Raw genomic sequence first — 57,671 nt, forward strand, 5'->3', positions numbered from 1 at the left:
GTTCGAGGCCGCTATGCCAACGCTGAACCGACCAGGCCAGTTGCATTTCGAGGTGGGACGCAATGATGTACAAGCGATGCTCAAGCACCCTGGCAGTAATTATGCCGGCCAGGTCACCGTTGTCTTCGACGCCGAGCTTTAAGCGGCTGACGTAGCGCGCGAGGTAAACGCTATGCACAGAGCCCTTGTGGTCGACGACCACCCTTTCATCCGCAGCACTGTCTGTATGCTGCTGCGCCAGCAACGCCTGGAGATCATCGGCCAGGCCGACAATGGCATCGACGCGGTGCGCCTGGCCCGTGAGCAGACACCGGACCTGGTGATTCTCGATATCGCCATGCCCGGCCTGGACGGGCTGGAAGTAATCGCCCGGATCAAGGCCCTGGGGACGCTCACCCGTATAGTGGTGCTGACCTCGCAACTGGCCGAGTCCTACTCGTTGCGCTGCATGCAAGCTGGGGCCGTTGGGTATGTGTCCAAAACCGATGATCTCGATGAACTCGGCAAAGCGGTACGCGCAGTTCTGTCAGGCTACAGCTACTTTCCCGAAGTGGCGCTCAGCTCGGTCAACCGCCGCGACCTGCAGGCAACCGAGGCACAGTGCATCGCCAGTTTGACCGATCGCGAGTTGATGGTCCTCCAGCACCTGGCGCGAGGCTATAGCAACAAGGCCATCGGCGAGGCGATGTTGCTGAGCAACAAGACCATCAGCACCTACAAGATTCGCCTGCTGGAAAAGCTGCGACTCAGCTCGTTGATCGACCTGGCGGATTTCGCCCGTCGCAACGCGCTCATCTGAGCGCTGTCCCCGTGTTCCTGCGTGCCTTGCTGATAGGGATACTGGGGGGGCTGAGCTACCTGCCAACTTGCGGGGCCGTGCAATTGCATGCACGTCCCGCCCCACAGACGCCGCCGCCGGCCCTGGATAACGAGGAACTGCGTTGGCTGTGGGAGCACCGCGAGTTGCGCCTGGGCGTGATCGCCCGTGACAATCCACCGTTCGACATGCTTACCACAGGGCAGGCCTACGAGGGCATCACCGCCGACTACGTCGGGCTGCTGGCGAGCCAACTGCGCCTCGAAGTGCAGTTGCAGGTGTTTGCATCGTTCGCCGAGGCGGCAGCTGCCCTGCGCCAAGGCAGTATCGACCTGCTCGGGTCCGTCAGCCCACAGCAGGCGCTTGAGGCAGGTTTGCATCTGTCTGCGCCCTATGCTCAGGATCGCCCCTTGCTGGTCGCCCCGCAGCAGCATGCGCGGGAACGAGTCAGCAGGGGCGCCAGCTTCAGGTTGGCGCTGGTCGACGGATACCGCCCGCGTGAACAGGTTCAGGCGTTGTACCCCTTGGCCGAAATCCAGCTTCATCCCTCGCCGTTCAGTGCCTTGGCGGCCCTCGCCTTGGGTGACGCCGACCTTTATCTGGGCAGCACGCTGGGGAGCCGTTATCTCCTGGGCCGCAACCAATGGAACGGTGCCGAGGAAATTGGCCATGCGGCCCTGGCCCGCCAGGCTGTCGGTTTTGCCATGGCCCGGGACAACAAGGCGTTGATCGGCCTGGTGGATCGGGTACTGGACGGCCTTGGTGATCAGCATGCGGATATTCACGAGCGTTGGCACGCCCGACCTGCTGCCGTGCACAGGTCGCCAGGCATCCCGCTGAGCGATGCCGAGCGGCACTGGCTAGCCGAAAACCCACGCATCAAGGTCCTGGTGAATGAACAGGCGATGCCGCTGAGCTATCGCGATGGTAAAGGGCAACTGCAAGGGCTGAGCCTCGATCTGTTGCAATTGCTTGGTCGGCGAACGGGCTTGGAGTTTCAGGTCGAGGCAGGTGGTACTACGGCACAGATGGTCGAGCAGGTGCGTATGGGAAAGGCACAACTGATTGCCGGCCTGCCCTACAGCCCGGCGCGTGGAGAGCGCCTGGGATTCAGTCGAGGCTATCTGAGCTCTGCGTATGTACTGGTGATGCAGGGGCACGCCGACCGGCCAGCTGAGCTGGCCCAGCTGAACGGGCGGCGGCTGGCACTGGAGGAGGGCAGCTTGGCGCAGGTGTTGCTGGCCCAGGCGTATCCGAGGGTCGTGCAGTCACCGGTCAGTGGCGCATTGGAGGCGGTACACGCGGTGGCCGCCGGGAGGGTCGCGGCAGCCGTTTTGCCCCTCGACCAGGCCCGCTTGCTGGTCGCGCGCTGGTACCCGGGGCGGCTGCGGATCAGCAGTCTGGCCTTGCCTGCGGCGCATTTCGCGTTCGCCAGCAGCCCGGGGACGGTTCATCTCCAGAGCATCCTTGACAAGGCAATGCTCGACCTTGCCCCACGCGAAATCGATGCGTTGGTCCGGCGCTGGCGCAGTCCGCTGATCGTTGCCGCCAGTGCCTGGCAGCGGTACCGGCCTCACCTGCTGCTGGGATTTCTCGGCGCTTTTGTCGCATTGGTGGTGGCGCTGCTGTGGATCCGCTACCTACGCCGTCTGCAGGTGCAGCTGCGGCGGGCCAAGCAAGGGGCCGAGGCAGCAAGCCACGCCAAGACGCATTTTCTGGCAGCCATGAGCCATGAAATCCGTACGCCGTTGCATGCCCTTCTGGGCATGCTGGAGCTTGCCCAGCGCAAGGCGGGCCAGGGCGTGCTCGATCACTTGGCCATCGAGGTGGCCGCTGACGCTGCCCGGGGACTCCAGGAGCTGATCGGCGATATCCTCGATGTAACCCGTATCGAGGCGGGCGAGTTGCAGTTGACGCCGGCAGTGGCATGCCTGCGCCAACAGGTGTCGCAGGTTATCCAGTGGTTCGACCACCAGGCCCGTGGCAAGGGATTGCGGCTCGATCTGACTGTTGAGGGAGAAGTTGACCGCCCGGTGCTGCTTGACCCGGTGCGCTTTCGGCAGGTGTTGGCGAACCTGTTGAGTAATGCGATCAAGTTCACCCCGCAGGGGCGGGTACAGGTGAGTGTCTGTGCTCAGTCCCGCAGCGATCGCCTGGTGGTACGCCTGATCGTCGAGGACACCGGTATCGGCATTGCCAAGGCCGAATTGGCCGAGCTGGGCCAGCCCTTTCGCCAGGCCAGCAACCAGTCCCAGTCCCCGCGCTGCAGTACCGGGCTTGGCTTGGGCATCTGCCGCAGCTTGTGCCAGATGATGGGCGGTGACTTGCAGTTGAACAGCGAGCTGGGCAGGGGCACCCAGGCGCAAATTCACCTGGAGCTGCCAATTCCCCCACTGGATCCGTCAGCGACCGTGGTTGAGCCATGCAGTGATGCCCCTTCGGATGCTGTACCGCTGCGCGTGCTGGTGGTGGACGACTATCCGGCGAATCGATTGCTGTTGGCTCAGCAACTCGACTACCTAGGGCATCAGGCGCGGGTTGCCGAAGATGGAGCGCAGGCTCTACGGCTGTGGTTGAACGAGCACTTCGATGTCGTCATCAGCGATTGCAGCATGCCGCGGCTCGACGGTTATGGTTTGGCCAAGGCGATTCGTCTGCATGAGCGACGCAAGGGCCGGACAGCGTGTCGGTTGGTCGGGCTCACCGCCAGCGCGTTGGCGGACGAACGACGGCGATGCCGTGCGGCAGGCATGGATGATTGCCTATTCAAACCCCTAGGCTTGCAGGCGCTGATTGGCGCCCTGGGCGGTAGTGTTGCGCAGCAGGGCAAGCGTCTGGGGGCTCAGTGCGCGGACAAGGCGGTGTTCGATTTCGAGCATTTGCGACAGTTGGCGGACAATGATCAGGGCGCGCTGGAGGCGGTGCTCGCCGACCTGCGTCGCAGCAACCGTGATGATCTCGCCCGCCTGGCAGATTCAGCCGAGGACCCAATGGCTCTGGCGGTCTTGGCGCACCGGGTCAAGGGCGGCGCACGCATCTTGCGCGCGGTTGACCTTATCAACGCCTGCGAGCGGCTCGAAGGCAGTTGTGCCCGCGAGCCCTTGGATCTTGAACGACTGCGCCGAGATGCTCAGGCCTTGCATGCGGTGATGCAAGACCTGGAGCGCTATCTGGCCAGTTTCACTCAGGACTCAGGGATGAGTCTCATGCCAGACCGGGTTCATATCCTGCCAAGCAACAAGAGGATCAACAGGACCACCAGTACCACCCCGATAATGCCGGACGGGCCGTAACCCCAAGCGCGGGAGTGAGGGAAAACCGGTAAGCCGCCGATCAGCAGCAGGATCAGGATGATGATGAGTATCGTGGTCATGGCGAAGTCCTTGCGTTATGGAAGGGCTGGGGCATAGCGGTAGCCGCTTAATGTTTCCGACCGGTGCCCTTGGATAAAAATTCAATCCACCTGCCTGGCGATTTAATGGCCTGCCGCCCGATGGCGCCGTATTCAGCAGTTTGATGCCGTACCGGCAGCCGTGGAGTTGTGGCTAGACTCCAGCCATTCCCACTGTTCAAGGCGCTGCACCATGCACAACCGAATGATGATCACTGGCGCCGGCTCCGGCCTTGGCCGCGAGATTGCCCTGCGCTGGGCCCGGGAGGGCTGGCATTTGGCCCTGGCAGACGTCAATGAGGCGGGGCTGCGCGAGACCCTGGCCTTGGTGCGCCAGGCGGGTGGCGACGGCTTCACCCAACGCTGCGACGTGCGCGATTACAGCCAGCTTACCGCCCTGGCCCAGGCTTGCGAGGAGAAGTTCGGTGGGGTCGATGTGATCGTCAACAATGCCGGAGTGGCCTCTGGTGGCTTTTTCGCCGAGCTGTCCCTGGAGGACTGGGACTGGCAGATCGCGGTCAACCTGATGGGCGTGGTCAAGGGCTGCAAGGCGTTCCTGCCACAGCTCGAGCGCAGCCGCGGGCGAATCATCAACATTGCCTCGATGGCGGCGCTGATGCAGGGGCCGGGCATGAGCAACTACAACGTGGCCAAGGCCGGCGTATTGGCGCTCTCTGAGAGCCTGCTGGTGGAGCTGCGTCAGGTGGAGGTAGCGGTGCATGTGGTGTGCCCGTCTTTCTTCCAGACCAACTTGCTCGATTCGTTCCGTGGGCCAGATCCGGCGATGAAGGCGCAAGTGGGCAGGCTATTGGAAGGCTCGCCGATCAATGCGGCCGATATCGCCGAGTACATCCATGCTCGGGTGGCTGCTGGAGAGTTTCTGATCCTTCCCCATGAAGCCGGGCGACAGGCCTGGAAACTCAAGTGTCAGGCGCCTCAGCGGCTATACGATGACATGGCGGACATGGCGGTCAAGATGCGGGCAAAGTCGCGTAAAGCTAACTAATCAGAGAGTTTCTGTAGGTTTTCTTTACCTTCACAAGTAGGAAATGTCTATTTCTGCGACGAAGGATTGAGTAGGCGAAAGCTGGCGAGGCAGTCTCCGATTTTCCCTTGAGCGAGAGGCAACGGAGCATGCTGGTTATCGGACGCGAAGTGGGCGAAGTCATCGTCATTGACGGCGGCATCAGGATTCAGGTGATGTCGGTGGAGAACGGCCAGGTGCGCTTCGGCATCTGCGCTCCTCGAGATGTTGAGGTGCATCGGATAGAAGTCTACAAACGTATCAAGGCCCTGGAGCTGCAGAAGCAGCGGGCCTGACGGGCCGTTACTCCAGCAGTTCTCGCGGCACTTCATGCCGGGCCAGCAACTGGCATTGCTGGCTTTCCAGGTCGAACAAGATGAACGCCTGCCCTTTGGCCAGTGCCTGGCGTACCCGAAGCACCCGTGTTTCCAGCGGTGTGTCGTCGCCATTGTCGGTGCCGTCGCGGGTGACGAAATCCTCTATCAGGCGCGTCAGGGTTTCGCTTTCGAGTTGGTCGTGGGGAATCAGCATGGGATTGCGCAGTGGTGAAGGGAATGAGCACATGCTACGTGAAATCATCTGTCATGCGCAGTCGATTGGCGTAGGAGGTCTGTGTAGGAGCGGCGCAGCGTCGCTCCTACAGATTGTGCACATCGCTATCAGCCCTTGTTGCCCACCAAGCTGTCCACCGCCGGCACCCTGGTGTCGCTTTCCATCTGCGCATCGTGCTCCAGCTGGTGGCTGAAGCGCTCCAATGAAGCGTTGGCTGGCTGTGAATCGCTGGCGAACACCGGCGGGCTCAGCAGGTAGGCACCGAGCAGCCGGCTGAGGGCCGCCAGACTGTCGATATGGGTGCGCTCATAGCCGTGAGTGGCGTCGCAGCCGAACGCCACCAGGGCGGTGCGGATATCGTGCCCGGCGGTCACTGCTGAGTGGGCGTCGCTGAAGTAATAGCGAAACAGGTCGCGGCGCACGGGCAGATCGCGGTCACCGGCCAGTTTCAGCAGGTGGCGCGACAGGTGGTAGTCGTAAGGTCCGGACGAGTCTTGCATGGCCACGCTCACCGCGTGCTCGCTGGACGCCTGTCCCGGTGCCACCGGCGCGATGTCGATACCGACAAACTCGCTGACGTCCCACGGCAGGGCAGCCGCGGCCCCCGAGCCGGTTTCCTCGGTGATGGTGAACAACGGGTGGCAGTCGATCAGCGGTTGCTGGCCGCATTCCACCACGGCCTTGAGCGCTGCCAGCAACGCCGCCACGCCGGCTTTGTCGTCCAGGTGACGTGCACTGATATGGCCGCTTTCGGTGAACTCAGGCAAGGGGTCGAAGGCGACGGAGTCACCGATGGCGATGCCCAGTGCTTCACAATCGGCGCGGGTGGTGCAGTATGCGTCCAGGCGCACCTCCACATGCTCCCAACTGATCGGCATCTGGTCGATGGCGGTGTTGAAGGCGTGACCGCTGGCCATCAATGGCAGTACGCTGCCGCGGTACACGCCCGTGTCGGTGAACACGCTGACCCGGCTGCCCTCGGCAAAGCGGCTCGACCAGCAGCCCACCGGTGCCAAGGCCAGGCGGCCATTGTCCTGTAACTGGCGAACGCTGGCGCCGATGGTGTCCAGATGCGCCGAAACGGCACGGTCGGGCGAGCTCTGGCGGCCCTTCAGCGTGGCGCGAATGGTACCGCGACGTGTCAGCTCGTAGGGGATGTCCAGTTCATCCAGGCGCTCTGCGACGTAGCGCACGATGGTGTCGGTGAAACCGGTGGGGCTGGGGATGGCGAGCATTTCCAGCAGAACGCGTTTGAGGTATTCGAGGTCAGGTTCGGGGTGTTTCTCAGGCATCAGGATTACTCCTTTGTTTCGAGGGCCTCATCGCGGGGCAAGCCCGCTCCCACGCGATTGCGTGGGAGCGGGCTTGCCCCGCGATGGATTTCAGGCCAAAGCCCGGCTATGCGGGAACAACAAGTCGACGAAGCGCTCGGCCGTCGGTTGCGGTTCATGATTGGCAAGCCCGGCGCGCTCGTTGGCTTCGATGATCACATAGTCCGGGTGCTCGGCATCGCGGACCATGAAGTCCAGGCCGACCACTGGGATCTCCAGGGCGCGGGCGGCGCGCACGGCGGCATCGGCCAGCACCGGGTGCAGGCGCTCGGTGACATCCTCCAGGGTGCCACCGGTATGCAAGTTGGCGGTGCGACGCACGGCCAGGCGTTGCCCGGCGGGCAGGATGTCGTCGTAACCCAGGCCCTCTCCTTTGAGCGTACGTTCGGTCTCGTCATCCAGCGCAATACGGCTCTCCCCGCCCGTGGCGGCCTGGCGCCTGCGGCTCTGCGCTTCGATCAGGGCACGGATGCTGTGCTTGCCGTCGCCGATAACGTGAGCCGGATGGCGAATCGCCGCGGCCACCACTTCGAAGCCAATCACCACCACGCGCAGGTCGTAGCCGGCATGGAAGCTTTCCAGCAGTACACGGTTGTCAAAGCGCCTGGCCTGTTCCACGGCGTTGCTGACTTCCTCGATCGTCGTGAGGTTGACCGCCACCCCTTGGCCCTGCTCGCCATCAACCGGCTTGACCACAACAGCGCCATGCTCTTCGAGAAACGACAGGTTTTCGTCGGCGTTGCCCGCCAATTGCTGCGCCGGCACCTGCAGGCCGGCATTGTGCAGGGCGCGCTGGGTCAGGCGCTTGTCCTGGCACAGCGTCATGGTCACCGCGCTAGTCAGGTCGCTCAATGATTCGCGACAGCGGATCCGCCGCCCACCCAGGCTGAGAGTGAACAGGCCGCTGGCGGCATCATCGACCTGCACCTCTATGCCACGTCGCAGCGCTTCGTCGACGATGATCCGCGCATAGGGGTTGAGCGTCGCCTCGGGGCCGGGGCCGAGGAACAGTTGCTGATTGATGCCGTTCTTGCGCTTGATGGCGAAGGTCGGCAGGTTGCGGAAACCGAGCTTCTTGTATAGGCGCTTGGCCTGGCGGTTGTCGTGCAGCACCGAAAGGTCGAGGCAGGCCAGGCCGCGGCTCATGAAGTGCTCAATGAGGTGGCGCACCAGCACTTCGCCGACGCCGGGACGCGTGCACTGAGGATCCACCGCCAGGCACCACAGGCTGCAGCCGTGTTCAGGATCATCGAAAGCCTTGCTGTGGTCCAGGCCCATGACACTGCCAATCACTGCTTGGCTGTCCTCGTCCTCGGCCAGCCAATACACCGGTCCGCCGAGTTCTCGTGGGGTCAGCAGCTCGGGGTCGACCGGCAGCATGCCGCGGGCCTGGTACAACGTGTTGATCGCCTGCCAGTCCGCTGGCCCCTGCGCCCTGCGGATGCGAAAACCACGGAACACCCGCTGTGCAGGGCGATAGTCGGTGAACCAAAGGCGCAAGGTATCGGAAGGGTCGAGGAACAACTGCTGCGGCGCCTGGGCCAGTACCTGTTGAGGCGCCGCGACATACAGGGCGATGTCGCGCTCGCCCGCCTGCTCCTGCAGCAGGTCTTCAGCCAGGCTGAGCGGATCGGGGTAGGTATGCCCGATCAAGAGCCGTCCCCAGCCACAGTGCAGCGCCCGTGGCCTGTCGTGAGGCTCGCTGCCATCACCGGCCAGGCGTGCCTGCAGACGCTCGTAGGATGGCGCCTGGCCGCGCAGCAAGCGCTGGCCGTAGGCGATCTCATGGGCTTTCATCGGTCAGATTCCTTGTTCGCTGAGCCACAGGTTCAGGGCCGCCAGTTGCCACAGCTTGGAGCCGCGCAGGGGCGTAAGCTGGCCGTGTGGGTTACTCAGCAGGCGGTCGAGCATGGCCGGATCGAACAGGCCGCGATCCTGGCTTGGGTCGGTCAGCAGCTCGCGTACCCAGCCCAGGGTGGCACCTTCCAGGTGTTTGAGGCCGGGTACGGGGAAGTAGCCCTTCTTGCGGTCGATCACCTCGTGGGGGATGACCCGGCGCGCCGCCTGCTTGAGCACCTGCTTGCCGCCGTCAGGCAGCTTGAAGCGCGCCGGGATGCGCGCCGACAGCTCTACCAGGCGATAGTCGAGGAACGGCGTGCGCGCTTCCAGGCCCCAGGCCATGGTCATGTTGTCGACCCGCTTGACCGGGTCGTCCACCAGCATCACCGTGCTGTCCAGACGCAGCGCCTTGTCCACCGCGTCCGCCGCGCCGGGGCGGGCGAAGTGCTCGCGGACGAAGTCGCCGGCCGCGTCGTTATCCAGCCGCCAAGGCGCCTGCACGGTGTCGCGGTACTCGGCATGGCTGCGGTCGAAGAAGGCCTTGCGATAGGCCGCGAAGGCATCTTCGGCGCCATCGACCTGCGGGTACCAATGGTAGCCGGCGAAGAGTTCGTCGGCGCCTTGGCCGCTCTGCACGCCTTTGCAATGCTTGGCCACTTCCCGGGACAGCAGGTAGAAGGCGATGCAGTCGTGGCTGACCATCGGTTCGCTCATGGCGCGGAATGCCGCCGGCAGTTGCTCGATGATCTCGTGCTCGGCGATGCGCAATTGGTGGTGGCGCGTGCCGTAGTGCCGGGCGATCAGGTCGGAGTACTGGAACTCGTCGCCGCGTTCGCCGCCGGCATCCTCGAAACCGATGGAAAAGGTCGACAGGTCGTCCACCCCGGCCTCGCGCAACAGGCCGACCAGCAGGCTGGAGTCGACACCGCCGGACAGCAGCACGCCGACATCCACCGCCGCGCGCTGACGGATGGCCACGGCGTCGCGGGTGGCGTCGAGCACGCGGCTGGTCCAGCCTTCCAGGTCGAGATCGCGTTCGTCCGGGTTCGGGCCGTAATGCAGCTGCCACCAGGTCTGGCGCTCGACTTCACCATGGCGGTCGACGCGCATCCAGGTGCCGGGCTCGAGCTTCTGCACATTGGCCAGCAGGGTGCGCGGCGCGGGCACCACGGCGTGGAAGTTCAGGTAGTGGTTGAGCGCGACCGGGTCGATCACCGGGTCGATATCGCCGCCCTTGAGCAGCGCCGGCAAGGTCGAAGCGAAGCGCAGGCGCTCGCCGTTTCGCGACAGGTACAGAGGTTTGACGCCCAGGCGGTCGCGGGCCAGGAACAGGCGCTGGTTGTCGCGCTCCCAGATGGCCAGGGCGAACATGCCGTTGAGTTTGGGAAGCAGTGCCGCGCCCCAGGCGTGGTAGCCCTTGAGCAGCACTTCGGTGTCGCCATCCGACCAGAAGCGGTAGCCCAGGTCCTGCAGTTCCTGGCGCAGCTCGGGGAAGTTGTAGATCGCGCCATTGAAAGCCAAGGCCAGGCCCAAGTCATTGTCGACCATGGGTTGTGCCGAGCCGTCGGATAAATCCATGATCTTCAGGCGCCGATGGCCAAGGGCGATCGAGCCCTGGCTATGGAAACCCCAGGCATCGGGGCCACGGGGCGCCAGGTGGTGGGTGATGCGCTCCACCGCGGCGAGGTCCGCCGGGCGAGGCGCTTGGTCGATGGGGGTGAAACGTAACTCTCCTGCTAATCCGCACATAAGTCCTTACCGGTTTTGCCGTTGGGGAGGGTGTGCCGCGAAGGCGGGCACTTAGGTAGTGACCGGGGCAGGATGTGAGAGTTTTAGATCGATCTGTTATATAGGGCGAGTGGTCGCCGGTTTCGCGAGTAGGACTTTCGCCGACAAGGTGCTTCTGTGCATTGAAGCTACCTTGCCGACAATGAGGTTGGAAAATGTCAGGCCAGGTTCACCGTTGCCACCGGCTTGCGTGATGCCAGGCTGACCAGCACGAAGCTCAGCAGGCCGACGCCCAGGCTGTAGTAGATCGGCGAATTGGCATCCAGGCCGTCCTTGAACATGAAGAGCAACGCGGTGGCGAAGCCCAGCGTCATACTGGCGATGGCGCCGGAGGTGGTCGCGCGTTTCCAGAAGATCGCCCCCATCAGCGGGATCAGCATGCCGCCCACCAGCAGGTTGTAGGCCAGGGTCAGGGCGCTGATCACATCGTTCACCGCCAGGGCGATGCCCAGCACCACCAGGCCGGTGAGCAGGGTGAAGAGGCGGTTGATGCTCAGGCTCGACTGCTTGCCGCCACGTAGTTTCGGCAGCAGGTCTTCGGTCAGGGTGGTGGAGGCGGCCAGCAGGCCGGCGCTAGCGGTGGACATCATCGCGGCCAGGGCGGCGGCCATCAGCAGGCCACGGATGCCCTCGGGCAGTTGGCCCTTGATCATCTCGGCGAAGGCGTTGTTCGGGTTGGCAAGGTCCGGCATCAGCACGTGGGCGGCCATGCCGATCAGTGCGCAGGCCAGGCCGTATAGCACGCAGTAGACACCGGCGGTGGTGCCGGCGCGCTGGCAGACCTTCTCGTCACGGGCGGTGAACACGCGCTGCCAGATGTCCTGGCCGATCAGGATGCCGAAGAAGTAGATCAGGAAGTAGGTAATGATGGTGTCCCAACCGATGGTGGTCCAGCTGAAGCTGGCCGCCGGCAGCTTGGCCACCAGGGCATCCCAGCCGCCGGCCTTGTACAGGCACACCGGCAGCAGGATGAACATCAGGCCCACGGTCTTGATCACGAACTGGACGATGTCGGTCAGGGTCAGCGACCACATGCCGCCGATGGTCGAGTACACCACCACCACGCCGCCGCCGAACAGCAGGGCCATCCAGAAGGGCACGTCGAGCAGGACCTGCAGCACTGTGCCCATGGCCAGGGTCGAGGTCACCGCGATCATCAGTGCGTAGGCGAGCATGATCGCCGCGCTGGCCTGGCGGGCCATCGGGTTGTAGCGGCGCTCCAGCACCTGGGTGACGGTGAAGATCTTCAGGCGCAGCAGCGGCTTGGCCAGGAACAGGTTGAGGGCGATGATCCCCAGGCCCAGGGCGGCGCACAGCCAGAAGCCGGAGATGCCGTGCACATAGCCCAGGCGCACTGTGCCGACGGTGGAAGCGCCGCCGAGCACGGTGGTGGCCATGGTGCCCATGTACAGCGTCGGGCCGAGGTTGCGCCCGGCCACCAGGTAGTCTTCGTGAGTCTTCGCGCGCCGCATGCCGTACCAGCCAAGCGCGAGCATGCCGGCGGCATAGATCAGTACAACGATGATGTCCAAGGCCATTGGGGGGCTCCCGATTATCTTTATTATGGCGAGATCGGCCGTCCGGACGGTGCAAGGCGCCCGGCGGTTCTGTCTTGTGTTGGCGGGCCTCTATGGCCCTCCCGAATGGCTCCTGCCGGGGTGTTTCTATGCTGGTGTCGTGACGTCTTCATCGCTGGCAAGCCAGCTCCCACAGGAAACCGGTTTGCCAGCGATGAGGTATCAGCGGCGTACCACCCCTGGCAGCACGCAGAGCATTTCGAACAGCAGGTTGGCACCCAGCAACGAGGTGTTGCCGGTGGTGTCGTAGGGTGGGGAAACCTCGACCAGGTCGCAGCCGATCAGGTCCAGGCCGTGGCAGCCGCGGATGATCTCCATCGCCTGGATGGTGGTCAAGCCGCCGATCTCCGGGGTGCCGGTGCCGGGCGCCCAGGCCGGGTCGATGCCGTCGATGTCGAACGACAGGTAAACCGGGCCGCCACCGACTTTCTCGCGCACTTCGGCCATCAGCGGCGCCAGCGACTTGTGCCAGCACTCCTCGGCCTGCACCACGCGAAAGCCCTGGCGGCGGCTCCAGTTGAAGTCGTCGGCGGTATAGCCCTGGGCGCGCAGGCCGATCTGCACCACGCGGTCGCAATCGAGCAGGCCTTCTTCCACGGCGCGGCGGAAGGTGGTGCCGTGGGCGATCTTCTCGCCGAACATGTGGTCGTTGACGTCGGCGTGGGCATCGATGTGGACCAGGCCGATCTTGCCGTGCTTCTTGTGCAGGGCACGCAGGATCGGCAGGGTGATGGTGTGGTCGCCGCCCAGGGTCAGCGGGATGACATTGTGCTCGACGATTTCGTCGTAGGCCTCTTCGATGATGCGCACGGCGTCGAGCAGGTTGAAGGTGTTGATCGCCACGTCACCGATGTCGGCCACCGACAGCGAGTCGAACGGGGCGGCGCCGGTGGCCATGTTGTAGGGGCGGATCATCACCGACTCGGCGCGGATCTGCCGCGGGCCGAAGCGGGTGCCGGAACGCAGCGAGGTGCCGATGTCCAGCGGCACGCCGATGAACGCGGCGTCCAGGCCTTCGGCGCTTTGCAGGTGGGGCAGGCGAAGCATGGTGGCGATGCCGCCGAAACGCGGCATTTCGTTGCCGCCCAGTGGTTGGTGGAGAATCTTGTCCACGGTGGGCCTCATCAGTCGGTCGATTGTTCTGTTTGTTCGAACCTGTGCCGCCGCGCGCCTGGATCATCTGGTCATGCTGGCGGGCAGGGACATTTCGCCGCAGTCTGCGCAAGGTAGTGGTCGGGAAGAATCGCTACCGACAAATACTTACTTCAGGATTCTCTGAACTATCGGCCGGCAACCGAGTTAGACTCTGGCGATTTCCACCCTGCGGACCCTGCGCCATGGTTTCATCGCTGCCCGACCTGAAACTGCTGCGCATCTTCGCCAGCGTGGTGCGCCACCAGGGGTTCGCCAACGCCCAGCGTGACCTCAACCTGTCGACCTCGGCGATCAGCACCTACATGAGCCAGCTGGAAAGCGCCCTGGGCATCGTGCTCTGCCACCGTGGCCGGGGCGGCTTCAGCCTGACCAGCAAGGGCGAGCTGTTCCACCAGGAGACCTTGCGCCTGCTCGGTGAGCTGGACGGTTTCGAACAGTACGCCGCGGCGCTCAAGGGCGAGCTGCGCGGCACCCTCAACCTGGGGGTGATCGACTCCACCGTTGGCGACAGTGCCCTGCCGCTGGCCGAGGCCATCGGCGCCTACAGCCAGGAACACCCGGCGGTGCACCTGCATTTGTCGGTCTCGAGCCCCTACGAACTGCAACTGGGGGTGCAGGACAACCGCCTGGACCTGGCCATCGGCGCGTTCTCCTCGCGCATGAGCGGGCTGGTCTACCAGCCGCTGTACCGCGAGCAGCACTGGCTGTATTGCAGCAGTCGTCACGCGCTGTTCGGCGAGCGGCGCATTCCTGAGCCGGTGATCACCCAGCAGCGCATGGTCGGACGGGGCTACTGGAGTCAGGCCGAGCTGGCCAGGCATGGTTTCAAGCACAGCGCGGCCACCGTGGAGAGCATGGAGGCGCAGTTGATCCTCATTCTATCCGGCGCCTACATCGGCTACCTGCCCGAGCACTACGCCCAGGCCTGGGTCGACAAGGGCGACCTGCGCGTGCTGTCGCCGGCCACGTTCGGCTACCAGGCACCGTTTTCCCTGATCATCCGCCGTGGCCGCAGCCGGGAATCGTTGATCCAGACCTTCCGCGACCTGCTCAAGAGCCAGCTCAATGTAGGGTGAGGCCTGTCGCGTTGTGAACATTCCGTCAGGGCGGGCGAATTTTCTACAAAACTTGACCGCTGGCATGCTGGCCTTCTGCTAAATATCTACTTGCTTTGATGATTTTCCCACTCATCTGGATAAGCAAGGGATCGCCAACGATGCGCATGAATTTGCCCGTCACCGAGCACGAAAGAACCTTTCCCCAAGACCAGCGGCTGATCTCCACCACCGACCTGAACAGTCGCATTACCTATTGCAACGACGCATTCGTGGCCATCAGCGGCTTCACCTACGACGAACTGGTCGGCCAGCCACACAACCTGGTGCGTCATCCCGACATGCCGCCGGCGGTCTTCGGGCATATGTGGGACACCATCAAGCAAGGCAAACCGTGGATGGGCGTGGTCAAGAATCGCGCCAAGAATGGCGATTTCTACTGGGTCAGCGCCTACGTCACGGCGGTGTACGAGAACGGCCGCATCAGTGGCTACGAATCGGTGCGCTCGGTGCCGAGCCGGGAGCAGATACGCCGGGCGGAAAAGCTGTACGCCCGTCTGCGGGCGGGGCGCTCGCCGGTCCCGCTGGCAGCACGCCTGGGGCATGGGATCGGCCATGGCTGGCCGCTGATCGGCGCGGGCCTGCTGTCGGCCGCCGCCTACCTGTGGTTTCCCCCCTATGCGGCGCTGGGGGTGCTGATGGCCAGCCTGCTGGCGGCCTGGTACGTGGTCGAGCACCGGCAGAACCAGTCGATTCGCCGTACTCTCGAAGAGCACCCCAAGGCCTTTACCAGCCCGCTGGTGGCCCTGACCTACAGTGACAACCCCGGCCTGCAGGGCCAGCTAGACCTGGCCATCATCAGCGAAGAGGCGCGCCTGCAGACCGCGCTGACCCGCCTGGTGGATGCCGGTGTCGGGGTCAAGTCACGGGCCGCGCAGTCCGCCGGGCTGTCCGATGCCCAGGCGCAGATGCTCGACCGCCAGCGCAGCGAGACCGACCAGTCGGCCACCGCCATCGCGCAGATGGCGGCGACCATCCAGCAGGTGACCCATAACGTGCAGACCACCGCCCACGCCGCCAGCGACGCTGACCAACTGGCCCAGCAGGGCAGCGACCTGGCGCAGCAGAGCCTGCGCGCCATGGGCAGCATGAACGAGGCGGTCAGCGACATCGGCCAGGCGGTCAATGCCCTGGCCGAGCAGACCCAGTCCATCGGCAGCGTGGTGGATGTGATCACCTCGATTGCCGAGCAGACCAACCTCCTGGCGCTCAATGCCGCCATCGAGGCGGCGCGGGCCGGCGAGCAGGGCAGGGGCTTCGCCGTGGTGGCGGACGAGGTGCGGTCGCTGGCGCAGCGCACCCGCGCCTCGACCGAGGAGATCCACCACATCATCTCCACCCTGCGTTCCGGTGCCGACCGTGCGGTGGCCAGCGCCAGCCGCGGGCAGCAGATCTCCAGCGACAGCGTGCACAGCGTCGAGGCGGTGCAGGAGGCGTTGTCGGGGATCGCCCAGGCGATCAGTCGCATCACCGGCATGAGCCAGCAGATGGCCACGGCGTCGGAGCAGCAGAGCCATGTGGCCGAGGATATCAACCAGCAGATCGTGCGCATCGCCCATTTGTGCGACGAGAGCGCGGGGCAGGCCAAGCAGGGCGCCGAGATCAGTCAGGACCTGGAGCGCATGGCGGAGTACCTGCACAGCCTGGCGGAGCGGTTCAACCGCTGATGCCCGTTGCCTTCATCGCCGGCAAGCCGGCTCCCACAGGGACAGTGCAAGGCTTGAGGTTTGCGCGGTCGGTGTGGGAGCCGGCTTGCCGGCGAAAGGCCCGCAAAGCGGGCCCAAATTTCCAGCCTGTGGCAAAATCCCTCCGCCAACGGAGATCCCCATGCCCAGACCTCGCTGCGAGCGCTGCCAGCGCCCGCTCGCCCATTGCCTCTGCCCACTGATCCCGCACCTGGACAGCCGTACCCGCGTGATCGTGTTGCAACACCCCAGTGAAACCGCCCACGCCCTGAACACGGCTCGCCTGGCCGCCCTTGGGTTAGTGAATGCAGAGTTGCGGATCGGCGAGGTGTTCGATGACCTGGCGACCTTGCTGACGACACCGGGTTATCGCCCGGTGCTGTTGTTCCCAGGTGATGAGGCAGAGGTCCTGCAGGCATACGGGCAGGGTGATGATCTGCCGTTGCTGCTGATCGTACCCGACGGCACCTGGCGCAAGGCACGCAAGATGCTCTACCTGAACCCGCAGCTGGAAGCCTTGCCACGGGTGACGCTGGGCGCAGTCCTGCCTTCGCGCTACCGGTTGCGCAAGGCCCCTGAGCCAGGCGCCGTATCAACCCTCGAGGCGATCGTGCAGGCGCTGAACGTGCTGGAAGCGCCTGCTGGCTTCGATGCGTTGTTGCGCCCGTTCGAGGCGTTGATCGACGGGCAGATCGCAGCCATGGGCGCGGAAACCTTCGAGCGTAATCACGGCCAGGGTTGATCAAACGGTTGGCTGTGCCGGCCTTATCGCGGGGCAAGCCCGCTCCCACTGATATTCAGATCGCGCTCAGCGCTCGCGCAACGCCTCGGTCCGGGCCTTCATCACCGGCTTCAGCAGATAGTCCAGCACGCTCTTCTGCCCGGTAATGATGTCCACCGTGGCGACCATCCCCGGGATGATCAGCAGCGGCTTGTTGTCGCCCCCCAGGTGGTTCTTGTCGGTGCGCACCTGGATCAGGTAGAACGCATTGCCTTTGTCGTCGGTGACGGTGTCCGCGCCGATCAGCTCCAGCTTGGCCTTGAGCCCGCCGTAGATGGTGTAGTCGTAGGCGCTGAACTTGACCATTGCGGTCTGCCCCGGGTGCAGGAACGCCACGTCCTGCGGCCGTACCTTGGCCTCGATCAGCAGGTTGTCCTCGATAGGCACGATCTCCACCAGGTCGCTGCCGGGCTGCACCACGCCGCCGATGGTGTTGACCTTGAGCAGCTTGACGATGCCGCGCACCGGCGACACCACGGTGGTGCGGTTGACCCGGTCGTCGATGGCTATGCTGGTGGCGGTGATCTTCGACAGTTCGGTGCGTTTGTCGTTGAGCTCCTTGGCGGCGTCGGAGCGAAAGCTTGCGTCCGATTCCTGAATCTTGCTGCGGATCTCGGCGATCGCCGCTTCGGCGCGGGGTATGGCCAGGTTGGTCGCGTTCAGCTGGCCGCGCGCCTCGACGCTGCGCTGCTTGAGGCGCAGGATCTCCACCGGGGAGATGGCGCCCTTGCTCACTAGCGGCGAGGACATGTCCAGTTCCTGCTGCAACAGGCCCACCGCCGAGCGGTACTGGTCGACCTTGGAACGAAACTCGGCCAGCTCCTGAGTCTTCTGCCGTAGCTGTTCATTGAGGGTCTGCTTCTCGCTGGTCAGGCGGCGCTGGCGTGATTCGTATAGCGCGGCCTCGTCCTCGGCCACCTGCGGCGCCTTGGCGCGTACTTCGCTCGACAGCACGAAGGGGCGGCCTTCGGACTCGGCCGACAGGCGTTCCACCTGCGCGCTGAGGGCGTAACGGTCGGCCTCGCTTTCACCCTTGTTCGACTTGAAGCGCGTGTCATCCAGGCGCAGGAGGGTGGCGCCCTTGTCGACCATCTGCCCCTCGCGCACGAAGATCTCGGTGACGATGCCGCCTTCGAGGTTCTGCACCACCTGCACCTTGCTCGACGGGATTGCCTTGCCTTCGCCGACGGTGACTTCATCGAGCACCGCGAAGTTGGCCCAGACCAGCGCCACCAGCAGCAGGATCGCCGCCAGCCACACGGTCAGGCGCGACAGGCTGGGCGACTCCTGCAGGGTGGCGCCGGCCAACTCTGGCATATAGTCGCGTTCGGCGCGGCTGTCGCCGCCCTGGAGGTAGCTGCGCACGCTGTGGCTGATGGGCATGTTCTACCTCCGATGCAGGCCGGGGCCCGCTCCCACAGGGATTCAACAGTGTTGGTTTACAGCGCCGCGCCGATACGGCCCTTGCGCAGCGCGTCGATGACCGCATCCTTCGGCCCGTCGGCAACGATCTTGCCGTTGTCCAGTACCAGCAGCCGGTCCACCAGGCTGAGCATCGAGGTGCGGTGGGTGACCAGCAGCAGGGTCTTGCCGGGCACCCAGTTCAGCAGGCGCTGGCGCAGTTGCTCTTCGCTGCTGTTGTCCATGTGGCTGGTGGGCTCGTCGAGTATCAGGATCGGCGGCTCCAGCAGCAGGGCCCGGGCCAGCAGCACGGCCTGGCGCTGGCCGCCGGAGAGCAGCTGGCCGCGCTCGCCCACCGGGCGGTCGAAGCCTTGCGGGTGCTGGCGGGCCAGCTCGCTGACGCCGGTCAGTTCGGCGACTTCCAGCATGCGCGCGTCGCTGACGTGCCGTGCGCCGAGGGTGAGGTTGTCGCGCAGGCTGCCGGCCAGCAGCGGCAGGTCGTGGGCCACGTAGCCGAGTTGGCTGCGCAGGTCGCTGATATCCAGTTGGCGCAGGTCGAGGTTGTCCAGCAGCACCTGGCCTTCGTCGGGGTGATGGAATCCCATCAACAGCCGGGCAAGGGTGCTCTTGCCCGAGCCGCTGCGGCCGATGATACCGATGCGCTCGCCCGGCTTGAGGGCGGCGCTCACGTCGTTGAGGGCTGGCGCCGTTTGCCCGGCATAGCGGAAGGTGGCGTGGTTGATGGTGATGCCACCTTGCAGCGAGGTGTGCTCCAGCGCCTGGTGCTCGGCCTCGCGCTCCTGGGGCAGGCTCATCAGGGCGTCGGTGCTGCGCATGGTCAGCTGGGCTTGTTGGTAGCGGGTGATCAGCCCAGCGATCTGGCCGAGCGGGGCGAGCACCCGGCTGCCGAGCATGTAGCTGGCCACCAGCGCGCCGACGCTGAGGTTGCCGGCGATGATGCTGTACACCCCGGCGACGATCGTCGCCATGCCGCAGAACTGCTGGATGAACAGCGTGCCGTTGCTGGCCAGCGACGACAGGTTGCGGGCATGGGCGTCGAGGCGGGCGATGGCGCCGTTGGTGTGTTCCCACTGGTACTGGCGTTCGCTTTCGGCGCCGCACGCCTTGAGGGTTTCCAGGCCGCCGAGGGTCTCGATCAGCAGCGCCTGGCGCACCGCGCCGAGGCTCAGGCTTTTTTGCACGGTGTCGCGCAGGCGCACCTGGATGAACAGCGCCAGGCCTACCGCCAGCGGGAACGCGATCAGCGGGATCACCACCAGCCAGCCCCCGAGCAGGCCGATCACCAGCAGCATCAGGGCCACGAACGGCAGGTCGATGATGCTGGTCAGGGTCACGGCGGTGAGGAATTCGCGCAGCCCCTGGAAGTCATGGATGCTCTGGGCGAAGCCGCCGATGGTGGCCGGGCGCGCCTTCATGCTCATGCCGGTGATGCGTTCGAACAAGGTGGCGGAGAGAATCAGGTCGGTCTTCTTGCCGGCCTGGTCCAGCAGGTGGGCGCGAACCATGCGCAGCACCAGTTCGAAGGCGGTGCCGATGAACAGGCCGGCGACCAGCACCCACAGGGTGGACAGCGCCTGGTTGGGGACCACGCGGTCGTAGGTCTGCATGACGAACAGCGGCACCATCAGGCCCAGGAGGTTAATCAGCAGGCTGGCCAGCAGGGCATCGCTGTACAGCCAGCGGGAGTGGCGCAGGGTGTCGCGGAACCAGGCGTTGACCCGCGGGATCAGCGGCGCGCGTACATCCTCCAGGGTATGCCGGGGGCGCGCGAACAGGGCCTGGCCGCTGTAGGCCTGCGCCAGGGCTTCGCGCTCGACCCACTGCTCACCACCCTCGGCCTCGCAGGGCAGCAGCAATGCCCGGCCGTTTTCGCCCCAGCGTTGCAGCACGGCGCTGCGGCCGTCATCGAGGATCAGCAGCACCGGCAAGTTGAGCGGGGAAATGGCGTCCAGGTCACGCCGCAGCACGCGAGCCTGCAACCCGGCACGCGCGGCGGCGCGGGGCAGCAGGCCCAGGCCCAGGCGTTGCTCGGCCAGTGGCAGGCCACTGCACAGGCTGGCACGGCTGGCCGTGCAGCCATGCAGCTTGCACAGGATCAGCAGGCCATCGAGCAACGGATCATCAACATCCAGGCGCGGTTGCGCGCTTTGCATACTGGTCACGATGGCCTACTCCTGCCGCGGTGGACGGGAAATGGGCGCTGGCGAAAAGTCCCTTGTCTCGTCAGAACCTAACGCATGTCAGGCAATGTCGCCTCGTTGCGCACTTCGGTCTTGGCGATGGCTTCCGGCGGCAGCGAGATACGCTGCTTGCTCAGCAGCTCGCCCATGGTCGCCAGCACCCGGTACATCGAGAACTCTTCGGTATAGCGCACCTCGGTGTAGCGACGGTTGGCGTTGTACAGCTCGTTCTCGCTGTCGAGCACGTCGAGCAGGGTGCGCTGGCCCAGGCCGAACTGGTCCTGGTAGGCGGCACGCACGCGCTGGGTGGTCTCGGCGTACTCGCGGGCGCTTGGGGTCTGCTTGCGGGCGTTGTTCATCGCGTTCCAGGCCAGGCTGAGGTTTTCGTTCAGCTCGCGCAGGGCGTTGTTGCGGATGTCCATCGCCTGGTTGATCTTGTGCGCGTCCGACTGCAGGCGGGCTTTGTCGCTGCCGCCGCGGAACAGGTTGTAGCTGAGCTCGACGCCGGCCTGCCAGTCATTGTTGTCGTGCCCCTTCTGGCCGCCGAGGTTGTTGTTGGCACCGGTGGCCAGCACTGCATCCAGGCGTGGGTAGAAGGGCGACTTGGCCACTTCGTATTGCTGCTCGGCGGAGCGCACGTCGGCCTGCGCCGACTTGAGGTAGGGGTTGTTCTCGAGCATGCCCTGGCGGGCATTGAGCAGGTCGCCCGGTACTTCGCCCTTGATGGTGACCGGGGTTTCCAGCTCGTCCGGCAGGCGCCCGACTACGCTGTAGAAGTTGGCCTCGGCGTCGGCCAGGTCGACTTCGGCGGTATCCAGGTTGTTCTCGGCCAGTGCACGACGGGCGCGGGATTGGTCGAGGTCGGCGGTGCTGCCCACGCCGCGCTCGCTACGCAGGCCGATCTGGTCGTTGACCCGCAGGTGGGCCTGCAGGTTGTTCTTGGCCAAGCTCACCAGCTCGCGGCGCTTGAGCACCTCTAGGTAAACCTCGATCGCACGCAGGGCGATGCTCTCGGCAGTGGCCTGGGTGTAGTAGGCGCGTGAGGTGGCCACCGCTTCGGTGCGGGCGACCTCGTTGGAGGTATTAAAGCCGTCGAACAGCATCTGCCGCAGGCGCAGTTCCGACTGGGTGTAGTTGAGCGTTTCCTTGTTGTGGTTACGCGTGCCGTCCGGGTTGAAGCCGCGGGTGTTGGTGTTGTCCGAACGTTGCCGGCCGTAGCCTGCGACCAGATCGACGGTTGGGTAGTACCCCCCGCGGGCGAACTTCACATCCTCGTCAGCGGACAGCCTGCTGTTGCGGCTGGCGCTGATCTCGGGATGCTGGTCCACGGCGTTCTGGACAGCCTCGGTAATCGACATCGCCTGACTGTTGGCACACGCCATGGCCAACAAAATCGCACTGGTGATGGGGGTTAAAGCGCGCATGGGGTACATCTCCCTGGTCCTGAATAATGTCCTGCTGTTCGCCAAAAAAATGACGAAAAATTAGAATCAAACCGTTTCAGGTTTGTAACAACAGAGCTAAGAACATTTACCGGGCGAGCTAAGAAGATTTTTTCATAAGATATATGCGAAAAAAAACTTATGCGGTCTAAGAAATCCGGGACATTGTTTCATTCAGGTGGTTACGGGAATTGGCTGGGACAGGCGATTTTCGGGCTTTGGTGAAAGTTCCAGATTTTTTGCAGCTAAGGAGACAGGGGAGGAAGGCGAAAGCGGAATTTGGCGACAAAAAAATGGCACTCAATAATGGCCATTCGCCCTGTCCACTATCGCGGCAGTCGTCACAAGGAGCGTGGTTTCTCACGAACGTGACAGCAACGGTTCCAGCAACCATGGCACTCGGAACCTTGCGCACATTACCCGGCACGCCTTGATCTGCGAAAAGCCCATCGGCAGGGGAGGCGTACGCTCATGGCTAAATTAGTCGGTGTGGTCGGCAAGGTAGTCGGCCAGGTATTCGCGGTGGGCGATGACGGTCATCGCCGCCTGTTGGTGGAAGGGGATCGCCTGTTCGCCGGCGAGCAACTGGAGACCGGAAGCGAGGGCGCGGTGGCGGTGCGCTTGCAAAACGGTGCCGAGCTGACCCTGGGCCGTGGCAGCAGCCTGGAGATGACCCCCGACCTGCTGGCCGATCGCGCTCCTCATGTACAAGCGCCGGACACGCAGCCCAGCAACGCCCAGCTCAGTGACGTCGAGCAACTGCAAAAAGCCATTGCTGCAGGCGCCGACCCCACGCAGGAAGCCGAAGCGACCGCGGCGGGCGGCAACCCTGGTGGCGTGTCGGGTGCGCTCGGTGGCGGCCACAGTTTCGTGATACTGACCGAGGTGGCCGGTCGGGTGGATCCCACCATCGGTTTCCCTACGGCGGGCTTCAACGGCTTCCCTTTGCTGGCCAACCTCGAGCTTGGTGGGCTCGATGGCAATGACGCGGCGCCCCTGCCGGCCGGCGCGCCACCCACTGACAATCCGGTCAGCCTCACCGGCCTGGATGTCAGCCCTGCCGAGTTGAGCCTGGACGAGGCGAACCTGCCCCAGGGCTCGGCCAGCAACCCTCTGGCCTTGACCCAGTCGGGCAGCTTCACGGTGGTTGCCGCCGATGGCGTGTTCAACCTCAGTGTCGGTGGCATCAACGTGGTCACCGCTGGCGTGGTGACCGGCGTCGGCCAGTCCATCGTCACCGGGCTCGGCAATGTGCTGACCATCACGGGCTACAACCCGGCCACGGGCGTGGTGAGCTACAGCTACACCCTGACCGGCGCGGAACATCATCCGGACGGTGCCGGGACCAATACATTGGGCGAGCAGTTCCCGGTGCTGGTCAGCGACACCGATGGCGATGTGGCCAGCGGCACGCTGGACGTTATCGTTCGTGACGATGTGCCCAGGGCTGTGAATGACAGCAATGCCACCACCGCCACCGAGCAGCATCTGGAACTCAGCGGCAATGTGCTGACCAACGATATCCAGGGCGCGGACCGCATCCCCAGCGGCCCGGTGGTGGCCGGTACCTTCGTTGGCACCTACGGCACCCTGGTGCTGGCGGCGGATGGTTCCTACACCTACACCCTCAATACCAACGATCCGGACTTCAAGAATCTGCACGGTGGCGGCAGTGGGGTGGAAAACTTTACCTACACCCTGAAAGACGCCGACGGCGACACCAGCACCGCGACCCTGACCCTCAACGTCAGCAACCTCGATGACCCGGTGACCCTCGGCGGGCTGGACGTCAAAGGCGGCGAGCTGACCGTCTACGAGAAGAACCTGGCCGACGGCAGTGCACCCAATCCCGATGCGCTGACGCAGAGCGGCACCTTCACGGTGACGGCGCCCGATGGCCTGCAGACCTTGAACGTCGGCGGCATCACCGTGGTCAGTGGCGGCGTGGCGGCAAGTTTCCCGCAGTCGATCACCACTACGCTGGGCAACACCCTGACCATCACCGGTTACAACCCGGCCACGGGTGTGATCAGCTACAGCTACACCTTGCTGGACAACGAGAGCCACGCCAACGGCGACGGCGCCAACAGCCTGTCCGAGCATTTCGCCGTCACCGCCACGGACACCGATGGCAGCACGGCCACTGGTTCGCTGGACGTGAACATCGTCGACGACCTGCCCAAGGCCAATCCCGATGCGGCCAGTGTCGTCGAAGGCGGCACGGTCAGCGGCAACGTGCTCGACAACGATACGTCTGGCGCGGACGTACGGGCCGATGGTCGTTACGTGGTGGGTGTGCGAGCCGGCTCCGACACCTCGACATCGGCCAGTGGCCAATTGGGCGATCCGGTCCAGGGCCAGTACGGTTACCTGACCCTCGATGCCCAAGGCAACGCCACCTATCACGCCAACCCCAATGCCGTGGCGCCGGCGGGCGCCACGGATGTCTTCGTCTATACCGTGCGTGACAGTGATGGCGACGAAAGCACCACCACCATTACCATCGACGTGCGCGATTGCTCGCTGATCGCCGGGCCTGACAGCGAGGTCACGGTCTACGAGAAAGCACTTGATCTGAACAAGGATGGCAACGATCTGGCCGGTGGCAATGTTACCGGCAGTGAACCGGGTTCCACCGGCGAGACGGCCAGCGGTTCGTTGGCCAGTTCCGTCAGCGGTGGCGTGGGCGGGCTGACCTTCACCTTGGTCGGTAACGCCACCGGCCAGTATGGCCAGATCCAGCTCAATACGGATGGCACCTACACCTACACCTTGACCTCCGCACCGAACTCGCCGAATCACGTCAACGATGGCCCGAATGTGCTGACTGAATCCTTCACCTACCAGGTCAAGGATTCGCTCGGCAACACCACCACCAGCACCATCGTGATCAGCATCGTCGATGACGTGCCCAAGGCTCACAGCGACTTTGCCAATGTCTACGAAGGCGGCACGGTCAGCGGCAATGTACTGGTCAACGACGTGGTTGGTGCCGATGTGCGTGCCGATGGGCAATATGTGGTCGGCGTGCGCGCCGGCAGCGACACCGCGACCTCGGCCATCGGCCAGTTGGGCAGCAACGTGGCGGGGCAATATGGCTACCTGACGCTCGACGCCCAGGGCAATGCCACCTATCACGCCAATCCCGATTCGGTGGCACCGGCCGGTGCCACGGACGTGTTCGTCTACACCATCCGCGATGCCGATGGCGACGAAAGCACCACCACCATCACCATCAACGTGCACGACAACTCCCTGGTCGCCTGCCCGGATGACACGGCCAAGGTCTACGAGAAAGCCCTGGACCTGACCAAGGATGGCAACGACCTGGCAGCGGGCAATGTCAACGGCAGCGATCCGCAGTCCAGTGCGGAAACCACCAGTGGTTCGCTGGCAGGTTCGGTAAGCGGCGGTATCGGTGCGTTGACCTTCACCCTGGTCGGCAATGCCACCGGCCAGTATGGCCAGATCCAGCTAAACAGTGATGGCAGCTACACATACACCCTGACCTCGGCGCCGAACTCGCCCAACCACGTCAACGATGGCCCGAACGTGGTTACCGAGAGCTTCACCTACCAGGTCAAGGATTCGCTCGGCAACACCACCACCAGCACCATTGTGGTCAGCATCGTCGACGACGTGCCCAAGGCCCATAGCGATTTCGCCAATGTCTACGAAGGCGGTACGGTCAGCGGCAATCTGCTGGTCAACGACGTGGTTGGTGCCGATGTGCGTGCCGATGGGCAGTATGTGGTCGGCGTGCGCGCCGGCAGCGACACCGCGACCTCGGCCATCGGCCAGCTGGGCAGCAACGTGGCGGGGCAATATGGCTACCTGACGCTCGACGCCCAGGGCAATGCCACCTATCACGCCAATCCCGATTCGGTGGCACCGGCCGGTGCCACGGACGTGTTCGTCTACACCATCCGCGATGCCGATGGCGACGAAAGCACCACCACCATCACCATCAACGTGCACGACAACTCCCTGGTCGCCTGCCCGGATGACACGGCCAAGGTCTACGAGAAAGCCCTGGACCTGACCAAGGATGGCAACGACCTGGCAGCGGGCAATGTCACCGGCAGCGATCCGCAGTCCAGTGCGGAAACCACCAGTGGTTCGCTGGCAGGTTCGGTAAGCGGCGGTATCGGTGCGTTGACCTTCACCCTGGTCGGCAATGCCACCGGCCAGTATGGCCAGATCCAGCTGAACAGTGATGGCAGCTACACATACACCCTGACCTCGGCGCCGAACTCGCCCAACCACGTCAACGATGGCCCGAACGTGGTTACCGAGAGCTTCACCTACCAGGTCAAGGATTCGCTCGGCAACACCACCACCAGCACCATTGTGGTCAGCATCGTCGACGACGTGCCCAAGGCCCATAGCGATTTCGCCAATGTCTACGAAGGCGGTACGGTCAGCGGCAATCTGCTGGTCAACGACGTGGTTGGTGCCGATGTGCGTGCCGATGGGCAGTATGTGGTCGGCGTGCGCGCTGGCAGCGACACCTCGACCTCGGCTATCGGCCAGTTGGGCAGCAATGTGGCGGGGCAATATGGCTACCTGACGCTCGACGCCCAGGGCAATGCCACCTATCACGCCAATCCCAATTCGGTGGCACCGGCCGGTGCCACGGACGTGTTCGTCTACACCATCCGCGATGCCGATGGCGATGAAAGCACCACCACCCTCACCATCGATGTGCACGACATTTCGCTGGTGGCCTGCCCGGACGAGACGGCCAAGGTCTACGAGAAAGCCCTGGACCTGACCAAGGACGGCAACGACCTGGCAGCGGGCAATGTCACCGGCAGCGACCCGCACTCCACCACGGAAACCACCAGTGGTTCGCTGGCCGGCTCGGTCAGCGGCGGTATCGGTGCCTTGACCTTCACCCTGGTTGGCAATGCCACCGGCCAGTATGGCCAGATCCAGTTGAACAGCGATGGTAGCTACACCTACACCCTGACCTCGGCGCCAAACTCGCCCAACCACGTCAACGATGGCCCGAACGTGGTCACCGAGAGCTTCACCTACCAGGTCAAGGATTCACTCGGCAACACCACCACCAGCACCATCGTGGTCAGCATCGTCGACGACGTGCCCAAGGCCCATAGCGACGTGGCCTCGGTCAAGGAGGGCGCCAGCGTCAGCGGTAACGTGCTGGACAACGATGTGGTCGGCGCCGATGTGCGTGCCGACGGGCAGTACGTGGTCGGTGTGCGCGCCGGCTCCGACACCTCTACCTCGGCCATCGGCCATGTCGGCGACACCATCGTTGGCCAGTACGGCTACCTGACCCTGGACAGCCAGGGCAACGCCACCTACCACGCCAACCCCGACAGCGTGCCGGCCGCCGGCGCGACCGACAGCTTCGTCTACACCATCCGTGACGCCGACGGCGACGAGAGCACCACGACCATTCGCATCAATGTGCAGGACAGCAAGCTGGTGGCGTGCGAGGATAACGACGTCACCGTGTACGAAAAAGCCCTGGACCTGCACAAGGACGGCAATGACCTGGCCGCCGGCACCGTCACCGGCAGCGATCCAGGCTCCACTGGCGAGACGGCCTCCGGCAGCCTGGTCGGGTCGGTCCAGGGCGGCGTCGGTGCGCTGACCTACAGCCTGGTCGGCAATGCCGTGGGCCAGTACGGGCAGATCCAGCTCAATGCCGACGGTTCCTACACCTACACCCTGACCTCGGCGCCGAAGACCCCGGGGGGGGCCAACGACGGCGCCAACACGGTCAACGAGTACTTCACCTACAAGGCTACCGACGCCTTGGGCAACAGCGTCACCAGCACCATCGCCATCAACATCGTCGACGATATGCCGACGGTCCAGTGCGCGGTACGCAGCATCACGCCCGGCCAGGTGGACTCCAACATCCTGCTGGTGGTGGATGTGTCCAGCAGCATGGCGGCAAGCTCCGGCGTGCCGGGGCTGACCCGTCTGGAACTGGCCAAGCAGGCGATCAATGCCTTGCTCGACAAGTACGACGAGATGGGCGACATCAAGGTGCAGATCGTCACCTTCGGCACCGGTGCGCAGGTGCAGACCCCGGTATGGGTCACGATCGGCGAGGCCAAGAACCTTATCGCCGGGCTCAGCCCAGGTGGCTCGACCTACTACGATTCGGCGGCGACCAAGGCCCAGGAAGCCTTCGCCACCACCGGCAAGCTGGTAGGCGCGCAGAACATCAGCTACTTCTTCTCCGACGGTGAGCCCACCAATGGCCATGCCATGACCGCGCCACGGGAAGCCGCCTGGGAATCCTTCCTCGACAGCAACGGCATCAAGTCCTACGCCATCGGCATGGGCAGCGGGGTCAACGAGGGCAACCTCAATCCGCTGGCCTACGACGGCAGCAGCCATACTGACACCAACTCGGTGGTGGTCACCGACCTCAGCCAGCTGAGTGCGGTGCTCTCCGGCACGGTGCAGGGCGCGCCGATTACCGGTAGCCTCATGAGCGGCGGCGATTTCGGGGCTGATGGCGGCTTTATCAAGACGCTGCTGGTGGACGGCACCACCTACACCTACGATCCGAAGGCCAATGCCGGGCAGGGCGGTTACGCGGCCAGTGGCGGCGCGGACAAGGCCACCTTCGACACCGTGAGCAACAGCCTGAGCATCAAGACCGGCCTGGGCGGCACCCTGGTGGTGAACATGGACAACGGCGAGTTCACCTACACGCCGCCGAAGGACAACGGCAGCGGCCAGGTGGAGAAGTTTGGCTTCACCGCCAGCGACAACGACGGCGATACCCGCAGTGCCAGCCTGACGATCAACATCAACAGCAATGGCGCGCCGGTCGCGGGTGCCGACCACATCATCACCAATATCAAGGGCGCCACCCTGACGGTGCCGGCAGAGGCGCTGCTGGCCAATGACCGCGACCCGGACCACGACACCCTGAGTGCCGCGCCGACCACCTTCAATACCAACTTCGCCGACAAGGGCGCAGGCTTCACGGCGGGCACCCAGGCGCAGACCATCAAGTTCGACGCCACCGCCAACAAGGCCGAGAACCAGTTGCGCGACCTGGCCCGCAGCGAGTTCACCAGCCTCAACGGCAGCATGACCGCTGCCCTGGTGGTGGCTGGTTACCTGGGCTCAATCAGCACCGCCAATGCCAATGACGAGGACACCCTGACGGTGACCCTGCGCAAGGGCGAAACCCTGACCCTCGACCATGACCGGCCTGCGGGCAACCTGCTGATGGAATGGAAGGATGCCAGCGGCAGCTACCAGACCATCGCCGATGGCGGCAGCTTCACGGCCACCCATGACGGGGTGTACAGCATCCATGTGATCAATACCGAGAACGCCGCCGGCAACAGCAAGGCTGCCGAGAACTACAAGCTGAGCCTGGTGGTGGACTACAGCAATGCCAGCAACGAGGACTATCACGGCAGCTACACCGTCAGCGACAACCATGGCGGCTACGGCACCGGAGCGGTGGATATCACTTACCAGGCCGGCAACACCCTTACCGGCACCGGCGGTGACGATGTCCTGCTGGCCGGGGCCGGCGATACCACCCTCAACGGTGGCGCCGGCAACGATGTGCTGGTGGCGGGGGCGGGCAACAACAGCCTGTACGGTGGTGATGGCGACGACCTGCTGATCGGTGGGCCTGGCAATGACCTGCTCGACGGCGGAGCCGGCAATGACACTGCCAGCTACGCCAAGGCCAACGCCGGCGTGACCGTGGACCTTGGCCATGTCGGGCAGCAGAACACCGTCGGCGCCGGGCTGGACACCCTCAGCGGTATCGAGAACCTGATCGGCTCGGACTACAACGACACCTTGACCGGCAATGACGGTGACAACCTGCTCAACGGCGGCGCGGGCAACGATGTGCTCAAGGGCGGTGCCGGCAACGACATCCTGATTGGCGGGCCGGGCAACGACATCCTGACCGGCGGCAGTGGCAACGACAGCTTTGTCTGGCAGAAGGGCGATACCGGGCATGACACTGTGACCGACTTCACCCCCGGCAGCGATCGCCTGGATCTGTCGCAACTGCTACAGGGTGAGAACGCCACCAGCGCCTCGCTGGACGACTACCTGCACTTCAAGGTCAGCGGCAGCGGCGTCAACGTGGTGTCGACCATCGAGGTAAGCAGCGTCGCTGGCGCGGCGCCGACCCAGACCATCGACCTGGCCGGAGTGGACCTGGCGCAGCACTACGGGGTGTCCGCCGGGGCGGGCGGGCTGATCGCGGCCGGGCATGACACCGCGACCATCATCAACGGCATGCTCAATGACCATTCGTTGAAGGTGGATACGGTGTAAGCCAGCAGCCCATCGCGGGGCAAGCCCGCCCCGCGATGGCGTCACTGTGGCCGGTGCAGGGTCTTCTGCTTGAGGATCCAGGCGCTGACCAGCACCGCGCTGGTCAGCATGAACGCCCGCGCCCAGAACAACGGCACCAGGTAGCAGGACAGCCCGATGCTGGCCCACATCAACCCGATCGCATAGACCTTGCCCTTGAGCGGAATCCCCTCACCGCTGAGGTAGTCGCGGATCCACGGCCCGAGTTTCGGGTGGTTCACCAGCCAGTGGTGAAAACGTGGCGAGCTGCGGGCGAAGCAGGCCGCCGCCAGCAGCAGGAACGGGGTGGTGGGCAATACCGGCAGGAAGATCCCCGCCACCCCCAGCGCGACGCTGAGCCAGCCGGCGGCCAGCAGCAGGTAGCGCACCACCTCGATCAGTGGTGGCGTGGCTTGAGCAGGGCGGGCTTCTCTTCGGGGGCGTGCAGCAGCAGGAACAGTGCGCTCAGTGCCTCGGGGATCTGCACGATCATGTCGTCCTGCAGGTTGGCGTTGCCGGCAATGTCGGCGAACTCGGGTTGTTCGTCGAACAGACCGGAACCGACCATGATCGGCAGGAGCATTTCGCTGACTTCTTCCTCGGCGTTCTCGAACCAGGCCTCTTCACGCAGGAACACGCCCTCCATGAAGCCGATGCACCAGCCGCGCAGGTCGGAATCGTCCGGCTCTTCGGTCAGGTCTAGTTCACAAGGCAGGTCGAATTCCTCGTCGCTGGCCAACTGGCGGGCGATGTGGCCCTTGAGCGCGACCAGCGTGGCCTCGATCTCGGTGCGCTGGGCATCGCTGGTGTAATGGGGTTCTTCGGCGAACAGCGCGTCGATCCATTCGCGTTCTGGAACTTCCTCGGAGCAGATCGACAGCGCGGTCAGGTAGCCGTGGGCGGCGACGTAGTCCAGCGCTTCTTCGTGCAGCTCATCGGCGTCGAGGAAGGCTTGCAGGCGGGTCAGTTGCTCGGCGAAGGACATTACAGGGCTACCTTGGGGAATAAACGATGCTGAATTCTAGCACCTTGCGGCGCTCGCGGGGCAAAGCGAACGTCTGTCACCGGGGCATGCCGGGGTACGCGGCAGTCGGGTATACTCCGCTGTTTTTCGTGCCAGGTGGCGTTTTGCGGCCATCCGGCAAAAACCGCTTACGCATTCGGTGTGTGCGCGGCGGATTTATCGTCCAGCCTGAGTCCAGGATGGTACGGCGATTTTGGAGTGGCAAATGCTCGAACAGGCTCAGCGCGTCCTCAAGGATGTCTTCGGTTACGATAGTTTCCGCGGGCGCCAGGCAGCGATCATCGAATGTGTGGCGGGCGGTGGCGACGCGCTGGTACTGATGCCCACTGGTGGCGGCAAGTCCCTGTGCTTCCAGGTGCCCGGCTTGCTGCGCCCCGGCTTGACGGTGGTGGTGTCGCCGCTGATCGCGCTGATGGACGACCAGGTCGCCACCCTCGACGAGCTGGGCGTGGCCGCCGCTGCGCTGAACTCCACGCTCAGCGCCGAGCAGCAGCGCGACCTGGCCGGGCGCCTGCGCCGCGGCGAGGTGAAGATGCTCTACCTGGCTCCTGAGCGCCTGGTGCAGCCGCGCATGCTGGACTTCCTGCGCGGCCTGGACATTTCCCTGTTCGCCATCGACGAGGCCCACTGCGTCTCGCAATGGGGTCACGACTTCCGCCCTGAGTACCTGCAGCTGGGCCAGCTTGCCGAGCTGTTCCCCCATGTACCGCGCATCGCCCTGACCGCCACCGCCGACATGCGCACCCGCGAAGAGATCGTCCAGCGCCTGCACCTGCAGGGCGCCGAGCGTTTCCTGTCGAGCTTCGACCGACCGAACATCTTCTACCGCATCGTGCCCAAGGAGGCGCCGCGCAAGCAGTTGATGGCGTTCCTCGGCGAGCGGCGCGGCAACGCCGGCATCGTCTATTGCCTGTCGCGCAAGAAGGTCGACGAGACCGCGGCCTTCCTTTGCGACCAGGGCTTCCCGGCGCTGCCGTACCACGCCGGCCTGGCTGCGGAGACCCGCGCCGCCAACCAGCACCGCTTCCTCAACGAGGAAGGGCTGATCATGGTCGCGACCATCGCCTTCGGCATGGGCATCGACAAGCCCAACGTGCGCTTCGTTGCCCACCTCGACCTGCCCAAGTCGCTCGAGGCCTATTACCAGGAGACCGGCCGTGCCGGCCGTGACGGCCTGCCGTCGGACGCCTGGATGGCCTACGGCCTGCAGGACATGGTGATGCTCAAGCAGATGCTGCAGAACTCCGAGGGCGACGAGCGCCACAAGCGCATCGAGCAGCACAAGCTCGACGCCATGCTGGCCCTCTGCGAGGAAACCCGTTGCCGCCGCCAGTCGTTGCTGGCCTATTTCGACGAGGTGCTCGAGCAGCCCTGCGGGCACTGCGACAACTGTGTCGACAACGTGCAGACCTGGGATGCCACCGAGCCCGCGCGCCAGGCTTTGTCGGCGGTGTTCCGCACCGGCCAGCGCTATGGTGTCGGCCATCTGGTCGATGTGCTGTTGGGCAAGGACACCGAGAAGGTGCGCAATTTCGGCCACGAGAAGCTGTCGGTGTTCGGCGTCGGCAAGACGCTGGCCGAGGCCGAGTGGCGCTCGCTGTTCCGCCAGTTGGTGGCGCGCGGGCTGGTGGACATCGACCTGGAAGGTTACGGCGGCCTGCGCCTGTCCGACAGCTGCCGGCCGCTGCTGCGCGGTGAGGTGAACTTGCAACTGCGCCGCGACCTCAAGCCGCAGACCGTGGCCAAGGCGTCCGGCGGCAGTGGCGGCAGCCCGGCCAGCCAGCTGGTGCGCGCCGAGGAGCGGGAGCTGTGGGAGGCGTTGCGCACCTTGCGGCGCAAGCTGGCCGAAGAGCACAGCGTGCCGCCTTATGTCATCTTCCCCGACTCCACTTTGCTGGAGATGCTGCGCAGCATGCCCACCAGCCTCAGCGACATGGCCCAGGTCAGTGGCGTCGGCGCGCGCAAGCTGGAGCGCTACGGCCAGGCCTTCCTCGAGGTCCTCAATGGCGCCGGTGGCACCGAGGAAGCGCCGAAGGTGGTGCTCGACCTGCGTCACGAACTGGTCAGCCTGGCCCGCGCCGGCATGACGCCGGCGCAGATCGCCGGGCAGCTCAACTGCACCGAGAAGAACGTCTACAGCTTGCTGGCCGAGGCCATCGGCCGCCAGGAGCTGAGCCTGGAGCAGGCGCTGGACCTGCCCGAAGACCTGATGATGGAAGTACAGGATGCCTTCCTCGACGGCGAGGGCGAGCTGCCGCCGGTGTCAGCTGTGGCACCGCTGTTCGGCCAGCGGGCGCCCGAAGGTGTGCTGCACTGCGTGCGGGCGGCGCTGGCGGTGGAGTTCGGCGTGTGATTGCCGGCATTTGTGCCATTTGCTGACCTTTGTCATACCCTTACATGATTATCAGTCATTTCCGTGGCGTCGAACCTTGCCTGATCGGTCGGGCCATGGTTAGCTGGCTAATAATTAGTTCTATTCATTGAGTTACTTATGCCCCTGACCGACAACCAACACCGCTTCGGCATGCAGCTGGCCCAGATGTCCCGAGGCTGGCGCGCCGAGCTGGACCGCCGCCTGGCCGGGCTCAACCTGTCGCAAGCCCGCTGGCTGGTGCTGTTGCACCTGGCCCGGTTCGACGAGGCGCCGACCCAGCGTGAGCTAGCCCAGAGCGTGGGCGTGGAAGGCCCGACCCTGGCGCGTCTGCTCGACAGCCTAGAAAGCCAGGGGTTGGTTCGCCGCCAAGCCGTGATGGAAGACCGTCGGGCCAAGAAGATCCTCCTGTGCCCACCGGCCAAGCCGCTGATCGACCAGATCGAGACCATCGCCAATGCGTTGCGGCTCGAGTTGTTCACCGGGGTCGATGAGGCCGACCTGGAAGTGTGCATGCGCGTGCATGCGAAGATTCTCGATAATCTCGAGAAGTCCTGAGCTTTACCCGGATCGCGGGGCAAGCCCGCTCCCACAAGATTTTGTTTGGCTTGTGGGGGCGGCTTGCCCCGCGATCATTTCTAGAAGGTATGCCCCAGGTTCAGGTACACCGCCTTCTCATGCGCATCGTTGGCGCCATAGCTCAAGTTCAACGGCCCCAGCGGCGTTTCCAGCCCCAGGAAGATGCTCGCCGCATTGATGTAGCCGCTGTCGAACTCGTTGTCGTTGTTCCACGCACGGCCGCGCTCCAGCGAGCCGCCCAGGTACAGCGGGAAGTCCAGCGGCAGGTAGGCGCGTGGCGTCAGGCGGCGGTAGTAGACCATGCGCAGCAGGCTCATGTTCTGCCCGGAGATCGAGTCTTGGCGGAACCCCGATAGCTGCCGTGCGCCGCCGAAGACGAAGCTGGAGGTGACTACTTCGGCATCGTCCAGGGTGCGTCCGTAGCGCCCGCCCAGCACCAGGGTGTTCGGCCCGCTGCTGATGGCCTTGTCGAGGTTGAACAGCCACTGCCGGTAGTTTTGGTCCGAATCCAGTGACTTGTCGTACTTGCGCACGGTCAGGCCTATGTCTTCGCCGCTGTGCGGGAAGTAGACGTTGTCGAAGGTGTCGAAGGAGTACTTGAGTTCGTAGAAGCCCTCATTGAAGCTGACCTTGGGCAGGTCCTGGTCGCCTATACGCACCTCGGCGTTGCCCCAGGCCTTGCCCACGCCCAGGCGCACCTCGCCGTAGGTGCCGATCTGCCGCCCGACATTGAGCCCGAAGCCGTAGCGTTCGAGGCGGTATTCGGCCACCGGGTCGTTGTCCAGGGTGGCCTCGACATTCTGCGAACCCAGGGCCAGGTAGGGGGCGATGAAGTAGCGCGAGCCCACGTCCAGCGGCTGGTAGAACTCGCTGTACAGCTCCTGTTCGTCGCCGATCTGGGCCCGGGTCAGCCATTCGCCGCCGAGCCGGTTGATGCCGTTGACCCGGTAGCTGGCGCCAAGGTTGAAGGCGCTGTCGCCGCGCAGGTCGTCCGACAGGTTCAGGCCCAGGCGCAGGTAATCGGTACCGCCACGCCGCCCGCGGGCGTTGATCACCAGGGTATGTTCATCGCCCTTGTGCGCGACGCGGTATTGCACCTGGTCGAAGTAGTCCAGCCCATAGAGGGTGCCCATGTCGGTCTGCAGGCGGCCGAGGTCCAGCGGTTCGCCGATGGGTTGGCGGATGTAGTAGCGGATCACGTCGTCGCTGACCTTGGAGTCGTTCTCCACCTTGATGGCGGTGATGATCGGCGTGCGCTGCTTCGGTGAACGCGCCATTGCCAGGTTGCTGTCACCCTCGCGCCGGCGCAGCGACGCCAGGCGCGGATCGAGGGCGCGGGTGGCGCGGTAGCCGGCATCGATCATATCCTGGGCGCGGCCGAAGTCGGTGACGCCGAACGCGGACAGCGGCGGCTGGACGAGGATGTCCTCGCGGCGCAGGCTGGCCAGCTGTTCCTCGGAGTTACGCCGGGTCATCAGGGTGATCGACTGGTTGAGTACATCCACCACCGTGGCCAGTTGCTTGCGGTTGCGCAGCGGGGTGCCGATGTCGACTACGATGGCCAGGTCCACGCCCATCTCGCGCACCACGTCCACCGGGATGTTGTCGGTCATGCCGCCATCCACCAGCAGCCGGCCGTCCAGTTCCACCGGGGCGAACACTGCCGGAATCGACATGCTGGCGCGTATCACCTGGGGCAGGTGGCCGCGGCGGAAGATCACCTTCTCGCCACTGGTAATGTCGGTGGCCACGGCGCGAAACGGGATCGGCAGCTTGTCGAAGTCGCGCACGTCGGCGGCATGGGCCAGCTTGCTTTCCAGCAGCAGGGCGAGGTTCTGGCCCTGGATCACGCCCAGCGGCAGGCCCAGGCTGCCGTCGTCGCGAAAGCTCAGCTTCTGCTTGACCAGGAAGTCGCGGTCGTCCTGCTTGCGTCGGAACGGCACGTCCTTGCGCGGTGGGGCGTCGGACAATGCCTGTTGCCAGTCGAGGGTGGTGGCCAGTTTTTCCAGTTCGGCGATGCTGTAGCCCGAGGCGTACAGCCCGCCGACCACCGCGCCCATGCTGGTGCCGGCGATGGCGTCGATGCGCACGCCCTGTTCTTCCAGGGCCTTGAGTACGCCGATATGCGCCAGGCCGCGGGCGGCGCCGCCTGACAGCACCAGGCCGATTTTCGGTCGCGCCGTTTCGGCGGCATGCAAGGTGATGGAAGTGAGCATCAGCAGTAGGCAGAACAGCAGGCGGCGCATCGTGAGTCTCAAACCAGAGGGTAAAGACCGCTAGTATAAGCGGCCCTTCCTACGGAGTTCCCCGACATGGCAGACAGCAAGCCACAAATTGTCATCACTTATTGCACCCAGTGCCAATGGCTGCTGCGCGCCGCCTGGCTGGCGCAGGAGTTGCTCAGCACCTTCGCTGACGACCTCGGTCAGGTCGCCCTGGAACCTGGTACCGGCGGGGTGTTCCGCATCACCTGCGACGGCGTGCAGATCTGGGAGCGCAAGGCCGACGGCGGCTTCCCCGAGGCCAAGGCGCTCAAGCAGCGGGTGCGTGACCAGATCGATCCGCAGCGCGACCTGGGTCACAACGATCGCTGATCAGGCGCTTTCGGCCACGGTCTGCCGGGAGGGTTGCTCGGCGGCCAGGCGGCTGGACAGGATGATGGCGAAGATGATCAAGGCACCACCGGCGAGCATGCGCAGGGTCGGCTGTTCGGCGAACACCACCCAGGCCACGGCGATGCCGTAGACCGGCTCCATGCCGAACACCACCGCGGCGGTACGCGCCTTGATCACCGCGAGGCTGGCGACGAACAGGCTGTGGGCGACGCCGGTGCAGAAGATGCCGAGCAGGGCGATCCACAGCCAGTCCATGGGTGCCACGGCAGCCAGGCCCGGCGCGGCGAACGGCAGCAGGCACAGGCTTACCACCAGGTTCTGCCACAGCGCCGCCTGTACGGCGGGCAGGCGCCCGGAACCGGCGCGGTTGGTCAGCGACAGCAGCGAGAACAGCAGGCCCGAGAGCAACGCCCAGAGCAGCCCGCCGGTGGCCTCGCTGGCGAGGTCGAAGGCGGGGGTGACCAGCACCAGGCCGATGCTCACCAGCAGCACCAGGACAGCCTCGTTGCGGCGAATGCGTTCACGGAACAACAAGCCTTCAAGGATCACCGTGAATGCCGGAAAGCTGGCGAAGCCGAGGGTGGCGATGGCCACGCCGCCGACCTTGACCGCGATGAAGAAGCTCACCCAATGCCCGGCCAGCAGCACACCCCCCAGCAACAGGCGGCGCAAGTCCTGGCCGCGCAGCGGTTGCCAGGCCTGGCGCGCCAGGCCGGCAAACAGGCCCAGCGCCAGCACGGCGAACGCGGCACGACCAAAGACGATGATCGAGGGGCTGGCACTGGCGGCCAGTTTGCCGAAGACGCCAGTCAGGCCGAAGAACAGCGCGCCGATATGCAGGGCGCCAAGGGCGGTGCGGTGGTTCATGGTGGTCCTTTGAGTACAGTGAGCGTTGCGTGCTGGCTCCATCACGGGACAAGTCGCGATGAGGTCGATACAGGCAGCAGTGTATGTTCGATCCTCAGGCAGATCTGTCGCCCACCTCGCGCCCGTTGTCGCCAGACTCGCGCCGCAACGCCAGCGGCGTGCAGCCGAACGCCCGCAGCACCGCCGCGCTGAATGCGCTCTGCGAGCCATACCCCACGCGCGCGGCAATCTCGCCCACCGGCAACACCGTCTCACGCAACAGCCGGCGCGCCATCGTCAGCCGCCGTTGGCGGATGTAGTCCATCGGCGTCAGGCCGCACTCGCTGGCAAACCGCGCATGCAGCCGCGCACTGGACAGTCCGGCCAGTCGCGCCAGGTCGGCGACCTGCAGCGGGTAGGCGGCGTGCTGCTCGATATGGCGGTCGAAGGCAGCATAGGGCAAGCGCCTGCTGGACAGCACCGGGGCGCAGGCCTGTGGATTGAGGCTGGCCAACAGCAACACCGCGCCCTGGCGGGCAATCAGCGGGTCGTCCACGGGGCTGCTTGCCAGCCAGTCCACCAACTGCTGCTGGCGGCTGTCCAGGCTCAGTGGGCCGGGGCTGTCGAGCAGGCGCCGGCTGTCGTGGGCGTGCTCGCCCAGATGATCGCCGAGCCATTGTCCGCCCGGTACGTCCAGTACCAGGCAATCGCTGCCCTCTCGGCTCCCACAAGTGTGGTGGGCACCGGCGGGAACCACCATCAGGTCCTGGCGAGCGACCCGGCCGCCGCGTCCATCCACCTCGAAATCCAGGCGCCCGCCGAGGCCGAACACCAACTGTGGATGGTCGTGGCTGTGGGCGATCAGGTCGTGGCGGTAGTGGCGCAACGAGAGCAAGGGGCCGGCGGTCATGGTGAGTCCTCACGGGGCAGGCGAAGATTGTACACCTGCAGGCGAGGGCAGGATGGTCATGTACCTGCCACCAATCTGTCACCTGCGCCTGCCAGTCTCCAGCAAACAGCGCCGGAGCCTGCCCATGAGCCACGCCGAACCTCTTCGCCCGTCACGCAAGCAGCGTGTCCGCACCTTGTGGATTTCCGATGTACACCTGGGCACCCGCGACTGCCAGGCCGAACACCTGGCGCATTTCCTCAAGGGCTACCAGGCCGAGCGTATCTACCTGGTCGGCGATATCATCGATGGCTGGAAACTGCGCAGCGGCATCTACTGGCCTCAGGCCCACACCAATGTCATCCGCCGCCTGCTGACCCTGAGCAAGCGCGGCACCGAGGTGATCTACGTTACCGGCAACCATGACGAATTCCTGCGGCGCTACTCGAAACTCATCCTGGGCAACATCCAGCTGGTGGACGAGGCCGAACACCTCACAGTCGACGGCCGGCGCCTGCTGGTGATCCATGGCGACCAGTTCGACGTGATCACCCGCTACCACCGCTGGCTGGCTTTTCTTGGCGACCGGGCCTACGAGTTCACCCTGGTGCTCAACCGTTGGCTCAACCACTGGCGCGCCCGCTATGGCTACGGCTACTGGTCGTTGTCGGCGTACCTCAAGCACAAGGTCAAGGGCGCGGTTAACTTCATCAGCGACTTCGAGGACGCCATCGCCCACGAGTGCACCCGGCGTGGCTTCCATGGTGTGGTGTGCGGGCATATCCACCATGCCGAGATCCGCCAGGTGGGCGAGGTGGAGTACCTCAATTGCGGCGACTGGGTGGAGTCGTGCACCGCGCTGATCGAACACTGGGACGGGCGGATCGAGCTGTACCGGTTTGCCGAGGCGCAGGCGCTGGAAGCAGCGCTGCGCTTGGCAGAACTGGGCGAGCCGGCCTAGTGTCTCGTCGGCTGAGCCTGTGATCGCGGGGCAAGCCCGCTATCGGTAGTGGCAGATCAGGCGGTGGCTTGCAGGGCTGCCTTGTAGATGGACTGCCTGGGCTGGGCGAACAAGCGCTCCAGCATGGGCTCGAAGAACGCAAGCGGCAGGCTTTCATAGTCCGGATCGAACGCCGCCGCGTCGTAGCGGGCGCAGAACTCGAGGGTCCGCTGGTAATGCGGGTGATCGCGGAATTGCTCGCGCAGGTTGCGATTCATGCCCAGGTGGTGGAAGAAGAAGTAGCCCTGGAAGATCCCGTGTTTCTCGATCATCCACAGGTTCTCGTCGCTGACGAACGGCTTGAGGATCGCCGCGGCGATATCGGGGTGGTTGTAGCTGCCCAGGGTGTCGCCGATGTCATGCAGCAGGGCGCAGACCACGTACTCTTCATCGCGGCCGTCGCGGTGGGCACGGCTGGCGGTCTGCAAGGAATGGCTCAGGCGGTCGATGGGGAAGCCGCCGAAGTCGCCGTCGAGCAGGCGCAGGTGGGCGAGGATGCGCTGGGGCAACTGCTGGGCGTAGGCACGAAAGTCGTCGGCGATGATCGCCCAGTCCTGGGCGGTGCCATCGCGCATGTGGCTGAAATTGGCTTGCTTGCTCATCACCGCGTGCCGCTCGTGTCGGGGAACATACCGCAGTGTTGGCCAGGATCCGGGCTTTGGCAGTGGCCGGCCGGGACGCGAACCTGGCCTTGCGGGCCGATTCAGAGGCTCAGGCGGCCCAGCAGGATGTCGCGGAACATGGCGAAGTCGCCGACCAGACTGTACCAGGGGTGGCTGAAGGTGGCGGGGCGGTTCTTCTCGAAGAAGAAATGCCCGGCCCAGGCAAAGCCATAGCCGGCCAGCGGCACGGCCAGCAGCAACAGCCACTTGCCGCTGCCGATGCTGTAGGCGAGCAGGGCGATCACCAGGCTGGTGCCGACGAAATGCAGGCGGCGGCAGGTGGGATTGCTGTGCTCGCCCAGGTAATAGGGGTAGAACTCGGCAAAACTGCGGAACTGCGCGGTGCGGGTCATGGCGGGCTTCCGGATCTGCGGGTCTTGCTGACAGGATACACGGCGTGGAGCCTGAATCGAGTCTAGAGTCACTGGGTGCGATGGCCAGTGACAATAGGCGCCAATTGAGTATCCTTTCGGTTCACCGCAGGAGCGGTCAGCACAAGAGCCTGTCATGAGTGAGAGAACCACGTCAGCCAGCTGGGCATCAGGGATCGTCAAGGCACTCGAGCTGGAAGGGCTCGATTGCCCGGCCATGTTCAAGCAGCTCGGGCTCGACTTCGCCGCCTTGGACGACCCCGACGCGCGATTCACCCAGGATTCGATGACCCGGCTGTGGCAGCTGGCGGTCGAGCTTTCCGGCAACGAGGCGATCGGCCTGAACATGGCCAGGGTGGTACGCCCCGCTTCGTTCCATGTGGTGGGCTATGCGTTGATGTCCAGTCGTACCCTGGCCGAGGGCTTCGAGCGACTGGTGCGCTACCAGCGCATCATCGCAGAGAGTTCGGACTTGAGCTTTCGCCTCGAACCCGACGGCTATGCCTTGGTACTGACCGTGCACGGCGATCACCTGCCGCCGACCCGGCACAGCGCCGAAGCCTCGCTGGCCTGTGCCCTGGCGTTGTGCAGCTGGCTCAGCGGGCGGCCGATCCAGCCGCGGCGTGTACTGATCCAGGGCGCCCTGCCGAAAAATGTCGAGCCATACAAGGTGGCTTTCCACGCGCCGCTGCAGTTTGGCGCGGCCCATGACGCGCTGGTGTTCGCACGCGCCGACATGGAGGCGCCGTTGCCTACCGCCAACGAGGCGATGGCGGTGCTGCACGACCGTTTCGCCGGCGAGTACCTGGCGCGTTTCTCGGAAAGTCGGGTGACCCACCGCGTGCGCCAGGTGCTCTGCCGCATACTGCCCCAGGGCGAGCCCAAGCGCGAAACCGTGGCCCAGGCCCTGCACCTTTCGCAGCGCACCTTGCAGCGGCGCCTGCAGGACGAGGGCACCAGCTTCCAGACCCTGCTCGACGACACCCGCCGCGAACTGGCCGAGCAGTACCTGGCGCAGCCAGGCACCACGCTGCTGGAAACCGCCTACCTGCTGGGGTTTGCTGATCCGAGTAATTTCTACCGGGCGTTTCGCCGCTGGTTCGACAGCACGCCGAGCGAGTACCGCACGCGTCTGTCGGTCAGTGACGCCAGAACGCCGGCATGCACAACACCAGCACCGTGATGATCTCCAGGCGGCCCAGCAGCATGCCGCCGGCAAGGATCCATTTGGCGGCATCCGGCAGCGTCGCGTAGTTGCCGGCCGGGCCGATCACTTCGCCCAGCCCGGGGCCGACGCCCGAGACGGTCCCGGCGGCACCGGTGAGCGCGGTCATCCAGTCCACGCCCAGCAGCGACAGCAGCAGGGCGATGATGCAGATGGTGATGGCGAAGAAGAACGAGAAGGTCAGGATCGAGCGCACGATCTCTTCGTCGAGTCGGTGGCCGTTGTATTTCTGCTTGATCACCGCGCGCGGATGGATCAGCTGGTTGAGGTTGGCCTTGAGCAGGATGTAGGCGACCTGGAAGCGGAAGATCTTGATGCCGCCGGCCGTCGAGCCGGAGCAGCCGCCGACGAAGCCCAGGTAGAAGAACAGCATCAGCGAGAAGTTGCCCCACAGGCTGTAGTCGCCCAGGGCGAAGCCGGTGGTGGTGACCACCGAGGTGACGTTCAGCGCCACGTGGCGCAGGGCATCGAGCCAGTGCAGCTCGGTGGTGGCCCAGTACCAGGTGCCGAGGACCAGCCAGGTGGCCACCAGCATGGCCAGCAGGCCCTGCACCTGCTGGTCCTTGATCAACGCCCGGCGGTGGCCGCGCAGGGTCGCCACGTACAGGGTGAATGGCACGCTGCCCATGATCATCACCACCACCGCGACCCAGTGCACCGCAGGGATATCCCATTTGGCCAGCGACTGGTCGGAGGTGGAGAACCCGCCGGTGGAGATCGCCGACATGGCGTGGTTGATCGCATCGAACAGGCCCATCCCCGCCCACCAGAAGGCCAGGCTGCCGAACACGGTGATGCCGACGTACACCGCCACGATCGACTTGGCGACCATGTGCGAGCGCGGCATGACCTTCTCCGAGCGGTCGGAGGACTCGGTCTGGAACAGGCGCATGCCACCGATGCGCAGCAACGGCAGGATCGCCACCGCCATGCCGATGAAGCCGATGCCGCCCAGCCAATGCAGCATCGAGCGCCACATCAGGATGCCCGGCGACATGCTGTCCAGGCCGCTGAGCACGGTGGCGCCGGTGGCGGTGATGCCGGACATGCTTTCGAAGAAGGCGTCGGTGTAGCTGATGTGCTGGGTCAGCAGGAAGGGCAGGGCGGCGAACACGCAGACCACCAGCCAGCTGCTGACGGTCAGCAGGTACATGTCGCGGGGGCGCAGGTGCACGTGCTCGGGGCGGCCGGGGATGACCAGGCCCAGGCCCGCGAGGAAGGTGATCAGGCTCGACCAGAGGAACGACGGCATGTCGCCGGTGCGCTCGAAGACCACCAGGGTCGCCATGGGCACCACCATGCTCACCGCCAGGGTGATCAGGAAGATGCCGATGATGAAACCAATGATCCTTAAGGTCGGCAACGCCATGTGATCTGCTCTGACTCGCTACGGAAAGGGCGCCATTCTACCTGTGGGCCGGGTCTTGTAAACGCCGATTGCTGGCCTCCACGGAGCGGGCTTGCACCGCGATGGCCGGATCGCGGGGCAAGCCCGCTCCCACGATCCCCTTCGATGGTGCAGAATGGCCGCACTTTCAATCTGCCAGGAGGGTAGCCCATGGAGGCTCTCGACGCATTGCTCAACCGTGTTTCCGTGCCACGCCTGACTGACCCGGCGCCCAATGCCGCCCAGCGCGAGGCGCTGTTCCAGGCCGCATTGCGTGCGCCTGACCATGGCCAGCTGCGCCCCTGGCGTTTCCTGACCATCGAAGGGCAGGGCCGGGAAAAGCTCGGCGAGCTGTTCGCCGAAGCCGTGCAAGCCAAAGGTGAAGCCACCCAGGCGGCGCTCGACAAGGCCCGGGCGATGCCGCTGCGTGCGCCGTTGCTGATCGTGGTGATCGCCCGGCTGCAGGATCACTTCAAAGTGCCGAAGATCGAGCAGCGACTGGCCGCCGGCTGCGCCGCCCATGGCATCCTGATCGCCGCCCATGCCCAGGGTATCGGCGCGGTATGGCGCACCGGCGACATGGCCTTCGACGCCCATGTGCACAAGGGGCTGGGGCTTGCCGAGAACGAAGAGCTGATCGGTTACCTGTATGTCGGCACGCCAATGGCCGAGCCACGCACCGCGCCGATCCTGGAAACTGCCGAGTACGTCAGCGCCTGGGGCGAGTGATTGAGTGGGGCCGCTGCGCAGCGGCCCCTGTATTAGTCAGCCAGCGCTAACTTCGCTGGGCAGTTCCAGCGTAGCCACGAACCCACCCTGCGGATGGTTCGCAAGCTTCAGGCTGCCACCATGGCGCTCCGCCGCCTTGCGTGCAATCGCTAGCCCCAGCCCATGTCCCGGCGCCTCTTGCCCCGGTGCCCGGAAGAATGGCTCGCCCAGCTGCGCGAGATGCTCGGCCGCCACCCCCGGCCCATGGTCGCGCACGCTCAGCACGATACGGTCCTGCTCGCGGCTGGCGCGCAGCTCGATCGGCTGCCCGGCCGGATTGAAGCGCAGCGCATTGCGCAGCAGGTTGTCCACCGCCCGTTCGATCAGCGTCGGCCAGCCTTGCAGGGTCAGGCCAGGCTGCATCTCCAGACGCACCTCCTGATCCGGCGCTGACAGCTGGGCATCCTTGCGCACGCCGCCCAGCAAGGCATTGAGGTCCACCGGCTCGGCATGTGCCTGCTCGGCATCGACCCGGGCAAGCACGAGGATTTCGCTGATCAAGTCTTCCAGACGATCGCATTCGCGGGTCAGGCGTGGCCACAGGGCCTGACGCTGTTCCGGCTCGGCGCGCTCGGCCAGGGCCAGGGCGATGCGCAGCCGGGCCAGGGGTGAACGCAGTTCGTGGGACACATCGCGCAGCAGCTGGCGCTGGCTGCCGATCAGGCTCTGCAGGCGTGCGCCCATCTTGTTGAAGTCGTTGGCCAGCACGCCGAACTCGTCACGGCGCACGGCCAGCCGCGCCAGGCTGTTCTGCTGGTAGCTGGTCTGCCCCAGGTCGTGCACGGCGCCGCGCAGGCGGCTGAGCGGGCGGGTGATCGACAGGGTTACCAACAGGCTGAACAGGGTCAGCACCACCAAGGCTATGCCCAGGGCGCTGAGCGGCCAGATAAGGCTTTCGCGGTGCCAGGCGGCCAGCTCCGGGTGGGGGATACGGTAGATCAGCAGGTAGGTCTCACCGCTGCCGGGGCTGGTGTATTCCTCGGTCAGGCGGCGCCACGGCAGGCGACGTTCGTCGTTGTGCTGGCGTGCCTCGAAGGCCGCGGCGCGGCGCGGGAAGGTGCCGGGGACCACGGCATCGCCGCTGTCGTCGAGCACCTGCACGTCGATCTTGTAGCGCTGCTTGCGCCGTTCCAGGAAGCGTTGCGACGACTCCAGGCCTTCCTGTTCGTAGTGCTGGGCCCAGTGGCTGGCCAGGTTGTTCAGGCCTGGGTGGCGACTGAGGATCCAGGTGTCCTGGTTGAGCATGTGCCCGAGCAGGATTGACAGCCCGGCGACCAGGGCGATGGCCAGCCAGAAGCTGGCCAGGATGCGCCAGAACAGTGAACGCAAGACAAGCACCTCCAGGAAATGGCGAAAGCCCGGCGCGCTGGGAAGCGGGCCGGGCATCGGGCTGACAGCTTACTGGGCCTTGCCGGTTTTTTCAGCCTTCCAGGCCTGGAACTCCTGCCACTCGGCCTTGCGCGCGGCGCGCTCCTTCTGCAGGTCGTCGAATTTCTTCTGCTGGTCGGGCTTGAGCAAGGCGCGGATCTGGCCTTCGGTCTTGTCGTGGCTGGCCTTGAGCTCGTCCTTCAGGGCTTTCTGCTCGGCGGCGGGCAGCTTGGCGATGTAGCGTTCGTTGATGTCGCGGCGCTGCTTCATCTGCTCGCCCATCAGCTTGCCGATCTGCTGGCGCTGGTCGCGGCTCAGGTCCAGCTGGGCGAAAGGCGCGTCACCGCGATGATGCGGGCCGTCGTGGCGCGGGCCGCCTTCGGGCATGGCCATGGCCACGGTCGGCAGGGCGGCGGCGAACATCAGGGCGATAAGGGTCTTGCGCATGGTGTCTCTCCTTTCAGGGGCCGGTGGTTACCGGATGAGCCCAGTCTAGGGAGATCAAGGTCAAGGGCGGTCAGGCGAGGGTAAAGGCTGGGTAAAGATGACAGGGCCGCGCAGCGGCCCCGGTTTTACTACAGACTGTAGTAATAGCCGCGGCTGCGCAGGGCGACGATGCGCGGGCGGCCATCCGGGTGCGGCCCGATCTTCTTGCGCAGGTTGCTGACATGCATGTCCAGGCTGCGGTCATAAAGCGTGAGCTTGCGGCCCAGGCCGATCTGCGCCAGTTCCTGCTTGTCCAGCGGCTCGCCGGGTTGGCGCAGCAAGGCTTCGAGGATGCGGCTTTCCGACAGCGTGAGGGTCATCTCGCGCTGGTCGATGCTGACCACGCCGCGTACCGGGCTGAAGATCAGGTCGCCGATCTCCACCTGGCTGCTGGGCGCGCTGGGGTGGCTGCGGCGCAACACTGCGCGCAGGCGGGCGGTGAGCTCGCGGGGGTCGCAGGGCTTGGCCAGGTAGTCGTCGGCGCCCAGCTCCAGGCCAAGGATGCGGTCCAGCGGCTCGCCGCGGGCCGAAAGCATCAGCACCGGCAGGTCGGTGTGTTCGCTGCGCAGCTGTTTGAGCAGTTCCAGGCCGCTGCCGTCGGGCAGCATGACATCCAGCACCACCGCCGCCGGGGCGTGGGTGGCCAAGGCCTGGCGCGCACTCTGGCCATCGTGGCAGGCGCGCACCGCAAACCCTTCCTGGGTCAGCCAGCTGCCGAGCAGCTCGCACAGTTCCTGGTCATCATCAATTAGTAACAGCTCGCTCATTTCTCACTCAATTCAACCATTGCCGGCGTCTTCTGTGTCCGCCGCTGGCTAAGATACCGCAGACTGCGGACAACAGTGCAACGGCCGAGCCGATCAGGAACCATTGCTGCTGGTCGGTCAGCGGGCTTCGCGGGGCGCTGGCGCCTGCCTGCAGTTCCTTGATCGTCAGCTTCAGGCGCTGGTTGTCCTGGCGCAGGCGGGCGAGCTGGGCGCTTTCACGCTCGCTGTCCTGGTTCTGCAGTTGCTGGGTCAGCGCCGTGCGCTGTTTCTCGCTTTCTTCCAGGCGCTGCTGCAAGTCGGTGATCCGCGCCCCGGCTTCCAGCGACAGCGGCTGTTCGGCCGTGGCGAAAGGGGACAGCAGCAACAGGCAAAGCAGCAGGGACATCGGACCTTGACGCATTGGAACTCCTGATTCGTATCGATTCAGGAGGTTGTCGGCCAGTCGTCGGATTTTATGAGTAGTGCCGCGCGGGGTGTAGCAGGGAGCGGCTTCGTGGGGGCGGGCTTGCCGCTGCGAAGCCCGTCCCGGTAAAGCCTGTTACGGCAGGACTTGCTTGAACGGCTTGACCACGACCTTGGCGTACACGCCCGCGGCAATGTACGGATCGGCGTCGGCCCAGGCCTGGGCGGCGGCCAGGGAGTCGAACTCGGCGACGATCAGGCTGCCGCTGAAGCCGGCGGCGCCCGGGTCGTTGCTGTCGATGGCCGGGTGCGGGCCGGCAAGCACCACACGGCCCTCGGCCTTGAGCTGCTGCAGGCGTTCGATATGCGCGGGGCGGGCGGCCAGGCGGTTTTCCAGGGAGTTTTCGACGTCGCTGGCGATGATGGCGTAGAGCATGTCAGTCCTTGGGTTTGGAGGTGGAGGGGTCGGCATCGTGCAGGTGGCGCGACAGGTAGACCCCCTGGGCCACCAGGAACAGCACGGTCATGCCCAGGCTGCCGAATACCTTGAAGTCGACCCAGATGTCCTGGAAGGTGAAGGCGACGAACAGGTTGGCGGCGCCGCACACCAGGAAGAAGGCGATCCACGCCACGTTCAGGCGGTTCCACACTGTTTCTGGAAGTGTCAGGGCATGGCCCATGATGCGTTTGATCAGTACCCGGTCACCGATGAAGTGGCTGCCGGCGAACGCCAGGGCGAACAGCCAGTTGACCACGGGCGCCTTCCACTTGAGGAAGGTCTCGCTGTGGAAGGCCAGGGTCAGGCCACCGAACACCAGGCAGGCGACCAGGGTCAGCAACTGGCCCTTCTCCAGCTTGCCGTGGCGCAGGAACAGCGCGCCGTAGACCACCACGGAGCTGACGATCAGCATGGCGGTGGCGCTGTAGATCCCGCCGAACTCGAAGCCGTGGCCGGCGAATTCGACCGGGCGCGGGTCAAGCTTGTAGACGATGAAGAACAGCAGCAGCGGGATGAAATCGATGAATTGTTTCACAGTGGCAGCCAGAAGCGGGATGTGACGGCATAATAACAAACATCGATTCCTGCGAAAGCGCTCCTCCATGAATGTTGATCTGCACTGTCACAGCACGGCCTCCGACGGCGCCCTGTCGCCCACGGCACTGGTCGCCCGGGCCCATGAGCACGGGGTGCGCACGCTTTCGCTCACCGACCATGACACCCTCGAAGGCCTGCCGGAGGCGCGCCAGGCGTGCCTGGACAACGGCATGCAGTGGGTCAGCGGCGTGGAGCTGTCGTGCACCTGGGGCGGTGCCACCATTCATGTGCTGGGCTACGACTTCCCCCTCGACGCGCCGCCGTTGCTCGATGCCATCGCCAACCTGCACCGTGGTCGTTGGCTGCGCGCCGAGGAAATCGACCGCAAGCTGGCGGCCAAGGGCATGCCCGGCGCGCTGGACGGCGCGCGGGCCGTGCAGCAGGAACTGGGCGACAGCGGCAACGCCCCGGCGCGCCCGCACTTCGCCGAGTTCATGGTCCGCGCTGGCTTCGTCAAGGACCGCGGCGAGGCGTTCCGCAAGTGGCTGGGCGCCGGCAAGCTGGGCGACGTCAAGCTGCACTGGCCGACGCTTGAGGAAACTGTCGCGACGCTGCGTGAGTCCAATGCGTGGGTGAGCCTGGCCCATCCCATGCACTACGAACTGACCCGCAGCAAGCGCAGACGGCTGATTGCCGACTATATTCAGGCTGGAGGGCAGGCACTGGAAGTGGTCAACGGGATGATGCCGCCCGAGCAGGTGGGGACGATGTCGATCCTCACCCGTGAGTTCGGCCTGCTGGCAAGCGCCGGCAGCGACTTCCACGGCCCTGGCACCTGGGGCGAGATCGGTGCCTACCGGCCATTGCCTGAGGACCTGCCACCCCTGTGGCGCCGATTCCGACATGAACAGCCTATGGCGGTATGAACAGGACGACTTCGTGAGCCAATTTTTCCAGATTCATGCGGAGAACCCGCAGCCGCGCCTGATCAAACAGGCTGTCGAGATCATCCGCAAGGGTGGGGTGGTGGTTTATCCGACCGACTCGGCCTATGCCATGGGCTGCCAGATCGGTGACAAGGCTGCCATCGAGCGCGTGCGCCGCCTGCGCCAGCTGGACAAGCACCACAACTTCACCCTGCTGTGCTGCGACCTGTCCGAGATGGGCACCTTCGCCAAGATCGACACGGCGACGTTCCGCCTGCTCAAGGCCCACATTCCGGGCCCGTACACCTTCATCCTCAACGCCACCCGCGAGGTGCCGCGCCTGCTGATGCACGACAAGCGCCGCACCATTGGCCTGCGCGTGCCGTCCAACCCCATCGTCCTGGCCCTGCTCGAGGAACTGGGCGAACCGCTGATGAGCGTCAGCCTCATCCTGCCGGGCGACGAGGAGCCGATGACCGACCCCTACGAGATCCGCCAGCGCCTGGAGCACCACGTCGACCTGATCATCGACGGCGGCTTCGGCGACCTGAAGGCCTCGACCGTCATCGACCTGTCCGGTGACGAGCCCGAGCTAATCCGTGAAGGCTGCGGGGATCCGACGCCGTTCCTGGTCAACGCGTGAGCCAGGTACAAGCCCCCGAGGCGCCGGCCACAGAGGCGCAGACGCCGTTCCAGCTGCAACTGGCCCTGGTCTACGGCGAAGCCCTGACCGAGATGCCGGTCGACCTGTACATCCCGCCGGATGCCCTGGAAGTCTTCCTCGAAGCCTTCGAAGGCCCGCTGGACCTGTTGCTGTACCTGATCCGCAAGCAGAACGTGGACATTCTCGACATCCCCGTGGCCGAGATCACTCGCCAGTACATGAGCTATGTCGAGCTGATGAAGAGCGTGCGCCTGGAGCTGGCGGCCGAGTACCTGGTGATGGCCGCCATGCTCGCCGAGATCAAGTCGCGCATGCTGCTGCCGCGCTCCGGCGAGGTCGAGGAGGAGGAGGGCGACCCGCGCGCCGAACTGATTCGCCGGCTGCAGGAGTACGAGCGGTTCAAGGCCGCCGCCGAAGGTATCGATGAGTTGCCCAGGGTCGGACGCGAAGTCGTCGTGCCGCGCCTGGAGGCTCCGCAAGCCAAGGTGCGCAAGTTGTTGCCGGAGGTGGCGCTGGAAGAGATCCTGCTGTCCATGGCCGAGGTCATGCGCCGCAACGACCTGTTCGAGAGCCACCAGATCACCCGCGAGGTGCTGTCGACCCGCGAACGCATGAGCGAAGTGCTCGACCGCCTCAAGGGCGGTGCCTTCGTGCCCTTCGTCGAGCTGTTCACCCGCGAGGAAGGCAAGCTCGGCGTGGTGGTGACCTTCATGGCGATTCTCGAGCTGGTGAAGGAATCCTTGATCGAACTGGTGCAGAATGAGCCCTTCGCCCCGATTCACGTCCGTGCCCGGGCAGAATGACCTGACAACTATCGATGAACCTGAACGAACCCCGTGAACTGGCGTCGCTGATCGAGGCCTTCCTGCTTGCCTCGGGCAAGCCGCAATCCCTCGAGCGCCTGTACGAGCTGTTCGAGGAGGCCGAGCGCCCGGCCCCCGCCGTTTTCAAGAAGGCCCTGGAAGTGCTGGGCAAGTCCTGCGCTGGCCGCGCCTTCGAGCTCAAGGAAGTAGCGACCGGCTATCGCCTGCAGATCCGCGAGGACTACGCACCCTGGGTCGGCCGCCTCTGGGAGGAGCGTCCGCAGCGCTATTCCCGCGCGCTGCTGGAAACCATGGCGCTGATCGCCTACCGCCAGCCCATCACCCGTGGCGAGATCGAGGACGTGCGGGGTGTGGCGGTCAACAGCAACATCATCAAGACGCTCATGGAACGCGAGTGGATCCGCATCGTCGGCTACCGCGAGGTGCCCGGGCGACCGGCGATGTTCGCCACCACCAAGGCATTCCTCGATCATTTCAACCTCAAGAGCCTCGATGAGCTGCCGGCGTTGGCCGAGCTGCGCGAGCTGGAGGTGGAACCCGAGGTCGATCCGGACGATGCGCCGGTACCCGCACACCTGCAAGCCCTGGCCGATGCCAGCCTGGGCGAGGAGGGCGAGGAAATGGAGCCGAAGGAGGAGACCAGCTTCCGCTCGCTGCTGGTGGAGCTCGATGCAATGGAAGAAGGGCTCAAGATCGATTTCGATGATTTGCGCGATGAGGCTTCCACCGAGCCCGAGGACGAACCAAAGGCCTGACAACCTAACTCTGTGGAAGCTGGCTTGCGCCTTTGGGCGGAATCTGCTGAACGATCGGCAAAAACCTTCTACCCTCCAGTGCGTTCCCTTGCTGAACCGCGTATGATGCGCGCCCGCTTTCACTACTACACCGGGAGGTGCCCAGATGAGTGACAAAGACCTGCAAGACCAACAACCTACCCCGCCGTCCGGCGAAAAGCTGCAGAAGGTGCTGGCGCGCATCGGCGTCGGCTCGCGCCGTGACGTCGAGGCCTGGATCGGCCAGGGCCGGATCAAGGTCAACGGCGTCGAGGCCACCCTCGGCCTGCGCGTCGACCTGCACGACGCCATCACCGTCGACGGCAAGCTGATCAAGCGCGTCGAAGCCGCCGAGGCGACCCGCCGCGTAATCATGTACAACAAGCCCGACGGCGAGATCTGCACCCGTGACGACCCGGAAGGCCGCCCGACCGTGTTCGACCGCCTGCCGCGGCCGAAAGAGGGCCGCTGGATCAACATCGGCCGCCTGGACATCAACACCACCGGCCTGCTGCTGTTCACCACCGACGGTGAGCTGGCCAACCGCCTGATGCACCCGTCTTATGAAATGGACCGCGAGTACGCAGTGCGTGTGCGCGGCGAAGTCGACGACGACATGGTCGACCGGCTCAAGGCCGGCGTGGTGCTCGAGGATGGCCCGGCCAAGTTCACCGATATCCAGAAGGCGCCAGGTGGCGAAGGCTTCAACCACTGGTACCACTGCGTGGTGATGGAAGGACGCAACCGTGAGGTGCGTCGCCTGTGGGAATCCCAGGGTGTGGTGGTCAGCCGCCTGAAGCGCGTGCGTTTCGGCCCGGTGTTCCTCAACTCCGACCTGCCGATGGGCCGCTGGCGCGAAATGAGCCAGGGCGAGATCGACATTCTCGCCGCGGAAGTCGGCCTGCAGCCGGTGGCACTGCCGGAAATGAAGCTCAAGGCCAAGGACAAGCTCGAGCGCCTGCAGCGCAAGTCGACCCGTCCGCTGGGGCGTGGCGAGCGCGTGCGCACCCTGCGTCCTGCCGCCGAAGGCCAAGCCGAGCGTCCGGCACGTGCGCCGCGTGAAGACGCAGCGCCGCGCAAGGGCAGCCGCGGCAGCACGGTGGCCGAGCGTCCGAGCGAGATGCGCAAGCGTCCGTCCCGTCCTGAAGGCGACAAGCCGGCAGGTCGTGGTCGCGGCAAGCCGCGCGGCTGATTCGGCCCGGTAGCGAGAGAGCCAGCCTTCGGGCTGGCTTTTTTGTGCCTGCGGTAAATGGCCCATCGCGGGGCAAGCCGCTCCCACGAATAGTGTGCGCATCGAGGCAGCGGGCCTGCCCCGCAATGGGGCGCAAGGCGGCCCCAAGTACTTGAACGGACAGAAAATTTCCCGACTAGTGGCAAATTTTCAAACCACCTTGTAAAGAAAATTATACGTTTTTGGGCGTTTTACCGGGCTTAGCTGTGCTTTTCCATTCTTCGTCACAAAATCTTTCCAAAGCCTGCGCGCCAGAGCCTCCCCGGCCCTCTCCACCCCCTTCCCAAACCCCCGCCCAGGCGCTGAGATAGCGCCATTGCCGTGTGCAGAGCCAGGCAGGATCGCCAGGCACTTAAAACAACAAAATGGAGGCGCCATGCACGCCGATCACTCCGCCTTTTCAGGCCTTCACCCCAGGAACGCTGCGTTTTTTCCACAGGAAACGATGCAACGCGTTGACGCCTGCGCGTTTGCAGGGGTATACAATGCGCCGCGTTTTACCTGTGACTCCCTTGCGTACCGCGCACGCTTGCTGACACCCGGTTGATCCGCCCCTGGCCACCAAGGCCACGAGCGACTGCCCGTCACAAGTATCCAAGGTAACCACCTTGCCCATTCCGCTGCGCCACGAGTGCGGTGGGTCCGATTCCGTCACAGATAAAAACAAGCAGGTGACTTCGTTCATGAGTGGACATAACTCACAGTCCGGCGAACTCAAGCGTGGCTTGAAGAACCGCCATATCCAATTGATCGCCCTGGGCGGCGCCATCGGCACCGGGTTGTTCCTGGGCTCGGCCGGTGTGATGAAGTCCGCCGGTCCGTCGATGATCCTCGGCTATGCGATCTGCGGCTTCATCGCCTTCATGATCATGCGCCAGCTCGGCGAGATGATCGTCGAAGAGCCGGTGGCCGGTTCCTTCAGCCATTTCGCGCACAAGTACTGGGGCGGTTTCGCCGGCTTCCTATCGGGCTGGAACTGCTGGGTGCTGTATATCCTGGTGGGCATGTCGGAACTGTCGGCGGTGGGCAAGTACGTCCACTACTGGTGGCCGGAAATCCCGACCTGGGTAACCGCGGCGGCGTTCTTCCTGCTGATCAACGCGATCAACCTGATGAACGTGAAGTTCTTTGGCGAAGCCGAATTCTGGTTCGCCATCATCAAGGTGGTGGCCATCGTCAGCATGATCGGCCTGGGTGCCTACCTGCTGACCAGCGGCAGCGGCGGTCCTGAAGCCTCGGTGACCAACCTGTGGGCCCATGGTGGTTTCTTCCCGCACGGTGTCAGCGGGCTGGTGATGGCGCTGGCGTTCATCATGTTCTCCTTCGGTGGCCTGGAGATGCTCGGCTTCACCGCCGCCGAGGCCGACAAGCCGAAGACCGTGATCCCCAAGGCGATCAACCAGGTCATCTACCGCATCCTGATCTTCTATGTCGGCGCCCTGGTGGTGCTGCTGTCGCTGACCCCGTGGGACAACCTGGTGGCGAGCATCGACGCCTCCGGCGGCAGCTACGGCAGCAGCCCGTTCGTCCAGGTGTTCTCGTTGCTGGGCAGCGACGTGGCGGCCCACCTGCTGAACTTCGTGGTCCTGACCGCGGCGCTGTCGGTGTACAACAGCGGCACCTACTGCAACGCCCGCATGCTGCTGGGCATGGCCGAGCAAGGTGATGCGCCGGCGGCGCTGGCCAAGGTCGACCGCCGCGGCGTGCCGGTACGTTCGATCCTGGTCTCGGCAGCCGTGACCCTGATCGCGGTGCTGCTCAACTACCTGATGCCGCAGAATGCCCTGGAGCTGCTGATGTCGCTGGTGGTGGCGACCCTGGTGATCAACTGGGCGATGATCAGCTACTCGCACCTCAAGTTCCGCCAACACCTTGACCGCACCGGCCAGAAGCCGCTGTTCAAGGCCCTGTGGTACCCGTACGGCAACTACCTGGTGCTGGCGTTCGTGGTGCTGATCCTGGGCATCATGCTGCAGATTCCGGGCATCCAGGTGTCGGTGTACGCGATGCCGGTGTGGCTGGTAGTGATGTATGTGGCCTACCAGCTCAAGAGCAAGCGTGGCTCCCAGGCCAATGGCGCTGCCGGCAGCATCGCCAAGTAAGCGCTGAGGCGCACCAACAAGAAACCCGATGCCGAGTAACCGGCATCGGGTTTTTTGTTGCCCGTGCCCGCCTCAGATCTGTTCGAGCAACCAGCCACGAAACGCTCGCAACGATGGCAATGCCTCGTTCCTGGGCGGATAGATCAGGTAGTAGCTGCGCTGGCTGGCAAACGGTGTGCCCGGGCTGAACAGTTCGCCGCTGGCCAGTTCCTCCTGCACCAGGATCCTGGGCACCAGGCCAATGCCTATGCCTGCCCGAACTGCCTGAATCAAATGCGAGGTCAGCTCGAAACTTGGCCCAAGGCGCATCGCCCGGTGGGGCAGGGCATGGTGGGAAAACCACTCGCCCCAGGCATGGGGGTTGTTGGCGACGTTGAGCAGTACTTCCTCGCTGATCTTTTGCGGGCTCCATTGGCCATCCGCATTGGCTTCGGGTGGCAGGATCACCACCAATTCCTCGGCATGCAGGCGATGGCAGATCAGTCCGGGCAGGTCGTGGCTGGCAACGCCGATGGCCGCGTCGATTTCGCTAGTGTCGAAGTTGATGGCTTCGATACGTGAATGAATGTGTACCAGCATGCCGGGGTGAGCGCCGTAGAAGGCATGCAGGCGCGGTAGCAGCCATTTCGAGCCGAAGGTCGGCAGCGTTGCCAGGCGCAGGGTTCCGACGCCCGACTGATAGGCCAAGGCCTGCAGGGTGGCGCTGCGGATGCGCCCGAGGGCTTCGCTGAGTTCGCGCTGGTAGAGGCGGCCGACGTCGGTCAGTTGCACCTGACGCCCTTCGCGGCGAAACAGGGTGAGCCCCAGCTGTTGCTCCAGTGCCTGCACCTGCCGGCTCACCGCGCTCTGGGTCAGCGACAGCTCGGCGGCGGCGCGGGTATAGCTTTCATGCCGCGCGGCGGCCTCGAAAGCCAGCAGGAGCGACATCGAAGGGGTGAGGTGGCGGTAATTCATTCATAAAGCTCATCGATAGCGGCAGGAATATCCGTTTGCCCCTGGCGCGAAACTACAGGAACATTGACGTATTCGAAATCCTCCCATGATCCATTCATGCCGGAGCGACAAGATTTCCGTGAATTAGCCGATATCAAAGAGGCATCCTTCGATGATCGCCCAGCTGCCGCCCCGCGCGCCCGCCGCCCAATACCCCGAATTCCTCGACGCCCTGAAGAACAGCGGCTTCCGTGGCCAGATCAGCGCCGACTACGGCACCCGCACCGTGCTGGCCACCGACAACTCGATCTACCAGCGCCTGCCCCAGGCGGCGGTGTTCCCGCTGGACGTCGACGACGTGGCGCGGGTCGCCACGCTGATGGCCGAGCCGCGTTTTCGTGACATCAAGCTGACCCCGCGTGGCGGCGGTACCGGCACCAACGGCCAGTCGCTGACCGACGGCATCGTCGTCGACCTGTCGCGGCATATGAACAGCATCCTTGAAATCAACGTTGAGCAACGCTGGGTTCGGGTGCAGGCGGGTGTGGTCAAGGACCAGCTGAATGCCGCGCTCAAGCCCCACGGGCTGTTCTTCGCCCCGGAGCTGTCCACCTCCAACCGCGCCACCGTCGGCGGCATGATCAACACCGACGCCAGTGGCCAGGGCAGCTGCACCTACGGCAAGACCCGCGACCACGTGCTCGAATTGCACAGCGTGCTGCTCGGCGGTGAGCGCCTGCACAGCCTGCCGATCGACGATGCGGCGCTGGAGCAGGCCTGCGCCGCCCCAGGCCGGGTCGGCGAGGTGTACCGCATGGCCCGCGAGATCCAGGAAACCCAGGGCGAGTTGATCGAGAGCACCTTCCCCAAGCTCAACCGCTGCCTGACCGGCTACGACCTGGCGCACCTACGCGACGATCAGGGCCGCTTCAACCTCAACAGCGTGCTGTGCGGGGCCGAGGGCTCGCTGGGCTATGTGGTCGAGGCCAAGCTCAATGTGTTGCCGATCCCCAAGTACGCGGTGCTGGTCAACGTACGCTACACCAGCTTCATGGATGCCCTGCGCGACGCCAATGCGCTGATGGCGCACAGGCCGCTGTCGATCGAGACCGTAGACTCCAAGGTGCTGATGCTGGCGATGAAGGACATCGTCTGGCACAGCGTCGCCGAATACTTCCCGGCCGACCCCGAGCGCCCGACCCTGGGCATCAACCTGGTGGAGTTCTGCGGTGACGAACCGGACGAGGTCAACGCCAGGGTCCAGGCCTTCGTCGCGCACCTGCAGGCGGACAAGAGTGTCGAGCGCCTGGGCCACACCCTCGCCGAAGGCGCCGAAGCGGTGACCCGCGTCTATGTGATGCGTAAGCGCTCAGTAGGGCTGCTGGGCAACGTAGAGGGTGAAGTGCGCCCGCAGCCGTTCGTCGAGGACACCGCGGTTCCGCCGGAGCAACTGGCCGATTACATTGCCGACTTCCGTGCATTGCTCGATGGCTATGGCCTGGCCTACGGCATGTTCGGCCATGTCGATGCCGGTGTGCTGCACGTGCGCCCGGCGCTGGACATGAAAGACCCGGCCCAGGCCGCGCTGGTCAAGCCGATCTCCGATGCCGTGGCGGCGCTGACCAAGAGCTATGGGGGCCTGCTGTGGGGCGAGCACGGCAAGGGCCTGCGCTCGGAGTACGTGCCGGAGTACTTCGGCGAGCTGTACCCGGCGCTGCAGCGGCTCAAAGGCGCGTTCGACCCGCACAACCAGCTCAACCCGGGCAAGATCTGCACCCCACCGGACAGCGCCGAAGGCCTGACCCCGGTTGATGGCGTGACCCTGCGCGGCGACCTGGACCGCAGCATCGATGAGCGCGTGTGGCAGAGCTTCGGCAGCGCAGTGCACTGCAACGGCAACGGCGCCTGCTACAACTACGACCCCAACGACGCCATGTGCCCGTCGTGGAAGGCCACCCGCGAACGCCAGCACTCGCCCAAGGGCCGTGCCTCGCTGAT

The 57,671-nt window shown here is 64.8% G+C and carries 47 protein-coding genes and 1 pseudogene (2 of these 48 only partly in view); 23 read left to right on the forward strand and 25 right to left on the reverse strand.

Annotated features, from left to right (window positions below):
• The 3 genes from OH705_RS14615 to OH705_RS14625 all read left to right on the forward strand — a co-directional run.
• Positions 1-142, forward strand: partial view of a hypothetical protein gene (locus tag OH705_RS14615; RefSeq protein WP_232888248.1) — the 3' end only. 851 nt of this gene lie to the left of the window's left edge; 142 of the gene's 993 nt are visible here — the last part of the coding sequence; its start codon lies beyond the left edge, outside the window; the stop codon is at positions 140-142.
• Positions 143-172: 30 nt separating this feature from the next.
• On the forward strand, positions 173-799 hold the full coding sequence (locus OH705_RS14620; RefSeq protein WP_023630062.1) for a response regulator transcription factor: 627 nt from the start codon (positions 173-175) through the stop codon (positions 797-799).
• Between the two features lie 77 nt (positions 800-876).
• A complete protein-coding gene (locus OH705_RS14625) occupies positions 877-4,110 on the forward strand; it encodes a transporter substrate-binding domain-containing protein (RefSeq protein ID WP_416383579.1) in 3,234 nt (1,077 codons plus the stop codon).
• On the opposite strand, the gene OH705_RS14630 is transcribed toward OH705_RS14625, so the two are convergent.
• Complete coding sequence (locus OH705_RS14630; RefSeq protein ID WP_023630061.1) at positions 4,038-4,190, reverse strand: DUF3309 family protein; 153 nt, start codon at positions 4,188-4,190, stop codon at positions 4,038-4,040. The genes OH705_RS14625 and OH705_RS14630 overlap by 73 nt on opposite strands.
• Before the next feature lie 211 nt (positions 4,191-4,401).
• On the opposite strand from OH705_RS14630, the gene OH705_RS14635 reads away from it, so the two are divergent.
• Positions 4,402-5,214, forward strand: coding sequence for an SDR family oxidoreductase (locus OH705_RS14635; protein WP_094011842.1), 813 nt, complete (start codon positions 4,402-4,404; stop codon positions 5,212-5,214).
• A gap of 128 nt (positions 5,215-5,342) precedes the next feature.
• Positions 5,343-5,528 carry a carbon storage regulator gene (locus OH705_RS14640; protein WP_023630059.1) on the forward strand — a complete coding sequence of 62 codons (186 nt, stop codon included), beginning with the start codon at positions 5,343-5,345 and terminating at the stop codon, positions 5,526-5,528.
• A gap of 7 nt (positions 5,529-5,535) precedes the next feature.
• On the opposite strand, the gene OH705_RS14645 is transcribed toward OH705_RS14640, so the two are convergent.
• From OH705_RS14645 to speB, 6 genes are all read right to left on the reverse strand, one after another.
• Entirely contained in the window at positions 5,536-5,763 is a 228-nt protein-coding gene (locus OH705_RS14645; protein ID WP_023630058.1) for a YheU family protein, read from the reverse strand.
• Positions 5,764-5,891: 128 nt separating this feature from the next.
• Entirely contained in the window at positions 5,892-7,076 is a 1,185-nt protein-coding gene (locus OH705_RS14650) for an osmoprotectant NAGGN system M42 family peptidase (RefSeq protein WP_267302423.1), read from the reverse strand.
• Between the two features lie 90 nt (positions 7,077-7,166).
• Entirely contained in the window at positions 7,167-8,912 is a 1,746-nt protein-coding gene (gene ngg, locus OH705_RS14655; protein WP_023630056.1) for an N-acetylglutaminylglutamine synthetase, read from the reverse strand.
• Positions 8,913-8,915: 3 nt separating this feature from the next.
• Positions 8,916-10,703: an N-acetylglutaminylglutamine amidotransferase gene (locus tag OH705_RS14660; protein WP_160290646.1), complete on the reverse strand. Its 1,788-nt coding sequence runs from the start codon at positions 10,701-10,703 to the stop codon at positions 8,916-8,918.
• 197 nt (positions 10,704-10,900) lie between these two features.
• Positions 10,901-12,280, reverse strand: coding sequence for a sodium:solute symporter (locus tag OH705_RS14665; RefSeq protein ID WP_267302424.1), 1,380 nt, complete (start codon positions 12,278-12,280; stop codon positions 10,901-10,903).
• A gap of 201 nt (positions 12,281-12,481) precedes the next feature.
• Positions 12,482-13,432 carry an agmatinase gene (gene speB, locus OH705_RS14670; RefSeq protein ID WP_046854594.1) on the reverse strand — a complete coding sequence of 317 codons (951 nt, stop codon included), beginning with the start codon at positions 13,430-13,432 and terminating at the stop codon, positions 12,482-12,484.
• Between the two features lie 224 nt (positions 13,433-13,656).
• On the opposite strand from speB, the gene OH705_RS14675 reads away from it, so the two are divergent.
• From OH705_RS14675 to OH705_RS14685, 4 genes and pseudogenes are all read left to right on the forward strand, one after another.
• The gene (locus OH705_RS14675) at positions 13,657-14,550 is read left to right on the forward strand and encodes a LysR family transcriptional regulator (RefSeq protein WP_267302425.1); all 894 of its coding nucleotides are present in this window, start codon (positions 13,657-13,659) and stop codon (positions 14,548-14,550) included.
• Positions 14,551-14,696: 146 nt separating this feature from the next.
• Positions 14,697-14,999 (forward strand): annotated as a pseudogene (locus OH705_RS29315) (PAS domain-containing protein); the annotation flags it as partial.
• Between the two features lie 228 nt (positions 15,000-15,227).
• On the forward strand, positions 15,228-16,256 hold the full coding sequence (locus OH705_RS14680) for a methyl-accepting chemotaxis protein (protein WP_371041529.1): 1,029 nt from the start codon (positions 15,228-15,230) through the stop codon (positions 16,254-16,256).
• Positions 16,257-16,416: 160 nt separating this feature from the next.
• Positions 16,417-17,016 (forward strand): tRNA-uridine aminocarboxypropyltransferase, encoded by a 600-nt coding sequence (locus OH705_RS14685; protein ID WP_023632203.1) that lies wholly within the window; start codon positions 16,417-16,419, stop codon positions 17,014-17,016.
• A 66-nt stretch (positions 17,017-17,082) separates the two neighbouring features.
• Here OH705_RS14685 and OH705_RS14690 read toward each other — a convergent pair whose 3' ends face one another.
• The 3 genes from OH705_RS14690 to OH705_RS14700 all read right to left on the reverse strand — a co-directional run bounded on the left by OH705_RS14690 (position 17,083) and on the right by OH705_RS14700 (position 22,081).
• The gene (locus tag OH705_RS14690; protein ID WP_046854598.1) at positions 17,083-18,438 is read right to left on the reverse strand and encodes an HlyD family type I secretion periplasmic adaptor subunit; all 1,356 of its coding nucleotides are present in this window, start codon (positions 18,436-18,438) and stop codon (positions 17,083-17,085) included.
• A 56-nt stretch (positions 18,439-18,494) separates the two neighbouring features.
• Positions 18,495-20,630: a type I secretion system permease/ATPase gene (locus OH705_RS14695; protein WP_094011847.1), complete on the reverse strand. Its 2,136-nt coding sequence runs from the start codon at positions 20,628-20,630 to the stop codon at positions 18,495-18,497.
• A gap of 77 nt (positions 20,631-20,707) precedes the next feature.
• Complete coding sequence (locus OH705_RS14700) at positions 20,708-22,081, reverse strand: TolC family outer membrane protein (protein WP_038707585.1); 1,374 nt, start codon at positions 22,079-22,081, stop codon at positions 20,708-20,710.
• Positions 22,082-22,570: 489 nt separating this feature from the next.
• On the opposite strand from OH705_RS14700, the gene OH705_RS14705 reads away from it, so the two are divergent.
• Complete coding sequence (locus OH705_RS14705; protein WP_267302426.1) at positions 22,571-30,406, forward strand: retention module-containing protein; 7,836 nt, start codon at positions 22,571-22,573, stop codon at positions 30,404-30,406.
• 41 nt (positions 30,407-30,447) lie between these two features.
• Here the strand turns inward: OH705_RS14705 and OH705_RS14710 are convergent, their stop codons facing one another.
• Positions 30,448-30,813 carry a YbaN family protein gene (locus OH705_RS14710; RefSeq protein ID WP_023630695.1) on the reverse strand — a complete coding sequence of 122 codons (366 nt, stop codon included), beginning with the start codon at positions 30,811-30,813 and terminating at the stop codon, positions 30,448-30,450.
• A gap of 8 nt (positions 30,814-30,821) precedes the next feature.
• On the reverse strand, positions 30,822-31,409 hold the full coding sequence (locus OH705_RS14715) for a YecA family protein (RefSeq protein ID WP_267302427.1): 588 nt from the start codon (positions 31,407-31,409) through the stop codon (positions 30,822-30,824).
• A gap of 244 nt (positions 31,410-31,653) precedes the next feature.
• Here OH705_RS14715 and recQ point away from each other — a divergent pair, with 244 nt between their 5' ends.
• Both recQ and OH705_RS14725 read left to right on the forward strand, forming a co-directional pair.
• Complete coding sequence (gene recQ, locus OH705_RS14720) at positions 31,654-33,801, forward strand: DNA helicase RecQ (RefSeq protein WP_267302428.1); 2,148 nt, start codon at positions 31,654-31,656, stop codon at positions 33,799-33,801.
• A 138-nt stretch (positions 33,802-33,939) separates the two neighbouring features.
• A complete protein-coding gene (locus OH705_RS14725; RefSeq protein WP_038706592.1) occupies positions 33,940-34,377 on the forward strand; it encodes a MarR family transcriptional regulator in 438 nt (145 codons plus the stop codon).
• 80 nt (positions 34,378-34,457) lie between these two features.
• Here OH705_RS14725 and OH705_RS14730 read toward each other — a convergent pair whose 3' ends face one another.
• Entirely contained in the window at positions 34,458-36,644 is a 2,187-nt protein-coding gene (locus OH705_RS14730; protein WP_094011849.1) for a patatin-like phospholipase family protein, read from the reverse strand.
• A 66-nt stretch (positions 36,645-36,710) separates the two neighbouring features.
• Here OH705_RS14730 and OH705_RS14735 point away from each other — a divergent pair, with 66 nt between their 5' ends.
• On the forward strand, positions 36,711-36,992 hold the full coding sequence (locus OH705_RS14735) for a SelT/SelW/SelH family protein (protein WP_023633166.1): 282 nt from the start codon (positions 36,711-36,713) through the stop codon (positions 36,990-36,992).
• Here OH705_RS14735 and OH705_RS14740 read toward each other — a convergent pair whose 3' ends face one another.
• Complete coding sequence (locus OH705_RS14740) at positions 36,993-37,880, reverse strand: DMT family transporter (protein ID WP_038706590.1); 888 nt, start codon at positions 37,878-37,880, stop codon at positions 36,993-36,995.
• Between the two features lie 94 nt (positions 37,881-37,974).
• Positions 37,975-38,769: a helix-turn-helix transcriptional regulator gene (locus OH705_RS14745; protein ID WP_038706589.1), complete on the reverse strand. Its 795-nt coding sequence runs from the start codon at positions 38,767-38,769 to the stop codon at positions 37,975-37,977.
• A gap of 124 nt (positions 38,770-38,893) precedes the next feature.
• On the opposite strand from OH705_RS14745, the gene OH705_RS14750 reads away from it, so the two are divergent.
• Positions 38,894-39,709 (forward strand): UDP-2,3-diacylglucosamine diphosphatase, encoded by an 816-nt coding sequence (locus tag OH705_RS14750; protein ID WP_031315776.1) that lies wholly within the window; start codon positions 38,894-38,896, stop codon positions 39,707-39,709.
• A 56-nt stretch (positions 39,710-39,765) separates the two neighbouring features.
• Here the strand turns inward: OH705_RS14750 and OH705_RS14755 are convergent, their stop codons facing one another.
• Together OH705_RS14755 and OH705_RS14760 are read right to left on the reverse strand one after the other, a co-directional pair.
• The gene (locus OH705_RS14755; RefSeq protein WP_267302429.1) at positions 39,766-40,350 is read right to left on the reverse strand and encodes an HD domain-containing protein; all 585 of its coding nucleotides are present in this window, start codon (positions 40,348-40,350) and stop codon (positions 39,766-39,768) included.
• Between the two features lie 101 nt (positions 40,351-40,451).
• Positions 40,452-40,763, reverse strand: a complete 312-nt coding sequence (locus OH705_RS14760) for a DUF962 domain-containing protein (RefSeq protein ID WP_023631733.1) — start codon at positions 40,761-40,763, stop codon at positions 40,452-40,454.
• Between the two features lie 154 nt (positions 40,764-40,917).
• Between OH705_RS14760 and OH705_RS14765 the strand changes: the two genes are divergently transcribed.
• Positions 40,918-41,964 carry an AraC family transcriptional regulator gene (locus tag OH705_RS14765; protein ID WP_038706588.1) on the forward strand — a complete coding sequence of 349 codons (1,047 nt, stop codon included), beginning with the start codon at positions 40,918-40,920 and terminating at the stop codon, positions 41,962-41,964.
• Here OH705_RS14765 and OH705_RS14770 read toward each other — a convergent pair.
• Complete coding sequence (locus tag OH705_RS14770) at positions 41,921-43,375, reverse strand: TrkH family potassium uptake protein (protein WP_038706587.1); 1,455 nt, start codon at positions 43,373-43,375, stop codon at positions 41,921-41,923. The genes OH705_RS14765 and OH705_RS14770 overlap by 44 nt on opposite strands.
• 189 nt (positions 43,376-43,564) lie before the next feature.
• Here OH705_RS14770 and OH705_RS14775 point away from each other — a divergent pair, with 189 nt between their 5' ends.
• On the forward strand, positions 43,565-44,122 hold the full coding sequence (locus OH705_RS14775) for an NAD(P)H nitroreductase (protein WP_038706586.1): 558 nt from the start codon (positions 43,565-43,567) through the stop codon (positions 44,120-44,122).
• A gap of 36 nt (positions 44,123-44,158) precedes the next feature.
• On the opposite strand, the gene OH705_RS14780 is transcribed toward OH705_RS14775, so the two are convergent.
• The 6 genes from OH705_RS14780 to OH705_RS14805 all read right to left on the reverse strand — a co-directional run bounded on the left by OH705_RS14780 (position 44,159) and on the right by OH705_RS14805 (position 48,218).
• A complete protein-coding gene (locus OH705_RS14780; RefSeq protein WP_052062223.1) occupies positions 44,159-45,547 on the reverse strand; it encodes a sensor histidine kinase in 1,389 nt (462 codons plus the stop codon).
• A 12-nt stretch (positions 45,548-45,559) separates the two neighbouring features.
• Positions 45,560-45,976 (reverse strand): Spy/CpxP family protein refolding chaperone, encoded by a 417-nt coding sequence (locus tag OH705_RS14785; protein WP_023632412.1) that lies wholly within the window; start codon positions 45,974-45,976, stop codon positions 45,560-45,562.
• 128 nt (positions 45,977-46,104) lie between these two features.
• The gene (locus OH705_RS14790) at positions 46,105-46,782 is read right to left on the reverse strand and encodes a response regulator transcription factor (RefSeq protein ID WP_038706585.1); all 678 of its coding nucleotides are present in this window, start codon (positions 46,780-46,782) and stop codon (positions 46,105-46,107) included.
• Between the two features lie 7 nt (positions 46,783-46,789).
• On the reverse strand, positions 46,790-47,182 hold the full coding sequence (locus tag OH705_RS14795) for a hypothetical protein (protein WP_023632893.1): 393 nt from the start codon (positions 47,180-47,182) through the stop codon (positions 46,790-46,792).
• Positions 47,183-47,320: 138 nt separating this feature from the next.
• Complete coding sequence (locus tag OH705_RS14800) at positions 47,321-47,620, reverse strand: YciI family protein (protein WP_038706584.1); 300 nt, start codon at positions 47,618-47,620, stop codon at positions 47,321-47,323.
• Position 47,621: 1 nt separating this feature from the next.
• Positions 47,622-48,218, reverse strand: a complete 597-nt coding sequence (locus tag OH705_RS14805) for a septation protein A (protein ID WP_023631974.1) — start codon at positions 48,216-48,218, stop codon at positions 47,622-47,624.
• Between the two features lie 67 nt (positions 48,219-48,285).
• On the opposite strand from OH705_RS14805, the gene OH705_RS14810 reads away from it, so the two are divergent.
• The 6 genes from OH705_RS14810 to OH705_RS14835 all read left to right on the forward strand — a co-directional run bounded on the left by OH705_RS14810 (position 48,286) and on the right by OH705_RS14835 (position 54,740).
• Positions 48,286-49,146: a PHP domain-containing protein gene (locus OH705_RS14810; protein WP_038706583.1), complete on the forward strand. Its 861-nt coding sequence runs from the start codon at positions 48,286-48,288 to the stop codon at positions 49,144-49,146.
• 13 nt (positions 49,147-49,159) lie between these two features.
• Positions 49,160-49,789: an L-threonylcarbamoyladenylate synthase gene (locus OH705_RS14815; RefSeq protein WP_094011886.1), complete on the forward strand. Its 630-nt coding sequence runs from the start codon at positions 49,160-49,162 to the stop codon at positions 49,787-49,789.
• Positions 49,790-49,914: 125 nt separating this feature from the next.
• Entirely contained in the window at positions 49,915-50,613 is a 699-nt protein-coding gene (locus tag OH705_RS14820) for a segregation and condensation protein A (RefSeq protein WP_167335934.1), read from the forward strand.
• A 14-nt stretch (positions 50,614-50,627) separates the two neighbouring features.
• On the forward strand, positions 50,628-51,389 hold the full coding sequence (gene scpB / locus OH705_RS14825; RefSeq protein ID WP_038706582.1) for an SMC-Scp complex subunit ScpB: 762 nt from the start codon (positions 50,628-50,630) through the stop codon (positions 51,387-51,389).
• A gap of 145 nt (positions 51,390-51,534) precedes the next feature.
• Positions 51,535-52,599 (forward strand): 23S rRNA pseudouridine(2605) synthase RluB, encoded by a 1,065-nt coding sequence (rluB, locus tag OH705_RS14830; RefSeq protein WP_267302430.1) that lies wholly within the window; start codon positions 51,535-51,537, stop codon positions 52,597-52,599.
• A 722-nt stretch (positions 52,600-53,321) separates the two neighbouring features.
• Positions 53,322-54,740, forward strand: a complete 1,419-nt coding sequence (locus tag OH705_RS14835; RefSeq protein WP_023632492.1) for an amino acid permease — start codon at positions 53,322-53,324, stop codon at positions 54,738-54,740.
• Positions 54,741-54,812: 72 nt separating this feature from the next.
• On the opposite strand, the gene OH705_RS14840 is transcribed toward OH705_RS14835, so the two are convergent.
• A complete protein-coding gene (locus OH705_RS14840) occupies positions 54,813-55,694 on the reverse strand; it encodes a LysR substrate-binding domain-containing protein (protein ID WP_267302431.1) in 882 nt (293 codons plus the stop codon).
• A gap of 151 nt (positions 55,695-55,845) precedes the next feature.
• Here OH705_RS14840 and OH705_RS14845 point away from each other — a divergent pair, with 151 nt between their 5' ends.
• A protein-coding gene (locus tag OH705_RS14845) for an FAD-binding and (Fe-S)-binding domain-containing protein (RefSeq protein WP_267302432.1) crosses the window boundary here: on the forward strand, positions 55,846-57,671 show its 5' portion. Its footprint extends 1,192 nt past the window's final position; the window shows 1,826 of its 3,018 coding nt (coding positions 1-1,826); the start codon lies at positions 55,846-55,848; the stop codon falls past the right edge of the window.

Source organism: Pseudomonas sp. BJa3, from assembly GCF_026343815.1.
In the GTDB taxonomy this organism is placed as follows: domain Bacteria; phylum Pseudomonadota; class Gammaproteobacteria; order Pseudomonadales; family Pseudomonadaceae; genus Aquipseudomonas; species Aquipseudomonas soli.

What these genes read in the sequence shown, in the direction of transcription:
- OH705_RS14800 (WP_038706584.1), bottom strand. Translation starts at nt 47,620, where the DNA reads ATGCTCTACGCCATCATCGCCAGCGACGTCGAAAACTCCCTGGAAAAC.
- OH705_RS14750 (WP_031315776.1), top strand. Translation starts at nt 38,894, where the DNA reads ATGAGCCACGCCGAACCTCTTCGCCCGTCACGCAAGCAGCGTGTCCGC.
- OH705_RS14645 (WP_023630058.1), bottom strand. Translation starts at nt 5,763, where the DNA reads ATGCTGATTCCCCACGACCAACTCGAAAGCGAAACCCTGACGCGCCTG.
- OH705_RS14760 (WP_023631733.1), bottom strand. Translation starts at nt 40,763, where the DNA reads ATGACCCGCACCGCGCAGTTCCGCAGTTTTGCCGAGTTCTACCCCTAT.
- OH705_RS14745 (WP_038706589.1), bottom strand. Translation starts at nt 38,769, where the DNA reads ATGACCGCCGGCCCCTTGCTCTCGTTGCGCCACTACCGCCACGACCTG.
- OH705_RS14785 (WP_023632412.1), bottom strand. Translation starts at nt 45,976, where the DNA reads ATGCGCAAGACCCTTATCGCCCTGATGTTCGCCGCCGCCCTGCCGACC.
- OH705_RS14690 (WP_046854598.1), bottom strand. Translation starts at nt 18,438, where the DNA reads ATGCCCATCAGCCACAGCGTGCGCAGCTACCTCCAGGGCGGCGACAGC.
- OH705_RS14660 (WP_160290646.1), bottom strand. Translation starts at nt 10,703, where the DNA reads ATGTGCGGATTAGCAGGAGAGTTACGTTTCACCCCCATCGACCAAGCG.
- OH705_RS14630 (WP_023630061.1), bottom strand. Translation starts at nt 4,190, where the DNA reads ATGACCACGATACTCATCATCATCCTGATCCTGCTGCTGATCGGCGGC.
- OH705_RS14700 (WP_038707585.1), bottom strand. Translation starts at nt 22,081, where the DNA reads ATGCGCGCTTTAACCCCCATCACCAGTGCGATTTTGTTGGCCATGGCG.
- OH705_RS14725 (WP_038706592.1), top strand. Translation starts at nt 33,940, where the DNA reads ATGCCCCTGACCGACAACCAACACCGCTTCGGCATGCAGCTGGCCCAG.
- ngg (WP_023630056.1), bottom strand. Translation starts at nt 8,912, where the DNA reads ATGAAAGCCCATGAGATCGCCTACGGCCAGCGCTTGCTGCGCGGCCAG.
- OH705_RS14680 (WP_371041529.1), top strand. Translation starts at nt 15,228, where the DNA reads ATGGCCAGCCTGCTGGCGGCCTGGTACGTGGTCGAGCACCGGCAGAAC.
- OH705_RS14675 (WP_267302425.1), top strand. Translation starts at nt 13,657, where the DNA reads ATGGTTTCATCGCTGCCCGACCTGAAACTGCTGCGCATCTTCGCCAGC.
- OH705_RS14810 (WP_038706583.1), top strand. Translation starts at nt 48,286, where the DNA reads ATGAATGTTGATCTGCACTGTCACAGCACGGCCTCCGACGGCGCCCTG.
- OH705_RS14840 (WP_267302431.1), bottom strand. Translation starts at nt 55,694, where the DNA reads ATGAATTACCGCCACCTCACCCCTTCGATGTCGCTCCTGCTGGCTTTC.
- recQ (WP_267302428.1), top strand. Translation starts at nt 31,654, where the DNA reads ATGCTCGAACAGGCTCAGCGCGTCCTCAAGGATGTCTTCGGTTACGAT.
- OH705_RS14640 (WP_023630059.1), top strand. Translation starts at nt 5,343, where the DNA reads ATGCTGGTTATCGGACGCGAAGTGGGCGAAGTCATCGTCATTGACGGC.
- OH705_RS14795 (WP_023632893.1), bottom strand. Translation starts at nt 47,182, where the DNA reads ATGCGTCAAGGTCCGATGTCCCTGCTGCTTTGCCTGTTGCTGCTGTCC.
- OH705_RS14715 (WP_267302427.1), bottom strand. Translation starts at nt 31,409, where the DNA reads ATGTCCTTCGCCGAGCAACTGACCCGCCTGCAAGCCTTCCTCGACGCC.
- OH705_RS14835 (WP_023632492.1), top strand. Translation starts at nt 53,322, where the DNA reads ATGAGTGGACATAACTCACAGTCCGGCGAACTCAAGCGTGGCTTGAAG.
- OH705_RS14635 (WP_094011842.1), top strand. Translation starts at nt 4,402, where the DNA reads ATGCACAACCGAATGATGATCACTGGCGCCGGCTCCGGCCTTGGCCGC.
- OH705_RS14775 (WP_038706586.1), top strand. Translation starts at nt 43,565, where the DNA reads ATGGAGGCTCTCGACGCATTGCTCAACCGTGTTTCCGTGCCACGCCTG.
- OH705_RS14705 (WP_267302426.1), top strand. Translation starts at nt 22,571, where the DNA reads ATGGCTAAATTAGTCGGTGTGGTCGGCAAGGTAGTCGGCCAGGTATTC.
- OH705_RS14780 (WP_052062223.1), bottom strand. Translation starts at nt 45,547, where the DNA reads ATGCCCGGCCCGCTTCCCAGCGCGCCGGGCTTTCGCCATTTCCTGGAG.
- OH705_RS14755 (WP_267302429.1), bottom strand. Translation starts at nt 40,350, where the DNA reads ATGAGCAAGCAAGCCAATTTCAGCCACATGCGCGATGGCACCGCCCAG.
- scpB (WP_038706582.1), top strand. Translation starts at nt 50,628, where the DNA reads ATGAACCTGAACGAACCCCGTGAACTGGCGTCGCTGATCGAGGCCTTC.
- OH705_RS14765 (WP_038706588.1), top strand. Translation starts at nt 40,918, where the DNA reads ATGAGTGAGAGAACCACGTCAGCCAGCTGGGCATCAGGGATCGTCAAG.
- OH705_RS14790 (WP_038706585.1), bottom strand. Translation starts at nt 46,782, where the DNA reads ATGAGCGAGCTGTTACTAATTGATGATGACCAGGAACTGTGCGAGCTG.
- OH705_RS14695 (WP_094011847.1), bottom strand. Translation starts at nt 20,630, where the DNA reads ATGCAAAGCGCGCAACCGCGCCTGGATGTTGATGATCCGTTGCTCGAT.
- OH705_RS14685 (WP_023632203.1), top strand. Translation starts at nt 16,417, where the DNA reads ATGCCCAGACCTCGCTGCGAGCGCTGCCAGCGCCCGCTCGCCCATTGC.
- OH705_RS14650 (WP_267302423.1), bottom strand. Translation starts at nt 7,076, where the DNA reads ATGCCTGAGAAACACCCCGAACCTGACCTCGAATACCTCAAACGCGTT.
- OH705_RS14665 (WP_267302424.1), bottom strand. Translation starts at nt 12,280, where the DNA reads ATGGCCTTGGACATCATCGTTGTACTGATCTATGCCGCCGGCATGCTC.
- rluB (WP_267302430.1), top strand. Translation starts at nt 51,535, where the DNA reads ATGAGTGACAAAGACCTGCAAGACCAACAACCTACCCCGCCGTCCGGC.
- OH705_RS14735 (WP_023633166.1), top strand. Translation starts at nt 36,711, where the DNA reads ATGGCAGACAGCAAGCCACAAATTGTCATCACTTATTGCACCCAGTGC.
- OH705_RS14740 (WP_038706590.1), bottom strand. Translation starts at nt 37,880, where the DNA reads ATGAACCACCGCACCGCCCTTGGCGCCCTGCATATCGGCGCGCTGTTC.
- OH705_RS14770 (WP_038706587.1), bottom strand. Translation starts at nt 43,375, where the DNA reads ATGGCGTTGCCGACCTTAAGGATCATTGGTTTCATCATCGGCATCTTC.
- OH705_RS14620 (WP_023630062.1), top strand. Translation starts at nt 173, where the DNA reads ATGCACAGAGCCCTTGTGGTCGACGACCACCCTTTCATCCGCAGCACT.
- OH705_RS14730 (WP_094011849.1), bottom strand. Translation starts at nt 36,644, where the DNA reads ATGCGCCGCCTGCTGTTCTGCCTACTGCTGATGCTCACTTCCATCACC.